This is a genomic window from Methylomonas sp. PHL2-19, assembly GCF_059331595.1.
The window spans coordinates 1-55974 of sequence record NZ_CP196842.1; the positions used below are offsets into that span (position 1 = coordinate 1).

Genomic DNA, 55974 nt, shown 5'->3' on the forward strand with positions numbered 1-55974 from the left:
GGCGTGTCTCCCTTTTTTATAGGAGATACGACCATGAACCTCAATTCTGTTTCGAAATTGCCACGCCGCGAACCCTCCATGTCCACGGCGGATAAGATCCTCGAACTGGCCGCGTTAAAACCGGCCACGGTCGCAGGCGCTTTATTGAATCATCCCGATATCTTCCGGGATCTCAACGAGTCAATTGCCACCACCTTGGTGCTATCGCTCGTCGACCGCGGCCAAGCCGACACCTTACGCCAATTGCTGGCGAGCAAGGCGATCGGCGAAGCTAAAGCCCACCTTCTGGCCGAATTACTCCTGTTGGAGGCATTCGCCGAGTAACACGGCTTGCAGCAAGCGGGATTCGGCACTCGTGTCCTTATCCCGCACGGCATCGGCCGCGACTTGCAAGGCCGCATTGTACTCCGACAACGTCTTCGGCGGCGCGGCGCGATTGGTCATCACCCGAAAGGCGTGCTGTTCCCGGTCGCTTAAACGTAGTTTATCCCCTAGTCGAATCATATCGGAGCCCTCAATGGTTTAGACCATCGTAACCGCTATGACTCATTAATCAACCCCGCAAGGGAGGTTCGCTTCCCTACCGGGGGCGCACGCCTTCTATTTCGGGAGTCACTCTTAAATCAGGAGGCAGTATGTACCAACAGTATTCCGTCGCCGATACCTTCGGCGTATCCGCACCGGCCTCGATGACCGTCGAAGGCTTTGTCCCGGCAAATAATCCATTCGTGCCGGTCCAAAAACCGTATGTGTTTCGGCGCGAGCCATTGCGCGACGTCCTGGCGTTCTTTCGGAATCCGAATGGCGATGGACTGTATATCACCGGTCCCACGGGCTCCGGTAAAACCTCGTTGGTTGAGCAAGCAGCCGCGCGCTTACACTGGGGTGTGCATGCCGTTGCCGGTCATGGCCGGCTTGAGTTCAACGATTTGTTGGGCCAATTCGTCTTAACCGGCAACGGCACGATGAAATGGACCGACGGCCCGTTGACCAGCGCCGTGCGCCACGGCCACGTGCTCTTGCTCAACGAAATCGATGCGACCGACCCGGCCGAATTGCTGGGTTTGAACGATATCGTCGAAGGCAAACCGCTGATGATTGCGGCCACCGACGAAGTCGTCATGCCGCACCCGAAGTTCCGTCTGGTTGCAACCGGCAACAGTGCCGGCGCCGGCGACCAGTCGGGCTTGTATCAAGGGGTGATGCGTCAAAGCGTGGCCTTTATGGACCGCTTTCGTTTGATGGAAGTGGGCTATCCGGAACCGGACGACGAAATGAGTATGCTGGAACGCACGGTCCCGACCATGCCCCTGAGCATTCGGGAACGCATGATTCAGCTGGCCAACGAGATCCGCAAGGTCTTTATTGGCGGCAGCGATTCGTCTGGTCTGCTCTCGATCACCATGTCAACCCGCAGCTTGTTGCGTTGGGCCCAGCTCAGTGCCAACTACAAAGGTTCCCCGAACGCCCTGGCCTATGCCTTGGATCGGGCGCTGGTTCTGCGGGGGGATGCGGCCGAACGCGAGGCCATCCATCGGTTGGCGCAAGACGTGTTCGGCAGCGATTGGCAGGTGTGACATGTCGGTGCTGTATTGGCAAGTCGAATGCCGCGCACCGCAACCGGTCGTCTTTGCCGTAAACCACGCCTTACATCAGTGGCGATCTTGTATCGACCGCTGGCAGCAAGACCTTGGTTTGAGTTATGTGGGTTGGCCGGATTGGGACTCGCTGCTGCGTTTAAGTGAAATCGGCCGCGGCTTTGACACCAGCGGCCAAATACACCCGGAACACGGCATTGCCCCCTGGTTATGGCTAACGGCGTTGAAAAAAGCCGGCTTCGTCGGCATCGACGTGGGCATTGTCACCGATGCGTCTCGCGAAACCTCGACCAACTTACACCAGGAATCCGAGGTGTTACAGCTATTCGGTACCAACCTAGTGCAGATCCGGCCTGTGGCTGAAGCACTGGGCTTGCTGTTGCCGTCCTTGGATCTGGTTGCCGCTTTAGGCGAAATGGACAGTGACTGGTTTTAACCGGTCACGGTTTTTACTTTTTTGAACCCGCCTTTCAACAGGCTTTATCAACCCGGAAGGGGCTTACACTGCCCTCCGGGGCTGTCGTAGGCCTCTTTTAAGGAGGCACTATGACGAAGTGTAATCAAATATTGGACCGTGTGGTCTTGGTCAAAATCCAAGCCAACATCTACGGCGCGCGGAAAAAATTGCGCAAAGAAGATCTGGTACTGGCCGACGGCAGTGAATTACCGCCCGAGGACTTGGCCAGCTTAGGCTCGAAACGTTTGCTCGATCCAGACCAGTTGGCTGACTTCAATCGCTTGAAAAAAGCGGCCGAACGCCACTGTTTACGGGTCGGCACCCGCTTCATGGGCGGTTTTGTGGTGCCGGTCGAACACGCGGACGCCATCGTGAGCGAGCTGGAAAAAGTCGCTCAGGAATTCGCGGTTAATAAAGCGAAGTTCCTGGCCGGCTACGACGACGCCGTGCGCGATTGGATCAAAAAGCATCCGAGCTTTGCCGGCATTATCGAAAAGGCGATCGACCCTATGGCGTACGTGGCCACGAAGTTGGGTTTCGACTTCATGGTGGTCGCCATCCGACAACCGGAAGCCTCCAGCCCGAAAGATGTGGCACGGCTGGAACAGCAAATCGATTCGATCGGCGGCCAGTTGTTTCAAGAAGTGGCCAACGACGCCGAGTTATTGCTGGAACAATCCTTGATCGGAAAAGATCAGGTCACCCGGAATGCGTTGCGGCCGATTAAGCGGATTCGCGACAAACTGGATGGCTTGAGCTTTTTGGATTATCGCGTGGCACCGATCGTCACCTGGATCGATGGCGTACTGCAAGAAATCCCCAATCGCGGCGCGATCGAGGGGGCCTTGCTGCAGGAGATCATGGCAATGACCATGCTATTGGCCGATCCCGACAAGCTTCGCCGTCACGGTGAAGGCTTGTCGTCGAACCCGTCCAAGGTAACGAACGACGAAGACGCGGATGACGTGTTGTCGTCAGGGCATCCGGCATCGCCGATATCGGCAGCCGTGATCGCCCCAGTGCAAACCAGCCTGCTCGAACCGAAGGAGCCGCCCATGGTGGACCCGGAAGATCTGTTTGCCGGCTTGTTAGACGATCTGTTTACCGACGATGAAGGCGAAGCTCAATCCTTTGCCGACATCGCTTCGCGGCCGGTTCTACCCGTTGCACCGCCCGCGTTGGCTGCGCAAGCGCTCGGATCCGACAACGACAACGAACCCGATACCCACGGCACCGACAAATCCAAACTACCGGAGGAAGCGGTGACCGAATTCTGGTTCTAAGCGTTTTTTTCATCACCCTATCGGGGCAATGCGACACGCCCCTCGGGGCTGTGGCTTGCCCCTTGTTTTTTAAGGAGCAAGCCATGCATCAAACTTTAGAACACGCGTTTCCCATTGTGGCGGCCGCGATCGGCAACCGCTTTGGCATTTCGGTCTCGGTCGGCGGTACTGACGCCTACACCGACGGCCAATCGATACAACTACCGGGCTACAACGGGTCAGATCCGCAGTACCAGAACTACGCGTGGGGCTATCTGGCCCATGAAGCGGCGCATATTCGGTTTTCGGACTTTCAGCTCGATTTTGGTGACTCGGTTCTGCGTCGGCGTATCTGCGGCGCGATCGAAGACGTGCGCATTGAGCATGAACTGGCCAAGGTCTATCCGGGCACCCGCTTGACCCTGGCAAAGGCGGTGGAACAGTTGGTGTCCGAAGGTCGCTTAACGGCCCAGACCGCATCCGATCATCCCGGCAACGTCCTGTTCGGTTACATTCTGAAACGGCTTCGAGCCAAGGTGTTGAGTCAAACGGTTCTCGAACCCTTAGTCGACGCCACCCGAGAGGCCTTGCGTGCATGTTTTCCACGCGGCGCTTTGATTCGCTTGGAAGGCTTATTGTCGGAAGTACCGGAGGGTTTAACCTGTGAACGCGACTGTCTGGATCTGACCGATCGGATTTTGGCGATGCTCGAAGAGGAATGTACCGAACCGACGAACACGTCGGCTAGCGGTGATTCGGACTCCGATTCGGAGGATGGCGACAACGCCACCCCTGAAGATGATAACGATTCATCCGACACGAACACCGAGCACGAGGATTCGTCATCGTCCGGCTCAGACGCAGACGGCGCCGAAAACCTGACCGATCCCGGAGACCCGGCCCCGTCCGATCAGGACGACGAGCCTGGAAACGAATCGGCGGGTGCGGATAACGCTTCGTCCGGAACGGATCAACCAGCCCAACAGGACGATAGTGCTACGCCGTCTTTAATGGACCAGCTGCGCATCACGTCCGAGCAAGACCTGGAACAGGATTGGTTCGAGACGGCGAAATCGCAATTGGGTTTGACGCCGGACTCTGCCGAAAAATGTACGCTACCGGTCGGTCTGTTTCCGAAAGGTAGTCGGCTAGTCGGCCAAGCCTTAGCAAACCGGGTGGAGCAGAACAGCAAAGCCCTGCGGGTCGCGTTGCAAAGCGCAGTGCAAGCCCACCAGCAAAATCGGCCGCAAGCCGCGCGAAACGGTCGACGTATCAATCCTCGCCGCTTAACCAAACTTGCGTTGGGCGATACGCGGGTGTTTTGCCGATCCGGGCAACGAGTTGCGCCCAATTGTGCGGTGCATATCTTGTTGGACAAATCCGAAAGCATGGGCGAAACCCTTGTCATTCAGGGTGAAAAAGTGAGCTTGCTGACCCTGGCCCTGGAAGCGTCGATGGCCTTGGCCCTCGCGTTGGAGAGTATTCAAGGGGTCAATCCGGCAATCACCGCCTTTCCCGGCGCCAACGATGAATCGGTGCACCAGGTGTTACGGCACGGCGAAAAAGTCCGCGACAATTTGGGGCGTTTTTCGGTCTTTTCGGCCTATACCACGCCGATGACGCAAGCCGTTTGGTTTGCCGCGGCGCAATTGCTGCAATGCCGCGAACCGCGCAAACTGCTGTTAACGGTGACCGACGGCGTACCCAACGATTTACCGGGCACGCTGTCGATCTTAAAGCGTTGCCGTGACAGCGGCATCGAAACCCTCGGCATCGGCTTAGGGGTGGAGGTTGGCCATTTGTTTCCGGTCGCCCTCACCATTCATGACCTGACTGAATTGAGGCCTCAGCTGTTCGCACTGTCCAAAGCCATGCTATTGGCGGCGTGAGCGCTTAGGTGACTTGAATCGTGTCGATGCGTGGCCAGAACTTCATCCTTGATGAAGTCCTGCCCGTATCGACACCCTTCCCTATTGCACGCCCGGCCGGATCGGGCTACAGTGGCGGTGTGCGATATCAGCCGGTTTTTTCATGCGTCGTCAGCGACGGGACATGAAAAAATCGACTTCATGCGTTCTTTCGAGAATGCTGATTCCGGCTTCTGCCGGCGTTCCGTCTTCAGGCGGCGAGCAAAATCCATTTTGCTTGTATCGGTTGCGTTAATGCCGATCCTTAATCGGGCTTGTTACAAGCCTTTATCCATCCCGCTTCGGGCGCCATCGCCCGAACCGGGTCGTGCGTTTGAAGCATGTTCTTCCATTGCGGAAGGAGGTTTCAATGCACTTCATTTTAGGCACGATCATTCTTGCCCTATTCATCCTGGCCATCCGGGTGATCTGGCATACTCTCAAGTCCGCCCGGCTCTGGTTTAGTCAGCACTGGGCGTTATGGCAAACAGCACGCTTGCGCCAAGCTTCTGTAATGCCGGCCCTACTACCACCCCGCTTTACCGCACAAAACAGCCTGCCGGCAACGGATTGGGAAACCTTATCCCAAACCGTAAGGCAGGGTATTTTGGAACGCAACAACCGTCCGACCTACCGGCTCGAAACACTCGATATCGAGCTGCAGGTTAAACAGAAAACCCAAGCGATTATGCTTGCGGACATTGAAATAGCCAAATTGCAACTCAGTTTGGCCCAAGCACAGGAACTGCTCGCGCAGCCTGCAAAAAAGCGCCGCAAAACGCAGATGGAAGGACAGGCCAAAAGGCCGAATCCAGCCTCTGAATTGCGCAAAGCGCTTGGCAGCGGCAAAGAGGGCTCGCGTTCGGCCGTGCATTAATCGGCGGTCAGTGCAGCCTGGCCCTATCCGAAGGCAGGTGGAAGACGTTGTTGCTCTTCAGTTCCCGCTCGACATCGAGCCCGAGCTGAGGCGCAATCTCAACGATCGTCTCCTGCCGGAGCGCGCGGATGCGGGCTAACAGCGGTCCTGCAACCTGGGGATCGCGCAGTTTGGTTAACACGCCGACTTCGGCATCGTTCAATTCCTCCAGGATTTTTCGATACAAATCGAAGTGGCGTTTGCCGGGCCCTACCAGAATCGCCATCGGTTTTGGTTCGGGTTGTGACCGGGGTTTAGGTGGTGGATCGATGATTCGATCCAGCCACTTCACCCAGTTCACTAATCGGGTCATTATCGGGTTCATCGTCGTACCTTGAAAAAAGGAAGCGTACGCAGACCTTACAACGACTTATTTAAAGTGCAACCGTTTGCCCGCGCGGCCGGCGGTTTTTTATTCACCCTGGCGGGACTCCATCCTGCAGGGTGGCGGTTCCCGCCGATCACGGAGGGTATTGCCATGTCATTCTTACCAGCTCCGGTTTCGGAGATTCTGTATCTGAACCAATACCGTTGTCCCTATTGCCAGATCCAATGGGACGACGAATGGAATTGCGCCTGCAACGACCGTTGCCCATCGTGCAATGCCGAAATCTCACCCTACCACAGCGAGGTGCTGACCGAGGAGAACCCATCACCGGCCTACGCCGTGACGTACACCCTCGATTACACGCACCGGGTGGTAGTCGGCATCGTCGCAGAGTCGGCAGACGGCGCGCAAGCGGTGGCAGAAGCCGCCTTCGACGACGGTACCATCTGGGACGACACCCCGGAAATGCCGCTGTTGTTCGACGACTTCGAGGAAGTCGACGGCGAAACCCTGCGTTGGCAGGTCGAAGCGGTCGACGTCTGGCCCAAGGCCGATGCCTCGGTGGTGAAGCTACGTCAAGAACGCACCGCGATGGCAGTGTGCCGCGGTCTGATCGACGCCTACCAGCGCGGTAAAGACGCCGGCGGCAGTATCGATTGGGACAATTTGGACCAATTGTTAACGTTAGCTAAACAAGCACTGGGATTGTCTGATTCAGACCCAGACGCTTAATCATCCTTCGGCTTTTCGCGATATCCGCGGCGAGCCTCATTATCAATCCCTGCGGGAATGTCTGTTCCCGACCGGGGCGTGGCATTCCCCTTTTTTTGGAGAATGTCATGAGAGATCCCTTTCAATACTATGCCTCGACGGAAGCGCTGAGTATCAAGGCTTGGGCAAAGTTCAAGAACACCCGGTTTGTGCGGATCCTGGATTCATCGGCCGGCGAAGGCCATTTGCTCAAAGGCAAGCCATTCAAACAGTACCAGCGGGTACCGATTGATTGCGTCGAAATCGATATGCGTAAGCATGCGGTGTTACGTGCGCAAGGCTACACGGTGGTCGGGTTGGATTTCCTGCAGTTTCAAAACGGCAGCAGTTACTCGCACTGCATTATGAATCCGCCTTTTGCACAGGGCGCTCAGCACGTGCTGAAGGCCTGGGACATCTTGTTCGACGCTGAAATCGTCGCCATCCTCAATGCCGAAACCGTACGGAATCCATTTTCGAAAGAACGCCAGCTGTTAGTGCGTTTGATCGAACAGCATGGCGAGGTGGAGTTCTTATCGGACATGTTCGCCGGCGAAGATGCCGAACGCAAAACCAACGTCGAAATTGCCCTGATCTGGTTGAAAAAAACCTCAACCTTCGAACAGGAGATCCTCGGCAATATTTTGGACAATTTGCGTCAGGATCGTTGTGAAGCGGACGACTTGGCCAGCGCATTTCATGTGCCCCAGGAGTTAGCCTTACCGACTGCTTATATCGATAACGCGGTATTGATGTTCGATGCCGCCTTCGAAGCGACACGGCAGGCTGTATTCAGTGAAGCCCGTGCCAGCCGCTATCGAGCCATGCTAGGTAAAACCCTGGGTGAGCTGAGTGGTGGCGGTGTGCACACTGTAGACGATTCGTCATTGGATGCGGTGAAGCAGACGCTGTACGAACGTTATCAGGACCTGAAAAATCGCGCGTGGAGTAGCATTCTGCGTTCGACTCAGGTCAAGTCACGATTGTCATCGGCGGCGCAAAAGCGGTTGGAGTCGGATTTCGAATCGATAAAGTCTTTGGAATTTACCGTGGCGAATATTTACGGTTTTCTGCAAGGCATCATCGATCAGCAAGGTGAAATTCAACTCAGCATGGTCTGCGATGTGTTCGATCTGATCACGCGCTACCACAGCGACAATGCAGTGTATTACATGGGGTGGAAATCCAATGATAAACACCGCACGCTGGGGATGCGGATCAAGACCACACGCTTCGTACTGCCAGGGCATAAAGTCGAGTCCTACCACACAGGTCTTGACTGGAATTCGGAGCAACTTCTAGCCGATTTCGACAAGGTCTTTGCCTTGCTCGACGGCAAGACCGAAGCGGAAGTAAGTTTGGTATCGGTGTTTAGGCAGCATTTCAGTGCGCTTAAGGACGGTGAACGGATAAGCAGTAGTTACTTTGACGTTCGTTACTATCCGGGCGCCGGGACCATCCACTTTTTTCCGAAAAGCAAGACCTTGATCGACCGCATGAACCGTTGGGTTGGCTGTCGGCGACGCTGGTTACCGCCGGTGGATACTCAAGCCGGTCCAGGTTTCTGGCAGCAGTTCGAACAGGCTGAATCGCTCGATCGGGCATTTCATGCCGAGGTAAATAAACAGTGTCCAAGCGGCACCAGACACTTACGCTTCGATCCCTTTTGGGCCATCAAGCACGGCGGCGAGTCGGAACGGGAAAAAGGCAACACCCTTTTAGCCCAGGCAATGAGCGCGGTACTGGCCAGCCGAGGGATCGATCCGGATGCGATGTTGGCGAATGAACCCGTCAACCGCAATTTGCTGGAATGGATTGATGCCTTGGAGTCCAATCAAGATCTGCCTTTGGCGTCGTAATTGAGCCTCTTTAGCAAAATATGTTCTGCCGACGGTCAACGTCGGTAGACATCGCTGACGAGGCTTTGAATATTTTTGACAACCCTTCCGGAGAAAGTCTACCCCGGCAGGGGACGGCTTTCTCCACATTTTAAGATTACCGGAGAAAGCCCATGTTATTCATTCAAGAAACCAATAATCGTTATCGTAAGGCTGATGAACAGGATGTCATATCAGAGGCCATTAAGATCTACAACCGCACGTTCAGTCGAGGTGAACCCTTGAACAGTCCTGACGACGCGAAGGACTGTATCAAATTGAAGTTGGCGCCATACGAGCACGAAGTATTTCTGTGTTTGTTCTTGGACAATCAACATCGCGTTATCGCTTGCGATGAATTGTTCCGGGGGACGATTGATGGCGCTAGTGTGTATCCGCGCGAAGTGGTCAAAGCTGCGCTGCACCATAATGCGGCAGCTCTGATTATGGCGCATAACCACCCGTCGGGGATTAGCGAACCTAGTCGGGCCGATCGCGCGATTACAGCAAAACTTCAAGAAGCCTTGGCCTTGATTGACGTTCGTGTACTTGATCACTTCATCGTCGGCGAAACCGTGCATTCATTCGCTGAGCATGGCTTGTTGTGAAAAAGTATTGGCGTCAAGCTTACTCCTCGATTAAGCCAAAGACCGACCCTATCTTAAGTTAACTACTGGTCTCACCAGTACCTTACCCTGCGGGAATACCTGTTCCCGACTGGGGCGTGGTGTTCCCGCTTCAACTGGAGAACATCATGCAACACCACATTATTGAACAGACCAGTCACGGGAATACAGTTCGCTATCAGCGTCTGCCGTCCGGCACCTGTTATCACGAGGACACGCCTCAAGAAGTCATTGCTCTGCTTGAGGAAGTCCAGGGTACGCAACGGAAAATCCGTTTGTACTATGGCGACCCGGCAACGGGACAGTCCTGGTTCGACGAGAACGATGTCATCGGCACTATCGGTCGCTCATGCGGCAAGATCAAGGTGCCGTTGCTGATCGAACCCGGTGAAAGCGGCGGTCCGGCTATTTTGGACCACTGTATCGTGCGGATTGACAGTCCGTTTCGGACCATTTATCAGCACCCGACCTTTCGGGTTGGCGACGTTGCCATCCAAAAAGGGGTCCACGTCGATTATCCGTGGTCGGTCACGATCGACGGCCAAGTCCATGCCGGCTTTGTAAACAAACGGCGGGCAAATGCGTTTGCTGCCTTCATTCAAGGCCAACGCTTTGCCTTGCCCGTCGACAAGCACGGGCTAATCGAGTGCGAAAACGACGATTTACCCTGGCAAGTTTGGGTGAACGACCGGCAGAAGGCCGCTTTTTTGTCTGAAGCTGAAGCGACGCGGTATTGGCACGCACTGCAGTAACCGGGCGCGATTGACATTGTATTTAACCCCGACGGGTACCCTACCCGTTTGGGTGCGGCTTGTCGGGGCATTTTCTGAGGAAAATCACCATGACAGACCAACCACAAAACAATGACGCCGCCATCAAACGCAGCGTACAGCAATCTTTGACGGACCAAGGCTGGGTCGCGCTCAACAGCGTGGCCATCGCCACGAAAGGCTATGCCACCGCGGTCGGACGCAAGCAGGCCTATGTATTCGTAAGCTACTGGGCAAACGAATGGGTAGTGACCGCCGGCTATGACAGTCAAGGCCGCAATATCCTGGAATCGCTACTCGTAACATTGCCGGAAACGGCCAATGCCGACACGATTCGGAAGGCAATCGCGGAATTTTCGGCTGCCATCGACGCGCGGGTCGCGGAAAGTTACGCCGTCCGTCTGATCCGGAATGAACCGCAAAAACAGCCCTTCCGGCTGGGTACCACGGTGGTAACACCCGGCGTACTCGCTCTGCTGGAAGACATGCTGCTCGATGCGGGCTACTTGCTCTCGCGCCACGCTGCCGATTGGGCCGTAGAGGATCCGGTGTTAGAACAATTTGTGTTGGCTGAAGGCGGTCAACTGATGTCGGTGTATCGGATTAATGACGCACACACCGTCTGGGTCATCACCAAAGCCGATCATTCGGCGACAACAGTGTTGTTGCCGGACGAATATTACCCTGAGCCTTTTTGAAACCACCCTTGCGGGGAGCACTGTCTTTCCCGTACGGGAGCCTGTGTTCCCCGTCATTTTTGGAGAAGGAACCATGACTGCACTCGTATCACTCTCAAACGGAAGGATACAAACCTCTATCGCCGCACTGGCGTTGTTAACCGCCTGCGGTGTCGAAATGACAGCGTTGTTGGACCGACATGCCAACGGCGATTGGGGCGATATCAATCTGGACGAAGAACAGGAAAACGGCCTATCCCTCGTCTGCGGCGGACCGATCGTTTCGCAATTCAAGCTGTCCGGCCTGGACAGTATTCGAATTGTGACGGATACGCTCCGAAAAACGACGCGGATTAGTCTTGCGACCGAACCGTACAGGCTTGCTGGAAACGCCAGCCATTCGTTTGGCGGGGAGGCTCTGGCAGCTTAACACCACCCGCGCGCATCACATGGGATAACCCGGTGACGCGCGTTAAAACCCAATGACTCGGGGAAACGGACATTCCCCGCCAGGGGTGCGTCTCGATTTCCTCGACGTTCCAATTTAATTGAGGAAAAACACCATGAACGCACCCCTACAACTGAAAGTAAACCCTGAAAATTTAGTCCACAGTCTGAAGTGGAGTTTCACCAATCGGACGACGTATTTGGGTGAACTGATGCAGAATGCCCGCCGGGCCGGCGCCAGCTATGTCGCGTTCGACTACTGCGCCGATACCAACACCTTGACCGTGACGGACGACGGCTGCGGAATCGATTCGCTCGAAACCCTGCTCACCGTCGCCGAGTCCGGCTGGGACATGGAACTGATTGCGAAGGAACACGCCTTTGGCGTCGGTTTTCTATCCGCGATCTTCGCCTGCCGGCACCTGGGGTTATCCAGTAAAGGCGGGTGTTTTTCGGTCGATACCGATCATATCCTGGGGTTTCAACCGGTGGAGGTTTCGCCGGTGACCGATTGGAACGGTCTGACCGAAATCCGGCTGGTCGATATCGACCCAGGTAAACTCAAAAATACCCTGGAGGAATTAGCGGCCGGTTTTCCAATTCCGGTGCATTTTAACGGAGTCTCGCTACCGCGACCCAACGCCATCGATTCTATCGGGGCGGCGGAGTTTGTGGCATCGCCGGTCGGCGAAATTCGCTTAATCAACCTGATCGATTCGTATCGGTATTACCGGGATTGCTTGGTGTATTTGCAAGGCCTACCGGTATATCGAGGCCACTATTACCGTATCGGAGACACCAGCCACCTTGGCAATATCGTGCATCTGGATAGCGCTCAATTCATGGCCCGCTTACCGGATCGCGACAAATTGGTGGATGAAGCCGATGTGATTAAGCTGATCCATGAGGCGATCGCCGCGGCGGTCGAAAGCCAGCTCATGGCACTGAAAACGGCCTTGAGCGCGGACGATTTCCTGACCTACTACCCGGTGCTACGCGAGTGCGGCTTGATACACTTACTCAACGATGTCGACCAACTGCCCAAAGCGCTAGTCTCCCGCATCCAACGGCCGCCGGTCTGCGATACCGACCTGTTTGGCGACTTTCTGGAAATGGTTGACCAACCAATTACCCAGTCCGCCGTCAAAAGCGGACAAGTGCAATTGGTGACGATTGACGACGATCTCCAGTCCGATGGGGCCTTGCGATACCTGCTGGCTTGGAAAAAGGGCTGGGTGCTTATCGATAACCGATTCGACGCCGGGCATTGGGTACAGCCCTACCTGCGGCACTTGAGCCAAGAAGAAGTGCGGAGTGAGATCCTTGAGGAGTCACATCGCGCGCAATTTCAAGGCATCTGGGTTTGGGTGACCGCGGTGTTTTGCCGGGCTTACCGGATTCGGATCGGCGCCGATAGTGTTGATATCGACGCACACGGTGCTTATACCGGCAACGAGCAAGACGATATCGTCCTGATTCCCTGCCAGGAAAAGTGGGGTGACGTGCTGGAACAGGTGTCGCGTTTCTGCGAGAACGACGATGACTATCAAGGTTCCTGTCACGATCAGGACGTCGAGCAATTCGGCTGCTTCATCGTGGCGAATACCGCCGATGATCCCGCCGACGCGTTGAAACGGCTGATGCCGGATCTAACCGGATGCAAAGTGTTGCACGGCAACCGATTCGTGGTGGAGATTGCCCCTGATGGACATCTGGCAGCCGTTTCGATAGCGGAACCCGCTTTAACCGACCTCGAACGGCCGTCATGACCTCGAAATTCGTCTTCGACGCGCAAACGCTGGATACGGAGCCTGGCCATCCCGAGTCGCCCTTTTCGCCGCCGGCGGATTGGACGGGCGACGACGACGCCTATTTGACCTGGCTGAGAAGCCAATTCAAGGCCAGTCCTTGGGTTAGACAACGGTTAGGTTTGGCGGCCAGACGTTACGCAAAACAACAGCCTTTAGACTTTCGAGGCCGGTTCGGCGCGCTATTGCCGACTGTCCTCGATAGCATTCTGAGGAAAATACACGCCGAGCAGTCTGTCGGCGATTAACCCCATCCCCCTGACGATCGCGTTAGGGGGATGTTTTAACGCTTAACGCGATTCAATCGCAATCCGCCCGGACGGGAAACAGCTTCCCGGTCTGGGGGCTTGTTTTCCCGACGGTTTTTCATAACAATTCGAGGAAACCAGCATGAACACACACTCTCCACACTCTACGGAACCAGCGATGACGTTACAATCCAGCGAGTCTTTCATGACCGAGGCGCAATACCTCGCGAGCGAGCGCGTGTCCGAAACTAAACACGAATATCTCGATGGCCGGGTTCTGGCCATGGCCGGCGCGAATCACAACCATTCGCGGATTTCAGCCAACGTGCTTGGCGAGTTTCGCAGTCATTTAAAAGGCCGGCCTTGCGAGGCGTTCATGGCCGATACCAAGGTGAAAGCCGGCCAGAACTACTTTTATCCGGATGTCGTAGTGGATTGTACGAATGCGGCCGGCGATGCGGATTTTCTAACGTCGCCCCTGCTGATTGTCGAAGTGCTATCGAATTCGACTCGTAAAATCGATACCACTAAAAAGTTGCTTTACTACATCAATATTCCAGCACTTGAGGAATATGTGCTGATCGAACAGGATATCGTCTCGATCATCGTGATGCGCCGGAAACGCGACTGGCGTTCGGAGTATTATTATCTGGGGGATCACGTCACGTTCGATTCGATTCAACTGACCTTGTCCGTGGAAGCGATTTACGAGCGCGTGGACAATGACGATCTAATACAATTTGAACAGGCGAAGTTTGATACCGATCATCAATAGTCGCCTTCGATTTTAGCTCCTGAATAAGGGGCTTTTTTTTCAATTCGAAGGGTTTTGTTTGTTGGGCTATGCAAATGACCGATACTTTAAATCTGTGCTGTATATAGTCCACAACGAACTAAAGCTGCCATTGTTAGAGAAATTGAACGCCGCCTGCATTAGTTACTAACCGCTCAACAAATTCCAGTTATTCGGCAAGGCTACTGCAGTTATTACAATAAAATTGTCGGTGTGAGGCATGTATATGGCAATGCAGTGAGGGTACCCGTCCGGCATTTCTGCCAACATAATGAACTCGGTAAGAAAAATGGCCTTGATAGGCTCGACTGTTTTGTATTGAAAATGTTTTTTCTCGATTGCTGCATCGTTATATTCGTTAAAAATGGCATCAAGGAATCGTTCTGTCGGAATCAACTCTGCTCTCCTATAAGTCGGCCGGGACAATCCAAAGCCTTGGATAACAGTGCATACTAAAAACAAAAAAATGCAACACAGAACCAAAATAGTGGTCATAGCCACATAACAATACTCAACAACGACCGTCGCTACCACGCCGGTTGATTCGCTTCGGGGCTAGGCGGAATACAAGGCGCTCATATGCACGTGAAAAAACATGAAACGTTTACCATCCCCAAAAAACCCTTTATTTGTCTTGGATTGCTACTGATTGGCAGTCAGGCAGGTGTCTATCTGGCTGAAGACTTTTTAATGAAAAATAACCATCTTATTGGGTATATCGTAATTTTCATTCTTGGATATGGTTGCCTGGTTTTCGCCATGATTTTTTACAAGCTATACCATGTTACATGTCCAAGTTGTCTTGGAAAGACGATAACAAAAAATTCAAGAAAAGAAGTTCCAGACAGTTGGAGCGCATACTGTCGCAAATGCAATGTGCTTTGGGATTTAGGTATTGCCAATGGTGACTAAATCGCCGGACGATTAATATTCAGAAAACGGAGATTCGCCGGCTTGAATACGATGAAGATGGTTGCATTTTCGAGTAGAAAATCGATAGTTATAGTATCCCTCGGCGCTCCTTATCGTTTCCTCAAACAACGCATCAATCTTGTCTCGCACTACCCTTCTACGTCGCCATTGCTCTTTGCCTGGAAATGAAAGAACCGAATTTAGGATCAATTCTTCCAACGCTGGCCAGCGCCTAAAGGCCAGAAAAATTTTTTGTCGGCTTTCGGCTTTCGGCTTTTTTTCCGAATCCTGTTGCTACAGATTTTGAGCATAGCTCTGACGACAATCCACCGAACTATCACTCCTCGTTGAGAAGTATCATAGGCACATTCCTAGCACTGTGTAAAACTCGCAGGACGTCAATATGGTTTTCCCGTTCGAGATAAAATACCAAGTGTTTTTCAAACCCTTCAACTGGCCAAAAACGTAAACCGCTCAGCATGGGTAGGTGGGCATACCGCCGCGAACCAATCCCAGGTTGTTCGCGAATGCGATCAAAAGTTTGCTGTGTGGCCTCCAGAAAGCGCAGCGCCGCGTGGGGGTTGTCGCGGGCGATATAATCCGCCAAAGCGTCGATTTCTGCGTCGGCCAACGGGCGGACACGAACGGGTTTTGTCATTGCCCCGGATGCTTCTGCTGGAGAGCCTCGCGTTTAGCCTTCCAATAGGCATCATCAACGGCAACGGCGGGGCCGGATTCCAAGCCTTCCGCCATGAGCGCGACAATCCGTAGCTCAGCCTGTTGAACCTGATCCTTACGAATCAAGGTGCGGACATACTCGCTGGAGGTGCTATAACCGTGTTCTTGCACCTGTTCATCAACAAATTCCTTCAGGGGTTCGGGGAGGGAAATATTCATCGTGGCCATTGTTCGACCTTAGTAATGGATTCTGTTGCCGATCATGGCAAACTTTGCCAAATGAGTCCAGCAAAAGTCTGTCACCCAGCCAGTCGACTGGCTGGCTCTCCGCCTGATTTAATTTGCAGTTAAAGTGGACCCACAGAAATGGATTGATGGCCTGAGCGAATAAATCCAAGCTAATTTGCATTTAATTTGAGCCGAAATCGGCGATATATTTGAGTTCGATCATTTTTCATTGCGAGCCGTTACATTTAGTGGTCGCTATACGTCGTCGTGCAAACTTGTTGCGCGTTGCAATTTACCGTCTTTTTCACCTTGGTCACTCGCTTAATTTCAGGTGTTGCAATCGGTTGCTCGACGGCCAGTGTGGCCGGTCGAATTGGGACCGGGGACATAACAGGCGCCCTGACTATTTGTTCCGGTGAAGAACCATTGGCCACCAGCGTCATCCTGTTATGGCTTTGGGTAATGGTGAAATATTTCAAGGTGTTCATGCCAACTAAGACTTCATCCAGATGCTGGTTGATCGTCGCATCGAGATTTCTGATTTCCGCATTGCCAATTTTCAGGCTATTGATTTGGGTCAGCCGATCAATCACCTGTCCACCCGCGGTATTGCTATTAATGGGCCTGCCGACCGGTAGATCAGCGGCATCGGCAAAGCGCGCTGGAATGGAGGTCATGGTCGCGCCGGTATCGATCAAAAAAGGCATCGGCACATTATTGATCAACACGGTTCCCCGGAAATGTCCTTGTCGATCGGCCGCTATTTCAAGCCCCCCAGAAATAGGCATAGCAACCGGAGTGTTCCCCGTCGGAATTGAAATAGTCGGCGATACTGGATGGTGTGCGGCTCGCAGCCTTAGAAGCTTATCGGTGCCCAACCAGAGGCTGAAAAGTATCATGGCCGGCGTTAAGAGGTATTTTAAGTTCCCAGAAGACCGGTTGGTCGGTGGTGGACGGTGTCGGCGCAAATTGTCGAAGTCAGAAACGTTTGCTTTTGATGCCGCCTGATGTCTTTCCCAGTAATAGTCTCGATCTTGTATGCCCATAATACGTCCTTAAGGCTGTAACGCCCGCCATAATGTGCCGATAACCCGACAAGAAGCTTCATCTGAAGAATGAGTCCCGCACGCAGCGAGCAAATAACTGTCCGCCTGATGCAACCAAGCATTCCGGATCAGTAGACCAAGACTAAAATGGAGGTCACACAAATCCTGCTCGGTCATTGCCGCGATAGTTCGTTTATCTTCCTCACGCAAAATCAATAGCAATCTCTCAATCGCATCGGAAAGTGTAGTGGGCTGGCTGTCCAGTTTAACTTTGAAAGCTGACCAAGTGAAAACCGATTGGAACGATCCCAGCAGTAGTGGCAAGTTAAATTTTTTAGATGCATGTTGCCGCAAATTCCTCTCGGCTGCTCCGATGCAAGTCACAATCTGAGGAATGACCACGGTACTTGCCAAGCGACACCATTAAAAATGCCCACCTTTCAGGTACTACTGCAAAATCACCAAAGAGGCAGCCAAAGCGAAAGAAGGTACCCGACTTGGCAATACTGGCAGCATTTGCAGCTTTGATTATGCCAAGCCGGGTAAATCATTAGCTGAGAAATGGCTGGCATTTTTATCCACGACGTCAGGTAACCATTAACCCAACACCCCGGCAATCTCCCGAAAACAAGCCAACCCAGCCTCCACATTGTCGATAATCTCGGCGGCGATGTCGTCCGGTTCCGGCAGATTATCCAGGTCGGCCAGCGATTTATCCTTGAGCCAGAAAATGTCCAGACTGGTCTTATCCCGCGCCAGAACTTGCTCGTAGCTGAACTTGCGCCAGCGGCCTTCGGGGTTATTTTGTTCGTGCCAGGTTTCGCTGCGCTGGTGGCGGTTGGCCGGGTTGTAGCAGGCGATAAAATCCTGCAAATCCTCAAACCGCAGCGGCTTCTTTTTCAGGGTGTGATGAATATTGGTGCGGTAATCGTAGTACCAGATTTCCTTGGTCCATGGGTTGGGGCTGGCCTCGCGGTTATCGAAGAAAAGCACGTTCGCCTTGACGCCGTTGGCGTAGAAAATGCCGGTCGGCAGCCGCAAAATGGTGTGTAGATCGGTATTCTGCATCAGCTTTTTGCGCACCAACTCGCCGGCGCCGCCTTCGAACAACACGTTCTCCGGCACCACCACCGCCGCGCGGCCACTGATTTTCAGCAGGCTGCGAATGTGCTGCACAAAATTAAGCTGCTTGTTGGATGTGGTTGCCCAAAAATCCTGGCGGTTATAAGTCAGATCGTCCTTTTCCTGCTCGCCTTCCTCGTTGGTAAAAGTCATGCTGCTTTTCTTACCAAACGGCGGATTAGCCAGCACGTAATCGACGGCTTCTGCCGGTGGCGCCACCAAGGCATCGTTGGATGAAATGGCGCTATTGCCGTCGATCTCGCCGATGTTATGCAAAAACATATTCATCAAGCACATGCGGCGGGTGTTGGCGACGATTTCGTTACCGTAAAAGGTTTCGTGTTTTAAGAATGCCAACTTCTTTTTATCCAGCGGGTAGTTGGCTTTTAAAAAGTCATAGGCCGCCAAAAAGAAACCACCGGTGCCGCAGGCCGGGTCGGCAATCGACTTACCCGGCTCGGGCCGCACACATTCCACCATCGCCTTGATCAAAGCCCGTGGCGCAAAGTATTGGCCGGCGCCGGATTTGGTATCTTCGGCATTCTTTTCCAGCAAACCCTCGTAGATGGTGCCTTTGGTATCCGCACCCATCACCACCCAATCGGTATCGTTGACCATATCGATCAAACGCGACAACTTGGCCGGGTCCTGAATCTTGTTTTGCGCCTTGGTGAAGATTTGCCCCAACATACCCGGCTGATTACCCAGCTCGCGCAGCAGCACCACATAATGGCCTTCCAGCGCCGCGCCCTTTTTGGCTTTCAGGCTTTGCCAGTTGTATTCGGCGGGAATGCCGACATTGCGGTTATGCGGTGGCCGGCTGTATTCGTCAGCCATTTTCAAAAGATCAGATAGGTCAGCTGTTCCAGATAATCGCCATACCCCACGCCGTCGTCGCGCAGGGTGGTACAAAAACTCCAGACTTTGGAAACAATGGATTCGGCGTTCATAAAAGTGACTTTACAGTCTGGCGGCTAGTTTTTTGTCCAGTGTCAACAACTGGAGGCCGTGTGTTTGCGCGGTTGCGGCGATAATGGCGTCAGGCAATTTGACGCGATGAAACTGCCGGAACTCAATGGTGCTATCCTCAATAGCCCGACTAACGGCGAGATAGGTCATCGGTTCCAATAATTGCCTGATAAACGCCGCTTCTACATCCGTCAAATCAGGAAAGCTCAGCAACTCCATGCGTGTAATCGCACTGTAAGCGCAGCTTGGTGAATCGATACCCGCCAATCTGGCAATTGCGTCTGGGTTGCCTATAAGCAAACCTATGATGATATTGGTATCCAGCAAATAGCTAAGACCATTCATCGCGCATCGCCTGTTGAATAGCGAGCGGGTCGCCTTTGAATGAGGGCGAATCCGCCAAAACACCGGCAAAATCGGTTAGTAGGCGGGGACTCGCCTTTACGTCTTGCTGCTGTTGATAGCTTTGCGCCAGCCTTTTCAGCAATTGACCCACGCTAAGGTGTTCATTACCCGCCAGTTCATTTAAAACCGCCGCCGTTTCGTCGTCTAATTCTATGGTTTTCATGCTTTAAACCTCGGCTAAAATTATTTTGTTACTGACGGATTGTATCGCTTCGCGCAATGACAGGCCTTCACCGACGTCTAATTGTAGCGGCTTGCAATCGAAAACCCACAAACCAGCAATCAGCGCAATTTTCGACCGGAATTAACTGCAACTGACGGGCGCTCAAACCGAGATTATTTGCAACTGAACCTGCAATCGTTGTCGCAAACCTGCAATCATCCGCCGTAAACCAGGATTATTTGCAACTGAAACCCTAGCGAAATCAGATCGGTAATCCAGCCAAGCGCATGCGATCCAGTAACTCGCTGGCACGAACCGGATCAAGTTGGTTAGCGAACAGCGCTTTGATTTCAGCAGGTTTGGCGTCGAAGTTCTGCACCAATTCCCGTAGACCATAGCCTTGCCGGGTGATAGTGGCCTCCATATCGTCCAAATGCTCGCCATGGGTCGACCTCATTAATGGACTCTGCGTTCGATCATGGCAAATTTTGCCAAAGCCGTCCAGTAAAATCCGGCCTCTTATCTCGACCAAATTCGAACCCATTTACTATTGATAACATATTTTATCAATAGTAATATACCAACAAAAATCCCGTGAGCTGAGCGACATTGACACTTGGTGTTACTCGGTGTAAATAAGTGGCATGAGGTGCCACCATGAAACAAACTGACACAACTTCAAAGACCATCAGCACCGGCATCAAGCTGGACGAAACTCTTCATGCTCGACTGAAGCTACTGAGCCAGGCCAAAGACCGAACGCCTCACTGGCTGATGAAGGCCGCCATCGAGGAATATGTCGAACGCGAAGAAGCGTATGAGCGTGAAAAGCGCGAAGACATGGAGCGTTGGCAGAAATACCAACAAACCGGCCATGCCATACCGAATGAAGCCGTCGATGCCTGGCTCTCAACCTGGGGAAGCGAAAGTGAGCTATCGTGTCCCAAATAGTCTGGCTTCCCGACGCCTTGATGGATGTCGAGCGCTTGCGGGCATTCCTTCAAGAAAAGAATCCAAAGGCTGCCGCGCGCGCCGGGCAAACCTTACGTGATGGCGCAAGGTATCTTGCCGGCTTTCCCGAAGTCGGGCGACCGATGAATGATGGATCAGAGCGTCGAGAACTGTTTTTACCTTTCGGTGCGGGAGCCTATGTTCTGCGCTACCGGATTGATGGCGAGATCATCGTCATTATTCGGGTTTGGCATAGCAAAGAAATGAGGGAGATTTAATGGCGGAATCTGATAAAGCGGTCGCTGTTTCTTCCACGGGCAACCGGCTCCTAACCGCCGAAGACTTTCGTCGGCTCTCCGACGTGCCGCCCGAAATCGAATGGTTCGCCAATCTGACCAATCCGCAAACCCGCCGCGCGTACCAAAATGCCGTTGAAGACTTCATGCGTTTCGCTGGCATCCAACGGCCAGAAGAATTCCGCGACGTGGCCCGAGCGCATGTCATCGCCTGGCGGGATGATTTGGGTAACCGGGTTTTGAACGGTACCACCATTCGGCACCGGTTATCGGCTTTGTCGTCCTTGTTCGATTATCTGTGCGATCGCAACGCCGTCACCCATAACCCGGTTAAAGGTGTCAAACGACCCAAAGTCGATAGCGGCGAAGGCCGGACACCGGCACTTGGCGACCACCAAGCCCGCGAACTTTTGTATGCGCCCGAAGGCGATACGCTAAAAAACAAGCGAGACCGTGCCATCCTGGCGACACTGCTCTATCACGCTTTACGCCGTGACGAGCTGTGCAAACTCAAGGTCAAAGACTTCAAACATGAGCGGCGCGGCGTGCCGCATTTAAAAGTCTCCGGCAAAGGCGGCAAAACCCGCTATGTGCCGCTCCACCCTGCGGCAAGCGCTTTGGTGCATGACTATCTTGAACTGGCGGGACATGCGGCAGATGAAAACGGCGCCCTGTTTCGCCCGGTCAGCCACAACACGAAAGACAATGGCGGCAAGTCGATTACCGCCGATGGCGTCTATAAAATAGTGCGGACCTATTCGGCACAGCTTGGCTTTGAAATCGGCGCGCATTCATTACGGGCCACAGCCGCTACCAATGCACTTGATCACCAAGCGGACATCGCCAAGGTCCAGGAATGGCTGGGCCACGCCAATATCTCAACAACCCGCATTTACGATCACCGGAAAACCAGGCCAGAGGATAGTCCAACGTTTAAGGTGAGTTATTGAATATAAATCAGGTTCGATATTCGTCATGCTCTCCGGATCAGTCCATCGAGGAATTTCCCACAACATCGCTACGCTTTCGATCACGGTCGTAGTGGTACGGTCTCCGTTACAAATCCTTTTGCCTGTTCAGAAGCCGAAGGAGCTGCAACCGCATCGAATTTGAAAAAGTGAGTTCATGATTTTCAAACTGTTTGAAGCAAAGACTAAATATCGCGATGAAATCCCCGAGCAGTGATTGCTGGTTATGGGTCTGATGCAACGCCAACAGCGCTGGGCCATGACACGCTCTGACTCTCAAGCCGCTGCCGCAGGGACAGTTATGATGTCCGCGATACCCGTGCTCTAGGAGGAAACTGATAACATTTAGTGCGGACAGTGAGTCGCGCAGGCCGAGCGTATCAATATAGTACCGCAGGATACCCTCATATCCATGGGCCGCTTCGTCGAAAGGATGCCGCCCGTGCTTCTTGAAGAAGCAGTAACCATAGAGATACGGGATAACCAGGCGGTTCACGAACCCGAGCAGCGTGGGATTCTCAAGGAAGATACTCCGCTGCTCGACGGGCACGGCTAGACAGAGTGTGCCGTTTGGGTTGCGGTGATCGTAATCGGTCCCGATACGGCCCGCGATTTCCCTCGCACACGGCATCGCTTCGGGAAAATCGTACGGAATGGTCAACTCGATCTCGAAGGACTCCGTGATGGTCTCAAGTCCGTCCGCAGACGCCTCGAATCGCAGAAGGCCGCATACAGCAATACTATCATCGCCTTCAACAACGACCCTGAGTCCCTTGTGGATTGCAATCAGCTCGTCGATTTGCGACCGCAAATCGTCCGTCACTCTTCCCTCCACGGCTTCGCGGGGCTGGAGATAATAATACGTGGCGGCGCATCGAGCGCTGCAGGTGGTGGGATCAGAAGATCAAAGTGCGCCGCGACCGCAGCCGTTCCTAATGTACGTCCAAGATGCTCTTTGAGCAGGCGAGGATTGGACTCGTCTGGAGTATTGAGTAGGTCCTTCTGGAGTGCATCCACCCAACCGAAGAAGGCCCGAGCACGGGCGTGGTTATCTTCATGCCAGCGGTCCGCGAAATTCTCCGCAGGATTGACGGGATTGCCGATATACCAGGTTCCGTCAGGTTGACGCTGGATCAGACCCATCGTGGCCAGAGAGACGTCGACGGCTCGATTCTCAACGAGCGCGGCGTGTCCCTGAAGTTTTCGGACGATGCTTGACAAAGCGGAATACACATCCAGTTCGTTGCTGTAAAGATGTGCCGCCAGCGTCGTGATGATGATGGAAATCGGACCGTAGGCGACACGGTTTTCATGATTGAATCGCAAATCCCGGTGGCGTTTCATGAGCTGAATCGCGCGTTGGAGCGGTGTGCGGACCAACTGGTCCGGTACGCTGTCGATGCTCGCGAACACCAGAGACGCACGACGCTGAATCTCCTGTTTTTGCTCCCGCAGGACGTGGTTGAATGCGACGGCATTCTTACTGTCGAACCATGATCCATAACCACGGGGGTCGCTGGCCGACCATGTATAAGAGTCTTCGTTTTTGTTGGTGATCGCAATCGGCGTGCTGAGAAGACCGCGATGCTCTGGGATTGCCGGCAAAACATCAAGGTGAAACCCCACACCTTCTTGCTCGGCATATTCGAGCGTCCAGCAACGCCGCCCTTCCGGATCAAGTAGACGCTTGTACGTTCCATGTTCCCGCAGCCTATCGCCGACCATGGTTTTGATGACTTGCGGCGTTGTCTGGTTCTTCTCAATAGGAAGCTCGCTGACAAGATCAATGTCATAACTCGCCTCAATGCCATCACGGATCGGCCGTGTTACTGTTCCAAGACGAAACGATCCCTGGACACAGATACTCAGCTCGCCTTGGCAGCCAGGGTACTCGCCGCCTTCAAGCCAGCGTCCCACAGCCTCATACCGGTCTACCGCGTCCCTGTACTTGCCCGGCGGGATGTCGATCTCGCTAGCAACCTGTTCCAGAAATTTTGAATACTTCTTGATATCTATACTCATGCGGATAACCTCTCTTTCGATATTCCATCCGGCTCCTGATCAAACCCGTAAACCGGCGTAAATAATTCCGCCGGTTGGCTAAAAAACACGGGATCGAGAACCGGGTGCCGATCGCGTGCAAAGGAATATCCCAACCCCTTGAGGTCTTGAATGACGCGTGTGTCATCCATTTTGTAGGCGCTGTATGGAACCGTATGATTGATCCGGTGGATGGCCGTACGCTCGTGCTCATGCCCGGTCAGCAACTTGGCGATACCCATTGCGCCATGGGACTGGCCATCCATAAAGAGCTTGATAACCTTTGAGCCGAGGGTCCCAATCCCAGCCCATTTGCGGATTGTGTAGGTCTCCTCCAGGCAGCCGAGACTAAGAACTTGGAGCGAGTCGCCCGGCCAACCAAGCATCGTTATGGCTTCGACGACGGCCAATGCCGTGGGATTGTTCGCCCACGTCCCTCCGTCGGTCAGGCCAACAGCGTGTTGCGTGACGTGCTGGCGGAAATAAGTCGGAGCGGCAGCTGTCGCCATTGCGGCATCGACCGCGAGGGATTTGTAGTCGTTGCGAAGACGAGGGTGATGCGCGGTCTTATAGATGTAGACTGACCTGGCTACTGGATTCCAGGCAGGGACAAGCAGTCTTGTCGCGGCATCGCCGATGCGCTTGCTACCTAACGTGTCGGTTAGTACCTGCCGTAACGGACCCGAATCATGTTTGTTCAAGACTAGCTGGCGGCCAAGGCGGAGCTTATCGAGAATGAAGTCTGTCCACGTGCCGCGCCCCTGCCCGAATATTTCCGGGCCTCGCCTCTCGTAGAGATCGAGAAGATCGGCAGCGCGTAACCCCATTGCCAGGCCGATGGCAATGATCCCGCCGGTCGATGTGCCGGCAATCAGATCAAAATACGATCCGATTGGACGCCCTTCCAGATGCTGCTCAAGCCCCGCAAGAAAGGCTGCGGGAAAAGTACCGAGGATCCCGCCTCCGTCGATACACAGGATGCGGCGCATTGGCGCTTGCTGAAGCTCTTCTTTGCTCATATCCGGCTTCTCTGGTTCATGATCCGAGGTGTTTTGGCATCCTGTTTGGATACAGGCAGGATTCTGGTTTCATCATCATCGTCGGTCGGCTCCTGTTTTTGTGTTATCTCGTTAAGTTAACGGGATGAACGAGAGTTTAAAAAAATTATCTAATTCGAAAATACACGAATTCGACTCCACCCGAGTCGGCCACGTCCTCACGGCGAAGAAGGAATCCCTGCTCCCAAAGCTGTTTGAACTTCGTACTTGCGTTGGCGATCGACATATCCGGAGTGGTCGCTGCGAACTCTGCTGCTCTTGTCCGCTCTCGTTCCAATGCGAAATTGAACGCACTAAGCGCACCCTGACTAGGGACGGTCCCAATTGTGCTGCCGTTCCCTCCTTCCCACACCATAATCGGCTGGCCTTTCCGTTGAGCAGCTGCGTCCCAGTTCTCCAGCATATCCTGATCGCAAAGGTCAATGAAGCAAAATCCCTTCTTGGCGCGATAGCGCCGAGCCAATTCCACAATCGTTTCAGATGCGAACGAAATGTCAACCCGTCGCACCTGATCCAGCGACACCTGGAAAATCAACTTGCCAGGATTGGCCTCAACGAAGTCAATTAGCTTTTGGTAGACCTTACGGCCTTGATCCCGGCCCCATCCCTCCTGGGTATCCATGAAATCACGAAGCTTTATTGTGGCTGAGTTCTCGTTCATTGAACACAGTAAACCAGATTTATCCTGTCTCGTCAAGCTTGAACGTGAAGCAGATGTGCGTTCCCCAAATTAGAGGGAGACCCGTGTAGCAGTAAGCCGTATTTGGCTTATAGCCTTCCTTGCCTGGGGTGAGGAGAACACGGACTGTTGGCAGCCTGACATCGAGCTCCCCGTTATACTTCATGGCTTTTGCTGCGCTACCTTTAAGACCACATCCACGATCTGCGCCGTGTCGGGATATACCCTGTCGGAATATCTCTACCAGCAAATCTATATCGGATAGCCTTTCTAGGCCAGGGCATTCCATCTTCAAGGCGGGTCTCAACGTGTCCATGATGCCAAGGCCACTATCAGAAACCGCGATCTTCACCGTTTGTCCCTTGGAATAGACCTGAAGAGCGGCATATCCGTCGAGTATGGTGCTACTGTGCGAGAAAATGTTGTCAATAAGTTCAGCGAATATGGTCCAAGTAGCATCAGCCAGCTCTTTCCCATCTGATCTATTGTTGCATGCGCCTTTTATTGCATCGCTAAGCCTTGATGGTAGCTCGTTGTCCCTAGCTTTCGGGCTGATACTGGCAATTTCGACTAGTCCAGGATTTGTACCCCCATATAGCGCCGCACCGGAGAAAGCAGGCCGAGCCGGTAACACCTCTATACCTTTGGACAAATGATCGAAAAAGCCCATTCTGTCAAGGTAGCCCATAGTGCCCGCTTCGCCTTCTTCGAAGTCGAGGCGCACGCGACGCATGGAGCAATCCAATTGATTGAGCAACGACAAGAGCCTAGTCGCGCTGTCGACCATGATTTTGCAGCCGGCCGGGAAGCGAAAATGCACTTCGAAGATGCCGTTTCCATGCGGGGCGCAACCGCTGCGTAGTGTAGTTTCGAGGACTGAAGCATTAATCCACTTCGACGGAAAGTCGATTTCGCATATCACGTTTCCGGAGCCTCCGCTCTCTGATCATGACTAATCTCGATCCCGTTTGGCTGGCCTCCGCAAGCTGTCTTGGAAGTCACGCAGCCGCCCCCAAATCTAGGGCCAAGGCCTCGTGCAGCAAGGCTTCCAAAAGGCGGCGGTTATCCGATTCCGTGATGGTCAGTTGAGCGTCCAATTGGTCACAGAGAGTCATCAATTCATCGACTTTGGCGACGATGCGGTGTTGCTCGGCGAGGGGGGGAATAGGGATTGGAAGTGGCTTTAAGTTTGCCGCCTTAATTCCCTTAGCTGTCATTCCAGTCGCTTTTGCATCAATGATTGCCTGCATCAGGTCGCTCATCAATGCGAACATCAAATACTTGGTGTTGATTTCTGCATATGGCTGAAAGCAAATCGCACGTTGTGCCAACGCAAATGGCTCTGAAATGTCGTTTAGACAAACATTTGCCATCGGGGCCTCTGTAGTGAAGAACAGATCACCTATTTTAGGGAAACCGCGTGTCATCCACACCTTGAAGGTATCCTCCGAAATATATTCTCTCGGCTCTCTATTAAGATACCCCATTCGAATGTTTTTCGCGGTGATAAGCGGAATACCCTCGTTCGTTTTGGGAGGGGTATTTCCGCGATAGTCTATGAACAAAAACAGGTTCTCGAACGACTGAACCGACCATCCGGCTGGTAGTTCCAATGGAAATTGATACGGGTCTGGGGCGGGCTCGAATCTGATCCGTGCGTCGCCTGTTTCGCGTTTCTTATCCGCTTTGCAGGCTTGAATCCTCTTCAATAACTCACTCGCCGGCTCATCATTCGGGTCTTGCGGCACAAGTTTCCCGCGCACCGCCAGGTTGAGGATAGTCTGGCGCAGCTGCTTGATATGAGCTGGGCGGGTGGTAAGGCGAGGAAGGTGGTTGAAGGTGAAGCGGGCGTCCTCGCGGAAGGCTTCGTCGTCATCGGCTGGCTGGTTTAGCCGTTGCAAGCTGGCCGCCACGAGGCGGTCGCGGCGTTGCTCGCGGTCTTTTTTCGCCGCTTCCAATTGGTCGCAGAGGGCCATCAACTCATCGACTTTGGCAACGATGCGGTGTTGTTCGGCGAGGGGGGGAAGGGGGGCAACAGTAGATCGCAGATTGTTTTGCGTGATTTGATTTATTGTCGTCGTGTTCACTTCAGCAATCACTTGTCGAAACAAAGCGGAGCAGATGAAGTGGTAAAGGTAGCGATTCGCCTCACTTCGATAGATTGCCATGAAGGCACCAAACGCGGCCGGCTCCTCCAGACCTTCAATAACAGCAACTTTCCCAACAAGAGCGCGACTTCCATTCCGTGCGCAAATTAGCAAGTCACCCTGCTGCACCATAACGCTCTGCTTGGGTTCCGTCTTGACTCGCACGAGATCGGACAAATCGAGTCTCCCATTCTGGATATTGCTTGAACGCAGCACTGGAGTGCCTTCTTGAGAAATATCGTGTGGCGAATACGTCAGTCCGATGTTAGTTTCGCCAATATTCCCAAGACGTTCCCATACCCATCCAGACGGCAGTTCAAATGGCACGGCATCCCCTGTTATCGGCGGGAGCGGCTTGTCTTTCCTAATCTCGCCAGTTTTAACAAGTAACGTTCTTCCAACCACGAGCCGCTTCAGCCACTCCCCCGCCGGCTCATCATTCGGGTCTTGCTCCACCAGTTTGCCGCGCACGGCCAGGTCGAGGATAAAGCGACGCAGACGCGGAATGGCGTCCGGGGCTTCGCTGATGCGGTCGAAATGTTCGAGAAGCTGGGCAGGGTTCATGCGTGGCCTCCGTCTGTCTCATCGGGGCCGTCGGCCTGTGCGTTCTGGAGGTAGAATTCATGCAGCTTGGCTTGGAGTAGCGCCTTGGCCGGCAATTGAGTCTGGTATTCGGCGATTAGGGCCGGCGACAAGCTGCGGCTGAGGGCATATTCCACGACTTCGTCGTCCTTGCTGGCACAGAGCAGGACGCCGATGGCGGGGTGCTCGTGGGGCTTCTTGACGTCGCGGTCCAAGGCTTCGAGGTAGAAATCGAGCTTGCCCAGATATTCCGGCTCGAACCTTCCGACCTTCAATTCAATGGCGACCAGGCAATTCAGGCCGCGATGGAAGAACAGCAAATCCAGCGCAAAATCCCGCCCGCCGACTTGCAACGGATATTGGCTACCGACAAAGCAGAAATCGCGGCCCAGCTCGATCAGAAAATCTTTCAGTCTGTGCAACAAGCCTTGGTGCAAGTCCGCTTCGGCATGGCCTTGTGGCAGGTCCAGAAACTCCACCAGATAGCTGTCCTTGAAGACGTTCAGTGCATCAGGGTGCGTTTGTCTCACCGGCGGTGAGACTTTGACCGGATGCAGGACGGTACGCTCGAACAGGGCCCCCTTGAACTGGCGTTCCAGTTCGCGCTTGCTCCATTGTTCGCGGATGGCCTGCCGCAGGTAAAACTCGCGCTCTTCCGGTCGCTTGCCCTGACTGAGGATGATGAGGTTATGGGTCCACGGCAATTGTCTCACCAATGGTGAGACTTTCTCATCGTCTCGATAGGCCTCGTAAAATTGGCGCATCCGGAACAGATTGGGCCGGGTAAAACCGCGTAACCCGGGCTGCGTTTTGGCGATGTGCTCGGCCAATTGGGTGACCACGCCGTCTCCCCATTCGGCCTGCTCGATTTTTCGGCTAATAATCTGGCCGACCTGCCAATAAAGGTCGATCAGCGCCGTGTTGACCGTTTGCAGCGCCCGTTGCCGTGCGGCGACGATCAGCTGGGTGATTTCCGTGAAATCCGTGGGCGTGATCAAGGTCATCGCAACAGCGCCTCGGCCAGTATCCCTTTGAGCTGGTCCCGCAATTGGGCGGTCTTCAACTCGTCCTGTTCCAGCTTGGCGAGAATTTCGCGCGGGTCGCCGTGGTCATCAATGACGGTATGCGGGTTTTTGAAGTCGAGGTTGTAATTGCGGGCCTTGACCTCGTCGATGGTGACCTTCCAGGCGGCTTCCGTTTGCTGCCGGTCCTTGCGCCCTGCCCCGCCCCACCAATCCACACAGCCTTGCAGGTGCTCGACCCGGATCGGCTTGGTCATGGAATAGGCTTTTTGACCTTCCGGCACACGGTGCTCGTAGAACCAGATGTCTTGGGTGGGCTCCCCCTTCTCAAAGAACAGGAGGTTCGTGCCGATGCTGGCATATGGTTTAAAGACGCTGTTGGGTAGCCGCACGATGGTGTGCAGATTGCACTCTTCCAGCAAATGTTCCTTGAGGCGGGTTTTCACACCCTCGCCAAACAGCGAACCGTCAGGCAAGACGATCGCGGCACGGCCGCCGGGCTTCAGCAGGCGGATGAACAGTGCCAGGAACAGGTCTGCGGTTTCCTTGGTGCGGAAATGCGCCGGAAAGTTGGATTCGATGCCGTCTTCCTCGCGGCCGCCGAAAGGCGGATTGGTGAGGATGATGTCCACCCGATCAGATTGGCCGTAGCTGATGTAAGGCCGTGCCAGGGTATTATCATGGCGAACGAAGCTCGGGTCTTCGATGCCATGCAACAGCATATTGGTGACACACAGCATGTGCGGCAGCTGCTTCTTCTCGACCGCCCGCAAGCTGGCTTGCAGGGTCTGTTCGTCCTCGACCTTCTTCACATAGCGGTCACGCATGTGGCGGATCGAACAGGTCAGAAAACCGCCGGTACCGCAGGAGGGATCAAAGATGGTTTCACCCGGCTTGGGGTCAATGCGATCCACCATGAAAGCTGTGACGGCACGCGGGGTGTAATACTCACCGGCGTTGCCGGCGCTTTGCAGGTCGTTGAGCAATTGTTCGTAAATGTCGCCGAAATGCTTACGCTCAGACAGGTCGTTGAAGTCAACCGCGTTGATCTTGTTAATCACCTGCCGCATGAGCTGGCCGGATTTCATGTAGTTGTAGGCATCTTCGAAGACGCTTCGCACCACGCGGCTACGGTTGGCCGTCGTGGAGGTGATCGGCAATTCCTTGAGCTGCGGGAAGAGTTCGGTATTGATGAAGCTCAACAGCTCTTCACCGGTGATGCCTTCCGGGTCAGCCGCCCAGCTCCGCCATTGCAGTTCCTCGGGTATGGGCGAACGGTAATGGTCCTGCATCACTTCCAGCTGCTGGTCCTGATCGTCGATGATCTTGAGGAAGAACATCCAGCAAAGCTGGGAGAGACGTTGCGCGTCACCATCCACGCCGACGTCCTGGCGCATGATGTCTTGAATGGATTTGACGGTATTTCTGGCCGACATAGATTAAGAAACTTCCTGATAGAGAGCGGTTTGCAATTCGTGAACAGCGCTTTCGAAACTGGTTTTGGAGCCGAATTCCTTGATCAGCTGGATTGGCGTACCCATGGCATTAAAAGGCGGGATTTCCAGGATGCGGACGTTATCGAGGCCAGCAACAATGCCTTCGTCTTGATATTTTGCCAGCAGTTCTTCGAGCACGGCACGGGCTTGTGGCCCGTACTTCGTGAACACGTCCTGCTTGCGGACATTGTTCGCGCGGTCACGCCGGGTCAGCGGCGGTTGATCGAACGCGATATGGCAAATCAGGTCGAAGGGATCGAGGTCCTTGCCGACTTCGTCGAGCAGTGGCTCCAGTAGCAACCCCTCCTCCGCCAATTCCTCAATGATGGCGTCCTTGCGCTCGGCTGATTTCCAGCGCCGCAAGAACTGATCAAGGCTCGCATAATGTTCCCGGATGGTCTTGCGGCTGTAGTCGCGCAAGGATTCCGTCACCAGTTTGCCGTTCTCGTCGAGATATTCGATCCGTTCGGTCAGTACCTTAACGGGTTTACCCTTGATATAAAACTTAGCGGGCTGATCCTTGCCGGCGGGCGGCAGGGTAATATCGGGCGGTTCGTCCACCACGGTTTCGTCATCGCCCGGTTCATCTGGGATCGGATCATCCCCTTCTTCAAGCGGCGGCGGAACATTCTCCGGCGGCGTGACAGGATCGCCCTCGCCCGGCTCGTAAATCTGCACGGGTTCACCGTCAAAATCGGGATCGGCAAAATGGTTGGTGGCTTTACGGAAGTCGACCAAGGTGAAGTAATATTTCTTCGTATCTTCGTGGACACGGGTGCCACGCCCCACAATCTGCTTGAATTCGGTCATGGAGCCGATTTCACGATCGAGCACGATGAGCCGGCAGGTCTGGGCATCCACCCCCGTGGACAGCAAGCGTGACGTCGTGACCACGACCGGATAGGTCGTTTCCGGATCAATGAAATTGCCGATTTGATCCGTCCCTTCCTTGTCGTTGCCGGTAATCCGCATGACATAGCGGGCATTTTGCTGAACCAGGTCTTGGTTTTCGTTGATGAAGGCCTGGCGCATGCGGGCGGCGTGCTCGGTGTCCACGCAGAAAACGATAGTCTTCTGGAAACGGTCGCCGCTTTGCTTCAAGTAGTCCGAGACCCACTTCGCAACGCGGCGCGTGCGCGCGTCGATCACCAGATTCTTATCAAAATCCTTCTGGTTATAAATGCGGTCTTCGATCTCATGGCCATATTCATCCGTTTCACCGGCTTGGGGGCGGTAGCCTTCGACATCCACATCCAGATGCACTTTGATGACCTTGTAAGGCGCCAGAAAGCCGTCGCGGATGCCTTGCTTCAATGAATAGGTATAAACCGGCGGGCCGAAATAATGGATGTTAGACACATACTCGGTTTCCTTCGGCGTCGCCGTGAGACCAATCTGCGTGGCGCTCGAAAAATGATCAAGGATTTCTCGCCAGGCGGAATCCTCGGCGGCGCTGCCGCGATGACATTCATCGATGACAATTAGATCAAAGAAACCCGGCGAGAATTCGCGGAAGAGTTTCTGCCGCTCCTCAGGCCCCGTGATGGCTTGATAGAGGCCGAGGTAAATTTCATAGGACGTGTCAATCCGGCGGACCTGATCAATCGCGGTCGTCAGGGTTTCCACGCTGCCGTCCGCGCGTTCGATGGTCTTGGCGTTCGTGCTGAGCTTGGCCATGGCGGGGCCAAAAGGGCGAAAATCGTTCACCATGGTCTGGTCGATCAGCACATTCCGGTCCGCCAAAAACAGGATGCGTTTCTTCTGCTTGGCTTTCCAAAGACGCCAGATTATTTGAAACGCCGTGTAGGTCTTACCGGTACCGGTCGCCATAACCAGCAAGATACGATTCTGCCCTTTGCTGATGGCCTCGATCGCGGCATTGATGGCATTACGTTGGTAATAGCGCGGCTCCTTGCCGCTGCCATCGTCGTAGTAGGGCTGAAGAATGATCTTTTCTTGCTCGGCGGCCAGGCCCTTCCAGGCGCAGTATTGGGCCCATAGTGTCGCCGGGCTAGGAAAGGCATTGAGCGCGAGGTCGGTTTCCTGCTGTGGACTTAGGCCCGTGCGGTCATGAAAGACAAAACCGTCACCATTAGAGGTAAAGACAAAGGGAATATCCAGTGTGACGGCATAGTCTAACGCTTGCTGCATGCCGTCACCAATGGCGCAGTTATTGTCCTTGGCTTCTATTAGAGCGATCGGAAGGTGCTGGTAGTAGAGTACATAGTCGGCCCGCTTGGCTTTACCCCGCGTGACCAGTTTCCCCCGCACGATAATCCGGCCTTTGGTGAATTCCTTCCCCTTCCGGAAGAAAACCTCCCGTCGCACCTGCGCGTCTTCGTCCCATCCAGCTTGGATGAGTGCAGGCGTGATGTACTTGGCGCAGATATCCGATTCACTCAGGGCTTTTTTGCTCATAATCCCTTCTTAGCATTACTCTGTTGTGGCAGTCGTGCGCCGCGAACTCCAGGCGGTTTAAGTTAAGCGCTCACGCTGAGCGGATCATTGCGTATTGTTACAACAACTACAATCAGTTGTCGCTCAAAACCTGCATTGTAGACTATCGAGGGCCGAATAGCTCACGGCTGATCACTGTGCAAGACCAACCGCCGTTTTAGCGCAGCCGTTTTGGGTCTCATCCTCTCGGGTGATCGTGCCAAGCTCTGCCTGAAATGGGTCAAGGCTTTGCTGGCTTATGGCCAGCAGGTTTTCCGCCTTCAATTTCCCCCCACGTTGGGCAGGGTTGGCGGAATCTAGCCGAAGCGGGCCGCCCATCAACCCCCTGCCCGCTCCCTTCGTCGCTGCGCGACTCCCGTGTTGGGGGTGTGACAGCCGGCCTCATCGCTTCGTCTGGGCTTCCTTCGCCCCCGCCGTGGGGGTCAAACTGCAAGTGGTGAAGATGATCCAGGAGCAAGGGCTGACGGTGGCTCAGGCTTGCCAGGAACTCAAACTTGGAGAGACGGCGGTACGTCGCTGGCTGAAGCAAGTGCAAGCCGAACAATCCGGTCAAGCCGGTATCGGCAAGCCGTTAACGCCTGATCAATAGCGGATACGGCAGTTGGAGCAGGAGAATCGACAACTACGTTCGGACAATGAACTGCTAAAAAAGGCTTCGGCCCTCTTTGCCAGGGAACTGCGATGAAACGTCAAGTGATTCAACAGTTAACCGCAGAGAGGGCCATGACGGTGCGGCAGGCTTGTCAATTAGGGGTGTCGTCAGCCGTTCGGGCTTCTATGCCGCCAGGCAGCGCACCCGGCAAGCGCCGGTGGTGTGCGGCACACGCGTCCGGCTACGCAGTGTATTCGAAGCGACGGGGCGTAGCTATGGCAGTCGCCGCCTGCGCCAGGAACTGGCGGCAGAAGGTATCGAGCTCGGCAGGTATCGCGTGCGCCGTCTGATGAAGGAACTCCAGCTCAAGCCGATCTGGAAACCCAAGTTCGTCCATACCACCGACAGTAACCATCACCTGCCGGTGTACGAGAATGTGCTGGATCGCCAGTTTGAGCAAGCCGAAGCTAACCGGGCCTGGGTCTCGGACATCAGTGTGCCGCAGCAAGCGGCGTAAGAGATGAGGGTAGGCCCCTCGCCATCGGCTTGCAGGAGCAGGTGGCAAACCACCGTAAGCGGCGTGCGTCAAAAGCGCAGGTCGTGAGCGTTACGGAAAAGGCGTCTTGAGGCGTGAGGTATGGATCAACGAAGGCGAACAACCGTGAACTGCCGTTCAAGTGTCGAAACTACTCAGATGACATCAAAACCGGGGAGTTATGTTGCTCCGGGATTAGGAAAGGCGGCACCTGCTTACGGCCTTTGCGGTGTCCGGCATAGAGGCAGCGCGAGCGTGATCCGAGCTCTTACGTTGAACTGCGGGAACCTGAATCGCCCCGGGAATCTCGGAGGCTGTTGGTTGTGAGTCACGCCGCCATGACGGACTCGGAAAATTGCCGATAATAATTTGCTTCGGCTTCAGCGGGGGGGATATTACCAATCGAACCTAACAGCCGTCGATGATTAAACCAATCAACCCAGGTCAAGGTCGCCAGTTCGACGGCTTCGCGGTTCTTCCAGGATTGCTTGCGAATCAGCTCGGCTTTGTACAAACCATTGATGGTTTCGGCCAAAGCATTGTCATAAGAGTCTCCCACGCTGCCCACCGAAGCCTCAACGCCAGCCTCGGCTAAGCGTTCCGTATAGCGGATCGAAACGTACTGAACGCCGCGGTCGCTGTGGTGAATCAAGCCGCCATCGCGCAGGGGTTGCCGCTCATGAAGCGCCTGCTCCAGTGCGTCCAGCACAAAGTCAGTATGCGCGGAAGACGACACTTTCCAGCCGACGATGTAGCGGGCAAACACATCGATCACGAAGGCCACGTAAACAAAGCCCTGCCAGGTCTTGACATAGGTGAAGTCCGCTACCCACAAGGCATTCGGCTGCTCGGCGCTGAATTGCCGATTAACGCGATCCAAGGGGCAAGCCGCATCAGCGTCGCTGATCGTGGTCTTGATGGTTTTGCCGCGCCGGACGCCTTTCAGCCCCAGGCGGCGCATCAGGCGTTCCACGGTACAACGGGCCACGGCTAAGCCCTCGCGCTGTAACTGAATCCAGACTTTACGCGCGCCGTAGTTTTGGAAGCTTTCCTCCCAGACGCGGCGAATTTGTTGACTCAACGCCTCGTCCTGCTTGGCTCGGGTAGAGCGTAACTCAGGATTGGCTTGGCGCGCCGCATGTAAGTAATACGTCGACGGGGCAATCGGCAATACCTTGCAGATCGGCTCGACCCCATAGACGACGCGATGATCGTCAATGAACGCGTTTATCGTTTGGACGGGCGGTCGAGCTCCGCCTGAGCAAAATACGCCGACGCCTTACGCAGAATCTCGTTGGCCTGGCGTAATTCGCGGACTTCGCGCTCCAACTCCTTGATCCGTTCCGATTCGTTCCCGGGCGGCTCTTTAGGTTTTGCGCTGACCGTTTGCGACAGCCGAAGCCAACGACGTAACGTCTCAGCTGTACAGCCAAACTACGCTGAAATCGATTGAATCGCGGCCCATTCCGACGGGTATTCGTCTTGATGCTCCCGCACCATACGAACGGCTCTTTCTCGAACTTCCGATGAATAATGCTTGGTAGTTTTCTCTTTCATTGCTCCATTCTCTCAAAGGTTGGAGCCTCCGTGAAAACCGGGGCGATTCAGTTTTGGTTTACTGCAGTTGTGTAGCGTCCGTCCCAATTTTGACTCAGCAACCCCGTCTTTCGCTCAAGCACGCGTGATTGGCTGATTCCCGCGGTTGCTCTGGCTTCCGTACGTTTGTAGACATAAATACAAAATAATTTATTCAGTGTTTCACTGAAATAATTAACTATTACGAAGAACAACTACTGATTATTATCCTTATCAGCAGTAGCCTCATTAAACCTTGATTTATTTGTGTAGTCTTATAACTAAGTGAATATCAACAAAATTTTGCAGCCCTCCCCCGTTTTAACGACCAATCTAGCTCCGGTTACTCCGAATAAATGCGACAGTCCTCTTATCTGCCCCCTACCTATTCCATGACAGTCCGTCAAATATGTCGCCGCAAGCCGCACGGAGCCAGAGAGCGGTGCTGCATTAGGTTTTGATATTGACACCTATTCGATCGGCTAATTTGAAAAGTATGGCGTAGGCTTCGGCGTCGCCCAACAAGCTACGTGAATTCCTTTCCGACTTAATAGGAATGCAGTTACCAAAATCCACGACAGCGCGTGTGGAATCGGCTTGCCTGGATATTCGGCACAGCCGTTGGATTTGTGGACAGTGATGATGGAAGACCTCGGCTCACTTGCTGTGGCCGGATATTGGTCCTTCTCGGTATCGATGAGTTGAAGCTACTGATTGTCCATAACGGTTGAATGAACCTGGCCAACAAACTTGCCATTTTCGAAGCTCTTAAAACCTGCTGTGCAAGGGACATCGTGAAACACCCTTTCTATGCAAGCACATTTCATCGCCGTCCCACCTTAAAGGTTTTCACAATTTATCTTGAATAGGACTAAAACGCACATTCCCATGTATGCTTGGATCGGATCGGCGCTTAGATGGAACCGGTGGAAAACCTCACCCTTCGTAAGCGAGATGACCGTAACATGAAGCTGATGTGGTGGACTGGATGCGAAAACTTTTCCTCATCGACAGGTAACGGAGAAGCTCATCCTTTAACTATGTGCCAGTTCCTGAACCTCGTCCATGGCAGCCTCGAACACCCGCTCCGGCGCCGACGCCAACAAATCCTGAGGTCGACTGCCCCCAAAAAGCAGTTGTCCTTGTGAATCCAGTATGCTATTCCCATGCCACTCATATGGTATATAAAAACTCCAATGATCTTGGCTATGACTTTCATTGGCCACAAGCTTCACGCACTGTCCAGCCCGTATTCCGGAAAATAATCGACGCCGCCATGGTTTATCGCAAAAATCATTCCCTGCTTTTTCCATTTATTAGGCTGAGCACTCGGGGTTCGTGTACTCAATCCTACCAGTTGCGCGATGTTGGCGGCAGTCAACTAATCACCACTTTTCATTACAGCCTTACGTGCTCGCACATGCATGGCAGCCTCCTTAAGCATTCGTGGAGATGGTGGAATCGCGGCACCAAGACCTCGGCCAAAGTCTGGAAAACATTTAGTTCGATGTGACCGAACGCGACCACGGCAACGCAGCCTGCATACGAATTCTCTGAGTGAGCTTGAAGTTATTTGGGAATACAGACTAAGGTCGATATTCGCGGGTGGTTTGCAACGATGGCCATGCCCTACCCCATTGCGAAGATAATAGGGTTCTATAGTTATCTCTTATAACCTTAATACATCCCCTCTTCCAAGTAGGTCAACGGACTTGATCTAGAGTAAAGCAATGCACTTCATCACCTACACTTATCGCCGATCTTCTGGTAAACGAATGTTTCGGAAGAAACTCAACCCATAATCATTCAGGCTTTTGGAAAAAGCCTATTAATCGCCTGTTAATGGCCGCCCGAATAATTGTAGATTGATTGGCATTAAGACTGGGATTCTGTAAAGCTACTCGATGAGCTTCCATATTGATTTTTGCAACTAATTCGTCTGGAATACTGAATACATCTTGTGAATTTGGTTTGACAACCAATTCGGAAAGCAAAGCCCCTTCCCATCCATTCTTTGCTAATAAGGATTGTATTGCTTCGACAACCCATTTACTTTTCTGGCGCATGTTATAACCATCTGCCAATATCTTGGCTGGTAACGAAAATTTAAGAGTCGCTGGTAGCTTTACAGTGACTTTCCTAATTGATGCATTTGCCTTGATACCCTGGGGACGAACATCAGCCATTTTTTTCTATCCAATAGTCTAAAAATGTTGCAAAGGCTTTCTTTACACTTTTAGGATCATCCCAGTTAAGAGCCTTGAACTTTTCCAAATGATCGTCGTCGACGTTAGCTAGAACCAATGATTTCAGAGCATTTAGATTTGTCGTATGCCCCAGGGAAACCTTCGCCGTATTGCCACGCCCTCCTCTTTCACCAAACCATTGGCGAAATTGATGAGCTCTTTGGTGAGAGTCCGCTTTAGCTAATTCTAGTAACCTCGCAAACGATGCGTTTCCCTCAATAACGAATTGGATGACCTGCCTAACGTATTCATCATTTCGCGTTTGGACTACATTCATCCATTCATAAGCTTGGGATCTCGAAAGCCCTAAGGTATCAACCAAATCCCGCCACCGGACTGCCCTACCCTTTTCTTCTTGATGCGCTGAGAACTTTATCAGCCACCGTAATTTGTCACCAATAGATAAATCATCACGTTGAACATTATCGATGATACCCAAGCGTTCTACCGTTTGTGCTTGTGGTTTCCGTAAAAATACTTTTACGGTTATTCGTTCAACATGCAAGAGGGTTAAATCCGGCTCCGGATTGATTGTTAACTCATGAACCCTGTTTTCATGCTCATCTATGATGGTTTCCAGATGAAATAAACCAAAAATAGCAGCCATCGTTCGACGTTGCCCACCCATTAACTGAACGTGTTTTCCAGGCAATGCAAATGCAATTGGTGGATTAAGCAAACCAAATTCCTTTAAGCTCATCGCCAAAGTGATAATGCCTTCCAACTCCTCGGTTTTGTTCATTCGATACGGATCATCCTCTTGGATATATCCACGATAGATGTCACTAAGCGTTAAATGAAATGTCCTTGGCTGATCTTCCCATAGCTGAATATCTGCCAACGGTACTTGCCGTAGTTCGTACTCTTGCTGTTTTGCATTTTCAGCTGCCGCAATTTGCGCGGCTACTTTTGAGATCGTACCAGGTTGTACGCCTACTGCATTTCTTTTTAAAAGCCCCGGCTTTCTGGGTAGTCCTTCTTCGTTCATTTGAAGATCCTCTCAAAAATTACTTTGCAAAATTGTTCTGCCTCATTTCGAGCTGGTGTATTTTCGTGCATTTCAAAGAGTGATCGCGGGTTCGCAAAAGTCGAAGAACTATTTGCATAGGTTTGTAAATAACGCATTGGTGGGTAAATTAACTTGTCTCCTAATACTTCATTCTGAATTAGCTGTTCCATTGTTTTTCTTTGGGCAGCTGACTGTGGATCGTATTTTGTTGGCAGGATTCCAACCAATTGTAATTTATTGGTATCGCGCACCTGATTCTCGGCTTGCCATAGTTGTGCCATATCAGCCATGCCAGCAACGGAGTCTTCTTGCATTTCTGTCGGTATTAATAAGTGGGTGGCTGCACGCGCTGCAGATGCAGTTAATGCGGAGGTTTGGGGTGGGGTATCGACAATGACGAGATCGAATTCATCTTGGTAATACTCCATCGACAACATAGCCCTCATATGCTCCACAACGGCTTCTTGAATACTATTCCTCTCAACTTGTTCTAGAAATGATGTCAATTCTCTTTTGTGTGATGGGATAAAACTTAGAGTAGGGTGGTCCGTGGGGTAAGGCTCTGCGTATCCTAATCGGAAAAATTCTGCTATTGACCAATATCCTGGGGGTGCATACGGTAATTCATCCCAAGTCGGATCCTTAGGATCAAAATTTGGATGAAAAGGCGGTGTACCGCCGTCTTCCGTCATTTGTACAAATCTTGCGGAGAAATTGCATTGTGGATCAATATCAATGCCCAGAACTCGTTTCCCTTCACGGACGCTGTACTCTGTCAGTAGTTTCGACAAAGTTGTCTTTGCTACTCCGCCTTTATGATTACCGATTGTAAGTACTTTCAGTTTGGCGTAATCCGGTATAGTTGTGCTCTGTTCTGCTGCCATGTTGCTTTCACCCAATATTAGAGTCGTTTCCTAAGTGTCCGGTACCGGACAGTTTGATTACTAACTGTACTATACGCTTGATAGTACCACACAGCTTGGTGTATTGTACATTGACCATTTAGTATTTTACGATCATACTTGTTACTAGATATACCGTTTGAGACATATATTGGAGTTATGAATGGCAGCTTCGCAATCTAAAATGGACAGCTTCCTTGCTAAGCGAAATGCGGAGTCGAAACAACGGCAAAAGGATTTATTCGATGCTGAAAAAGAACAGGCAATTGATTTAGCGACGATGAACACAATAGTCGAAGAAGCTACACATACGCCGCCTGTTGAAAATCGAAAAAAAATAAAGGGTATCGGTAGAAAGTTAGTGAAGGCTGCTGATGCACGTTTGCTAGAAGCAGAGCAATTGGGTTTATTCACTTCATTGTCTGTTTCAGACACGAATGCCATCCCAACTCTTTTAGCACGTTTGCCAATTTTTGTTCCCATTCCAGCACGTTGTCAGCGCAACATGCTAGATAAAGATTTGGCATTCGCGTTTGAAACGCCATTTGGTCGGGGTAGACGTTTTGGACCACCAGTGACTATCGAGGACGAAGATGTTTTATTCGCAATGCTTCAGTTATCGGGTAGGCGCTTAATTGGGCAAGGATCAAAATTACCAGTTCCTCTTAACGATTCATCATGGCTAAACGATGAGCGGGGAAACCTAACTGTCCAGGTTATGATCGCAACAGTAGGACAGATCAACAAAGAACTTGGTATCAATGATTCGGGTCTGAATTACAAAGCAACTATTGAATCAATAAGAAGGCTTGCCCACGTCAGCATCGAACTGGAAACACGAAAAAAGGATTTATACCTTGGAGAAAGTTGGGATGGCCAAACGATCAGACTAGTCGATATTCAATGGCGTGCTTATGAAGAAGACGGGTTGATATTTGCTCAATTCTCACCTCTTATGGTTAAGTGGCTTAGGGAACAGGCAACCTTTCATAACTGGAAAATGCGCCGGAAGATATCCTCAGCAAACGGTAGGGCACTTTATCGTTTTCTTTGCACCCAAGGTAACTATTATAAAAAAGAACTTGAATACATAGCGGATGTGATCCATTGGCATGGCGATCGTTCCCGTTTACGGCCGCGTATGGAAGCAGTATTAAAGCAACTTCGTGACCAGTTTGATTGGTGCGATTTTGTCATACACGGCACAGGAAGAAGTGAACCTTTTGTTCTTGAATTTTCAAGGCGGCGGAAGAATTAAATGAACGAATATTTAGTTTTTCCGACCTGAAGAGGACCTCTTTGTAAGAACTGCTCTAATCATGAAATTTCTGAATCTGCCAAAACGTTAAATCCCTCGTTAACTTCAAACAGAGCAGAGCAGAGCAGGGCAGGGCATACGTTATATGTTTCAAAGCTACCGCGACCATCCGTTCGGTACTCTCGGACAATTCTGAATGCAGGTAACAGATACTTTATTTATTCGTAATACTGAGTAAGAACGTTATCAACTCTAGAAGTGTCCGGCACCGGACAAAAATTTTGACTTAAGAATTTCTTAAATTTCTACCCAATTTGACCTCGTCACCTGCCTGAAGGAAAGAGCATCCCTTGGCACTCCGGCTGCGACAGCCTGAGCACTACTGTGGGTTCTTGGCTTAAGACCTTAATCGCACGAGGAATCTCCGCACAAGCTAATCCGCCATGTCTTACCCGTAGTGCATTGATTGCACCGACCAGATACGCGATTTCTCTCAAACTCATTTCACATACATTAATTGCGCTTGAGTTAGCCCATTCTCTTTTGCGACACAGGAATAATTCCTACTGCTTTTTGGGTGGTGAAACACTGAACTGTCCGCTATACCAAGCCAGTTTGCTCAATTGTTGCTGGAACTCATACCAGCATTGATCTCGGATGCCCGTGTCTGGCCCTAACGCGCTTTCCCAGGGTTCCTTGGACAGTTTATGGATCTGCAGCCCTTCTATACACACTGTCGCGGCATATTAGCTGTCGCTTAAAGCAGTACCTATAAAGACAGCGGAAGCACTCCAATTGGCCTCAATTTTCACTTCTGCTTTAATCCACCTGCGGGGTCAAAGCAAAATTGACGCTGATGGCTAGTGGTGCCGAGGGCAATCAATATAGACTCCTGATTTTCGATCCTTGTATGGGTGAAAATCTTATCAACTAGAAGAAGTCACTTGGCAAGTCTGCTCAGTTGCTTTCTTCGTGTACTGAAACTACGGTGAACTAAAGGCTTGTTAAGTTTGGGTTAGCAGGCTGTTGAATTTATATCTTTGGTACTTTAGGGAGTCTATCCCTATTGGCACTCTTTGCAACAGTCAGCAATATTTTGTCAATTTTGCACTGCGCAAACGTCTATCCACCAGTTCTTCAACGGCGTGCTAATTAAGCATATCCTTCATGTAGCCCTACTACGGAGAAAGAAATTGAAATTTTATACTTCCTCGAGCTCTATTGAGTACGTAACTAGCTGATTTTAATTCACATACCAGCAAATTGAGCTCAATTGAATGGGTTAGAAAGTACCTTAATGTAGCAACACTACGGAGAGAAAGTAGAACTTGGGGCCATCGAAAATTCGATATCTCAAATTCCAGCACTAGTTAAATCAATGGGTTAAAGGTTAACTCCTCACGAATACAGCATTCATCAGAGGTTACCTGAGCTTGAATTTAGAAGATTCAATAATTCTTATGTGTAGCAATACTACGGAGATTTGATGTGATCCTTAGTTAAAATGTCCGGTGCCGGACAGAAGGTATCCTTATCAATAAAATCATACCAACAAAAAATTGCGCGGTTAAGAGGATCAAACAGAACTAATTCGCAACGAATTCGTTCTCGCCCCAACACTACTTTTATGTCGTACTACTACGGAGTAAGCAGCTGATATCGCCTAATTTTGCGGCAAATTGTCTCTTGGAGGTTGAAGTTCCTAAAATTTAGCAGGGTACCGCTGGGTTGAAATTGGACATTTCTTTATGTAGTGCTACTACGGTAGTAAGAAAAGTAGAGGTTGCTGTGCGCTATTTATGAGTTCGACATAAAGCTTATGGAGGCATACCAGGGTACACAGTCGTTATTATGGATTGGTGTCCGGTACCGGACATGACACCAAAAGAAATATCAGATAAGTAGGGTATTGATTTTCATGTAGCATGACTACGGTAAATAATTGGCTAAACCCCTGTAAAAACGCAAGGATACAAACGAACCTTAATGTCGTTATACTACGGAGAAAGAAGTGGGTTTTGTAGATAATTGTTGCGTTAGGCAGGGCAGGGCAGGGCAGGGCAGGCATCCTAATGTTGTAAGACAATTGCAGTCAACGCTTTTAGTCTTAGGGACTTTCTAACAACCTTTGCTTTTAGCAGAAACAGCAATATAACCTATTGATTTTATTCTGGTGTAATTAAGGGAAATAGATTTTTCGAGGTTTCCCTTGTATGAAGATGGATCGTAATTAAGGTAGGTTTGATGTCGCGACACTACGGATGATTCTGGGATGGGATCACCTTAAATGTCGAGTGAGGCGTTTAGCTTCATGTCGTTAGATTACGGAGTAAGAAATTAGCTGTAGAGCGATTAATTCATACTGCTCCGCAATATATTTCATGTCATCTTTGTGTTCTCCGAAATGGGTATTAAAGTCAACTCAAATTAGATTTAACGAAATTATTTTGGTTTTATCCGCCGATGACAGCGGCGGTACTTAGAAAGACTTAATTAATACTATAAAAAGACTATAATCTTAGTCCAACTGGTTTTCTTTATTTATTTCAGTGAGTTACCGTTTGAATTCGTTTATTTCATGTTACTTTAAAACGGAATAAACGGAGCGCTACTACGGTCTTGATGGTTAAAAAAAACGGGAATAGTGTTCGCAAACAACGAAATTAACGCAGTTTGAACACGGAATGTTGTGGATAACTATGATTGGCTGTTGATAACTGTTGCGCATTTCTCCGCTCCATGAGGAATTTGGATTGGAACTGAATCAATATCACAATAATTCGTTTGATAGATTGCTGATCTGACAATAAGGGCTTGTGGTGCTCAGAGTTCAAGAACAAATGCTTTGCCTACTTCATTGTTATTTTCATTTTCTTATCGAGCCGTTCTGTGGATTTTTCAAACCAACGGTTCCCTATGTACGATGATGATCGGCAGTTTTCCCAAAGGCATCTTGTTAGATTACGATTACATTAATTAGTCGACTGCAGTTCGGGACTTCGCCAGGCTTCTAAGACAAATTCCACCAATTCGGTAACGCATAAGCGAATTAGCTGCTCTTTAGCTAAATTTTCGCTTTTGATCTCCAAGGATGGATCTAGGCAAAAGTTTTTTGGTTTGTCTTCAGGCCAAAGCTTTTCATCACCCGCTGCAAAGGCCCCACTTCAGAATATCCACAGCGCCAATATTATTCTTTCCACGGCTATTACCTGCTTTTGACTTCTTTGATGAAAGTGTAGCGCCAACTGTGATTGACGCCAACATTGCGCGTTAGTCTAAATCGGGGCTATGCAACGCTCATCATCATGCCGAGGATTATTAACCCAATCGCCAACCGGTGTCGCAACCATGTGGGTGTAGGATGGTTTATCGAGTAACCCATAGACATCGTCCGCATTTGCAGCTTTGTTTAGCCAGTCGTGATAATGCTCCGGCGAAATGATCACCGGCATCCGCTCATGAATCGATTGCATCAATGCGTTGGCAGCGGTGGTGATGATGGTGCATGAATACAAGGTTTCGGCTTCGTGTTGCCACTGTTCCCATAATCCGGCAAAGGCGAAGGGCTGACGATCATTGCGGTGGATATGAAACGCTTGTTTGCCGTTACGGCGTTCCCATTCGTAAAAGCCGTCTGCGGGTATCAAGCAGCGTCGATGTTTGAACGCACTGCGAAACGAGGGCTTTTCCCGTAGGGTTTCCATGCGGGCGTTGATCAGGTGCGAACTGTTTTTACTGTCTTTGGCCCAGGAGGGCACCAATCCCCAGAACAGATTCACCGCCTTGCGCGAGCCATCATCGAGTTCGACGATGTTCAAAATCGTCTGGCTCGGGGCAATGTTGTAGCTGGGCTGAAATCGAATCGGCCTCAACACCTGAAAATGCTCGGCCAGTGTTGCCGCGTCAGTGGTCAGGCTGTAGCGACCGCACATGGCTGGCACTCGAAAAAAGAACAAATATAGAACAAATGCATTTTCGACGGTAGACTATGCAGCCCTAGAAGTTGCCATGGAGTGATAATGTCGAATCTGCCGTTACAGTTCAAGTTGAAGCATCGTGCGTTTGCTGGATTGCATCTGGATTACCCTGCCATCTTGACACCAATGTGGCCGCTGTCTGCATGCCGCTTGCCCTTATTCGCCAGCAAAGTCTCGGCGGGCTTTCCGTCGCCGGCGGCGGATTATGTCGACAAAACCCTTGATCTGAACGAACTGCTGGTGCAAAAACCGGCAGCCACTTTTTTTGTCCGTGCTCAAGGCGATTCGATGCTGGGGGCCGGCATCCATCCCAACGACATTCTGGTGGTGGATCGCTCGATAGAGCCGGTTTCAGGCAAAATCGTGATCTGCGCGTTGAATGGCGAGCTGACGGTCAAACGCTTGGTATTGGAAGACGAGCAATGGAAACTCCGTGCTGAAAATCCGGCTTATCCCGATTTTCCACTCCACGACGACCTGGAACTGGTGGTTTGGGGTGTTGTCACGAATGTGATTCATGCCGTGTGAGTGCCATTGTTACTCCACCAGCCAAGCTAATTGGCCTGGTCGATTGCAACAATTTTTACGTTAGCTGCGAACGGGTGTTTCGACCCGACCTGATCGGTAAGCCGGTGGCCGTACTCAGCAACAACGACGGCTGCATCGTCGCCCGCAGCAATGAAGTCAAAGCGCTGGGCATCAAAATGGGCGTGCCGTTGTTTCAGGTGCGGCAGTTGGTGGATCAGCATCAGATCCAGCTATTCTCGTCCAACTACTCGCTGTATGCCGATATGTCGGCACGGGTGATGTCGATTCTGGAAACCTTCGCGCCGACAGTGGAAGTCTATTCCATCGACGAAGCCTTTCTCGATTTCACCGATCTGTATCCTTGTCGCCGAGACCCGATCGCTTATGCCAATCAGATTAAACAAGCCGTGCAGCGACAGGTCGGGATTCCGGTCTGCGTCGGCCTGGGTCCGACTAAGACCTTGGCCAAACTCGCCAACTTTGCCGCCAAAAAATGGCCGCAAACCCGCGGGATACTGAATCTGTCCGATCCGCTCAGACGGGAAAAGTTGATGAAGATCGTGCCGATCGATGAAGTCTGGGGTATTGGTCGCCAGCTATCCAAGCAGCTAGATCAACTGGGCATAAGCACGGTTTGGGATTTAGCCCGGCAATCACCGCGGGAAATGCAACAACGATTCAGCGTGGTCATGGCCCGAACCATTATGGAACTCAACGGCATAAGCTGTCTGGATTTGGAAGAAATCGCCCCTGACAAACAGCAAATCGTCTGCTCGCGCAGCTTCAGCCGCAAACTGACCACGCTGCAAGAACTCAGCCCGGCGATGGCCGAATTTGCTTGCCGTGCCACCGAAAAACTCCGGCAGCAACACTCGGTAACCGGCTATGTCACTGCCTTTATTCGCACCAATCCGTTTACCGAACGCGAACCGCAAACCCAACGCGCCGCCAGTCAAAAACTCCAATTCCCCAGCCAGGACAGTCGATTGATTACGGGTATCGTCCAACAACTGCTCAAGGAAATTTATCGCCCCGGCTATAGCTATCAAAAATGCGGGGTACAGCTCAGCCAGATTCAACCGCAATCGGCACCGGAACAAGTTGATTTATTCGACAGCCATCAAAGCCGAGAAAGCCCGAAACTGATGCATGCTGTGGATCAGATCAATCGCCGGTTTCCCAAAGGCATTGCCATTGCCAGTACCAAAATCGACCAGACCTGGAAGCCTAAAGCGGAGAGGATTTCACAGCGCTATACGACGAATTGGGGGGATTTAGCTACGGTGAATTGCCGCTAGCAAATCAATTTAACCTGAATGGGTGATACTGTATTGCCAACTCCCCGCTATAAGGTGTTTGATCGAACTGTATACCCGCGCGACGTTCAAAGCGGCTAAGAGGTCGCGGCTCGGACTGATTCACCACTGATGTTGCGGACGCTCTAGGCCGAACAAATCATGCACTTCGTTGATGGCGCTGGAGGAAATCATGCCCATAACGACGCGATTCATTTTTTTTGATAATTTCCGGCAAACGGGGGCTGTGAATACCTTCATCTTCCAGGTGGCACAGGTAGAAAAAAGCCAGCTCGTTTAACGAGCCCAGCACTCCTCTGCTGTTGGTGTTGGCAAACCTGACTTCGGCAAAGTCGGTCATCAGATTTTGAATAAAGGTCTGCTCGAAACCTTCCTCGGCCAATACGCAATGCAGATAGGATTTAAACATTGGGATCAGCTGGGTAGCGTCAAGCTGGGGTACATCGGCAATTAAGAAATTGAAAAGCGTTTGGTCGTTGGCTACCAACAGACAGGGGCGACCGTCGATCTCGATTGGATTGAGGTGCCACGAGCAGAAATTAGAGGTTTCGACACTCGCATCGACCAGGTCGGTTTTTTTCAGCTTGAGTGCAGTTTGCAGCTTTTTGGTACAGCGTAAAACCAGCATTATTTGCCGCCCCAACGGTTAAACAAGATACGCATGATCGCTGCGTTGGCCAATCGCCGGTCAAATCTTTCAGGGTCAAAATCGCCGTCTGCCCATTCGAGCAAATGGGCGGCTTCTTCAGAATTCGGTTCCTCCTGCAGGACTTCCAGAAAATCGGCATAACCCTCCGGGCCGCCGACATCTTCCGGAGGACCAGAGCGTGCGCCATCCAATACCCAGGCGCCGCCTTTGGGATCGTTGTCTAAGTCGTTGCGAATCTCCTCGACGGTCACCAGGTGTTCCCAGTTATCACCCAAATCGTAGCGATAGAGCATAGTGTCACCGGTTGCCAGCAAGCGATTCAAATAGGCTTTGCGCTCGTCCAGCATATCGAGCTCATCGCCTGGGTCCGGCAGGGCATAAATCTTGTCTCGAATTTTAAACTGATGCAGGTGATAGTCGCTCCAGCCAAAGGCGGCCTGAATAAAGTGGTGTAACTTCGCCAAACTGATACGGCCATCGACTTCCAACCTTCGCCAGATCGGTGGGCGAATTTCATTAGGCCTAAGCTCGATATGCAGCGTGTACAAGCATGGTTGACTGGTACTGTTGGTGTGTTTCTTACGAACGGGCTTTTGCTCGACCATGTCGAATCTCGATATATTAATGCGCTGTAGTTTAACCCTACGGCAACCGAATTCGAATCGACAATATTGATCGCGCGTTTTGATAAAGCGGCTTACACTACCCACACGACTGATTCACCCGTGCAGGAGTTATCAGATGTCTTTATCCATGTTTGCCATTTCGGTTCCGCCCCTCGTCCGCAGTCTGACGCAATTGAGATCCATTCTGGAAAAAGCGACTGATTTCGCAGAGACCAAAAGGTTTGATCCGTCGGTATTGGTCAACGCACGCCTATATCCCGACATGTACCCGTTGAAGCGTCAGGTGCAAATTGCTAGTGACGTTTCCAAGGGTGCTGTTTCCCGTTTAGCCGGACAGGAGCCTCCGAAGTTCGACGATGTTGAAAACTCGTTTGCCGAGTTGATCAAGCGAGTTGATAAAACATTGGCGCATATCAACTCGTTTACCGCTGAACAAATCGATGGATCGGAAGCCACGACGATTTTGCTGCCCTTGCATGACCGTACATTGACCTTTACCGGCTTAACCTACGTGACACACTTCGTGCTACCCAATGTATATTTTCACGTGACTACTACTTACGCCATTCTGCGGCACAATGGGTTGGAAATCGGCAAGAAGGATTACCTGGGTGAGTACGGTTGATTGTGAATTAATTAGAAAGCTGACATCCATTTTGTTTGGCTGACGGTGACATTTCGACCCCATTTCTGCCGGTTGATATTCTACATTTCGGCCAGTCTGGGAAATCCAGATTTTGGAAACTGGCGGACTGCAAAGCAGCCGCTGGCGACCTCAACCAACCGGCCAAAACCGGTCGGTCGGGGTAACTTTCCAATTTAGTGAATTAAGGCAACCCGTGACCCAACCGAATGTCAGGTATTCGGCAAGCAAATCGACTTTATGACTGCGTCACTACGGCCAAACCCGCCGCTCGGAGTAGCTATCCGATTTTAATAATTAAGGCACCATGTAACCCAATCGGCTGTCCGGTATTCGGCTACGTTTTGGGTCGTCGTTTGATGGCTCTAGGCTCAATACGTCCAGGTCGGTTGTCAACCAACTGTTCAGCCACAAAAAGGAGCTGGCAGACCCGAGAGGAATCCGGGTGACCGTTTGCTTTCGGGTTTACCTTTGCACCCATTACGATTCATATGGAGCCAATTTCACTTTGCCCGTGGGCTAACTTGAGTCGCTGACACAAAAAACTCGACAATATCCTGACTTCGCTCGGGCCAATGTGAATGGATTTGATCACCTTCACAGTACAACGTTTTTACGCCCCCGGCACACCCTGAATAAGAGGAGCAACCATTTGCGATTTTATCCGGAATAGGATCACATTTATTACAAGCTGCCCACCAACCAACCGCTTGCTGACCATAACCAGGAAACAGGCGATCCTTGCTGCTGTGCATGATCATAACCGGCAAGGGCTCGGGGCATTTGCGGTCGCGTAAATCATCATACGCAACCCCTGCTGCGCTCGGCGCAATTGCACGTGGGATGTGTCGTGTGCCAGTCATAAACGCTAATGCCATTGCCGAAGTCCCTCCATCGGAATGTCCCGTAACATAGACCTGTTTTTCATCAATACACCACTTTTTGGCCATTAAACTGGGAATGGTGCCTAATTCTACGGTAGTGCTGGGCGATAATTCCGGGTGATCCGCATAGGCCACGATGAAACCGGCTTGGGTAGCAGGAAAAGTGAACCCAGTTGTTTTTTCGGTTTTAGCCCGATTCGATCCGGCCGGAGAAAATACCAGTAATAGTGGGTGGGCAACGGATGCATCATAATTGGCTGGTGTGCGGACATTGTATTTGATGCCATTTTCGGTTTCTTCACCATAAGTCTCTCCAGCGTCTCCACTGAGTTGATCAGCTTTGCAAAGACGTTTCAGCATCTCAGGTCGATACACGGCCTGCCCCAATTCTACCGAGTCGCCGCTATGATCCATCAAAAGCATGACAACCATTACTAATATCGGTAACCCGAATAGCACTTTCTGCCAAGAATTGGTTCTTAAAAGATAAACCTTTAATTGAGTCATATTCATAGTCATATTCCCCCTAAGTACGTTTGACTCGCCTGTACCATTCGATCATGCCTCAGGTGAGTGATTGGGCGCTTCCTTATTCGCTAACTTCATTACAATATAAGCCAGCAACAACAAGCTTCCGATTATCACAATCTGCAGCATATAGCTTTTTCCCGGAACCGATTCCAGGCCAACAGAGAACGGAATATGAGTGTCAAGACGCTTATCCTTGTCGACAATAGCGATGTGAGCCAAATAATTACCAGCACCATATTGACTAAAATCGACCATACTATCGAAAGTACCGTTTTTAACTTTTTTCGGCTGCTGATAAAAAACCCTTTGCCCTTCAGGTTCTTTGGTGATTTCGAATTCCACGCTGACATTGCGCAGACTTTTACCTTCGTAGTCGAACACCAAATTAGTTGGGCCGATTTCGGGAATGATGCTGCAATATTCCCGATCCCCTGACAGAGTCGGGGTATAGGCCGTGAAATGGACTCGTTCAAAACCAACCCTCGTAACGCAAGCATCGGCCTCGTCAGGCGCACCTCGATGCGCTTGGGCAATAGTTGGCATTAATCCGACCCAAAAGACAACAGGCAGCAGACCCATCCACCTAATGCGCTTGTAAGCCGCCTTTTTTAGTTTGTTGATAGAGTTAGGCATTGATTTGCCTCCACAGTGATTATGTTAAATCCGATGGTCGGATTAGAAATCAAAGGTTTCCACCTCGGAGATCAGAAACAACGGCTCACCACCGCTAGAAATCTCAACGGCATGCTGAGCTGTTTCTTGACCGCCTGGTGAATTCAGACAAGCCTTTAATTCGGCGAGGGATGGAAAATAAACCTCGGCAATTCGATGAAACTGCGCTGCAGATTTGTCTACATTGGAAAGAATCAATGAGGCGACAAATCGTGTTTTGCCGGCCAGCTTTTCGACCGCCATCGGCACATGCTCATCAGCATAACGACGTTCAAAAGTTTCTAAATCTGTTGGCGTAGGGTACATTACGATTAATTTTGCTGTTTTCATAGGAATATTGAATATTTAGGTGACTTGGTGTTTATATTAAATAATGAGTTAGGTAAACTGTAAAATACCATTTTTCTATCTAATGATAGGTTTAACCTATTAAAAAGGGGCAAGCTGTGGAAATGCAACAAATACGCTATTTTCTGGCCGTCTGCGATAAGGGCTCGTTCACTCGCGCTGCACAAGCAACCTATGTGGCCCAACCCTCCCTGACGCAAGCAATTAAGAAATTGGAAGATGAACTTGGCGGTGAGCTATTTAGCCGAGACCGCGGCGGATGTCGGTTGACGGCCTTAGGACGTTTGGTTGAACCTTCTATACGTGAAATAGTGCGCAAGACGCAAGCTGTCAAAGCTGAGGCTGTGCGTTTCAGCCGCTTAAATACTGTGCCACTTCGCATCGGCGTGATGACGACAATTGCCGCACACCATTTAAGTCCATTCTTCACTGACTTTCAGCAAGAACGACCCCATGTAGAACTGGAATTAGTCGTCGACAGTGAATGCAATCTATTGAATCAACTTGATGAAGATAGCCTGGATTTAGTTATCAGTGCACCAACATCCTTACTGGCAGAGCATTACCAGTCTTTAGAGCTTTACGAAGAACGCTATGTCGTTGTCTTCAACGACAAACACCGTTTCAATCAACTGCAACAAATTGATTTAGCGACGATACAAGCTGAACCTTACTTGGATCGCCTGAACTGTGAATTGCGTGAAACACTGAGGAGTGTGTGCCAGGGGCGGCAGGTCAATCTTTATGCTGCCTATAGAAGTAATAGCGAAGAGTGGATACTGAGTATGGTACGCGCCGGAATCGGTGTTGCGCTAATGCCGGAATTCACCATCACCAAAAATGCAGATCAGATTCGAGTTCGTTATCTGTCAGATCCGGAAATTCGTCGCACCATCTGCGCTATATTCCCGCCCACATCGGCCGCAAAACCCGAAGTGGCAGAAGTATTGAAAAGTCTGCGGATAGGTTTTTAAAAAATCACAGGTTAGGCAAAACTAAATCAAAAGTCCGATTATGGCGTTTAAAGGGGTTAGGAAACCTCTGATTATTGCAGTTTTTCAAGAAAAATTGACGCGCAAGCCATTGCTTTAATTGGTGCTGAACCAATCTGCCAGAAAGCCGCCATACATGTTTCTCAATAGCTGACCTTCAAATAGGCTTGAGCAGACCTTCACCAACTCAATTTATTGTTGAAGGTTACAATGAAAAGCCCAGTTTTATTTGGTCATTTGCTTGGCAAATCAAAAATCCTTTTAATATTCAGACATCACGTTCTCAATACGTCGATCTGGCACTAACCATAGCAATGCGACCAGCACATAAAGCCCTTGAGCTAACCATGGCGACCAAAACGTGCTTAGTGTCGCTATTAAGTAAATCAATGGTGAGGATTTACCCTTCCAGTCGCTACCGACAGATCTTTTTAATAGCGAATTTGTCCCTTGTGAAACGATGATGAGGTATTGTAATAATATATAAGCGATTGCTGCCATCAATAGAACCACTCCGTAAGCCATCGTTGGTATAGCCGCAAAGTGATTTTCCCCCATCCAGGCAGTTGTGAACGGAAATAACGATAACCAGAACAATAAATGCAGGTTTGCCCACAGTATCGAACCAGTGACTTTTAGCTGACTGACTGGTTTGGAGAAGTGCGACCGTCAAGTTTGGGTCGCCTTGTGACTGCCAGCTATTCAGATTGATCGGTCGAAAGCCGTCATTGAATTCCATTACCCGGAGGTTCCCTTTAGTGAAATTCCTAGCCTAGAATGCAAAAAGCCATTTTTTCCAAAGATATCGGAATTAACACTCCGAATCATTTTGGTGTGATTGAGATCGATATTTTCTCGAATTGGACCGGTAGCTTTTTACCCACTTCCTTACCAAGTTCAATAACAAGAAGTGGAATGTTGGGAAATCGATTCCGAAATCGGTTGATTGAGTATTCCGTGAAAGTCGAACAACAATTGATCTCCGTTACTAAGGTGACAGAAGCGAGGTCGTCAGGGCGCTTTACGTGTTGCGAATGCCAAATAGCTCGTTCGCGCTGACTTTCGAGAACCGATTTATAGAAAGTGTTTATAGGGAGATTACCGCTAAATGCATTCTGGCGGATGCCGGGAGTTGCAAAGAGATAATTGAGCAGCTTCGGTTCGGTATGGAACTGCGCCATTCCATCGCAGCCAAAAAACTCTGTTTTCGGCATGAAAGCATACAAATTCGGTATCAAGTTCAATCCGAGCCTGATCGATTCTGGAATTGCGCTGTCATTAGAATATGCTGTAAGCACATCTATGGTGTTGTCTTTGAAACTTATTAGCGCTAGGCAGATGTTATGTCCCTCGGCGTCATAATTGACTTTATAGCTCAACGCGCGATTTAACTCGGCGCGTTTCAAAGCAATTGCCATCTCGGCATCTTTTCGACCCCATTCTGCCATTGCCAATTTTCCCCGTCCAAATTTCCGCTACTCTAGCATTATTGTCTCTGGTGCCGCTGACTTTGGCAAAATAAAGATGGTATGACCTTCCAGGTGGGGGGAGTGCTTAAAATCATGGGCGACCTCTTTAAACAAAAAACCTGTTTATCACAAGCCTGATCCCCAAACCCGCTGGCAAAGTGCATTTTAAAAGCATTTAGCCAGCGGGTTTTAATTTGCGTTTTGTGCACAATAGCCACCAACACAGGAGGCTAGCATGGAACCTACCAAGATCCCCCGCTTTATCGATGATCCACCTATTCTGTTGATTTGGACCGCCCACGACTTGGTCATTGTAGTGGCCATGATGTTGCTTGGCATCTTCATCGATCATCTGTTGTATTGCTTGATCGCATCGTACTTCGTGATCAAGGCCATCCGCCGATTCACCGATAACCGGCCGAACGGCTTTTTGGTACACGCAGCTTACTGGGTCGGTTTACTACCAGCCAACGCGATATCGGTCCCTAACCCCTATATCAGGAAGTACTACCAATGAGGCTGAGTGTATTTTTACAGTCGTGGGGCTTTGTCCAAGCGGAAAACCGCCTGCACAGAATTTTGTTGATCGGTTTGCTCGCAACCAACGTCATCACGGCGTTCGCCGCGTTGCGAACGGAACGGACAGTGATCATGATCCCACCCAATCTGACTGAGAAGGTCGAGATTTCCCGGCAGGAGGCGTCTGCCCAAACCAAGGAAGCGTGGGGTCTATTTCTAGCGCAATTACTTGGCAACGTAACCCCCAACACACTGGATTTCGTAGGCAGCGCAATATCCCCATTGCTGTCATCGGACATCCATCGCGAAATCATCAATGCAATGAACGATCAGATCAGTGCTTTGAAGATTGACAAAATATCGACGTCTTTTACGCCGAATCAAGTTTATTTCGAAAAGGAAACCAACAAAGTGTTCGTCACCGGCCAGCTCATAACCAAAGGTCCAAACGATAAACCCGAATCATCCTTTCGCACTTACGAGTTTCAAATCGCGATTGTTAACTACAACCCGGTGGTGAACGACCTCGACGTCTATCAAGGGGAGCCTAAAACCAAAGAGTTTTTAGAAATGCAAAAGCAAATGGAGGCGTCCACACATGCAAATCCGTAAATGCGCGTTAATGATTGGCCTGTTTGGGGCAGCTTGTTGTGTCGTCGCCGAACCTCAGTCGGTAGACTTGTTAGCGGTTCCAGCCGACGTATTGAAAACCGGTCAATCCCAGGAAACAGCGCCTACCGGTACCGGCGGCATCGCCCCGCAAACCATCAAAGTATCGGCTGGGATCAATGAGATTATCACGGTGGCGCAAAACCACCTGAATCGAATTGTGACGCCGTTTCCCAGTCCTAGGGTAAGAACGGTCAGTCGCGCCGAAACGCAAGTGGAGGGCAATGTGGTCTATGTCGCCAGCAATAGCGAAGATCCGGTCACTCTATACATAACGCCGGGCGAGAACGAATCGCTTGCCATATCGCTGACGCTGGCGCCGAAACTGATTCCGCCCCGTGAGATTCGGCT

Annotated in this window: 56 protein-coding genes, 5 pseudogenes and 1 other annotated feature (1 of these 62 only partly in view); of the genes and pseudogenes, 29 read left to right on the forward strand and 32 right to left on the reverse strand. The window is 51.4% G+C overall.

All coding sequences use genetic code 11. The features are described 5' to 3' along the window. Window positions 1–33: 33 nt before the first annotated feature. Window positions 34–324 carry a hypothetical protein gene (locus ACR02O_RS23290; protein WP_157198359.1) on the forward strand — a complete coding sequence of 97 codons (291 nt, stop codon included), beginning with the start codon at window positions 34–36 and terminating at the stop codon, window positions 322–324. On the opposite strand, the gene ACR02O_RS23295 is transcribed toward ACR02O_RS23290, so the two are convergent. Further along, window positions 295–504: a hypothetical protein gene (locus ACR02O_RS23295; protein WP_157204502.1), complete on the reverse strand. Its 210-nt coding sequence runs from the start codon at window positions 502–504 to the stop codon at window positions 295–297. The genes ACR02O_RS23290 and ACR02O_RS23295 overlap by 30 nt on opposite strands. A 131-nt stretch (window positions 505–635) precedes the next feature. Between ACR02O_RS23295 and ACR02O_RS23300 the strand changes: the two genes are divergently transcribed. From ACR02O_RS23300 to ACR02O_RS23320, 5 genes are all read left to right on the forward strand, one after another. Then, entirely contained in the window at window positions 636–1577 is a 942-nt protein-coding gene (locus ACR02O_RS23300) for an AAA family ATPase (RefSeq protein WP_064028483.1), read from the forward strand. A gap of 1 nt (window position 1578) precedes the next feature. Further along, entirely contained in the window at window positions 1579–2034 is a 456-nt protein-coding gene (locus ACR02O_RS23305; protein ID WP_054758406.1) for a hypothetical protein, read from the forward strand. A gap of 110 nt (window positions 2035–2144) precedes the next feature. Then, entirely contained in the window at window positions 2145–3338 is a 1194-nt protein-coding gene (locus tag ACR02O_RS23310; RefSeq protein WP_444512354.1) for a DUF3150 domain-containing protein, read from the forward strand. Between the two features lie 83 nt (window positions 3339–3421). Next, window positions 3422–5206: a vWA domain-containing protein gene (locus ACR02O_RS23315; RefSeq protein WP_444512355.1), complete on the forward strand. Its 1785-nt coding sequence runs from the start codon at window positions 3422–3424 to the stop codon at window positions 5204–5206. A 346-nt stretch (window positions 5207–5552) separates the two neighbouring features. Then, window positions 5553–6101 carry a hypothetical protein gene (locus ACR02O_RS23320; RefSeq protein WP_494523510.1) on the forward strand — a complete coding sequence of 183 codons (549 nt, stop codon included), beginning with the start codon at window positions 5553–5555 and terminating at the stop codon, window positions 6099–6101. A 7-nt stretch (window positions 6102–6108) separates the two neighbouring features. Here the strand turns inward: ACR02O_RS23320 and ACR02O_RS23325 are convergent, their stop codons facing one another. Further along, window positions 6109–6465: a hypothetical protein gene (locus ACR02O_RS23325; protein ID WP_494523511.1), complete on the reverse strand. Its 357-nt coding sequence runs from the start codon at window positions 6463–6465 to the stop codon at window positions 6109–6111. Window positions 6466–6618: 153 nt separating this feature from the next. On the opposite strand from ACR02O_RS23325, the gene ACR02O_RS23330 reads away from it, so the two are divergent. The 9 genes and pseudogenes from ACR02O_RS23330 (at window position 6619) to ACR02O_RS23370 (ending at window position 14446) form a co-directional block, all read left to right on the forward strand. Further along, window positions 6619–7200 (forward strand): hypothetical protein, encoded by a 582-nt coding sequence (locus tag ACR02O_RS23330; RefSeq protein WP_494523512.1) that lies wholly within the window; start codon window positions 6619–6621, stop codon window positions 7198–7200. 107 nt (window positions 7201–7307) lie between these two features. After that, the gene (locus ACR02O_RS23335; RefSeq protein ID WP_444512359.1) at window positions 7308–9077 is read left to right on the forward strand and encodes a DUF4942 domain-containing protein; all 1770 of its coding nucleotides are present in this window, start codon (window positions 7308–7310) and stop codon (window positions 9075–9077) included. Window positions 9078–9268: 191 nt separating this feature from the next. Next, window positions 9269–9703: pseudogene (gene radC, locus ACR02O_RS23340) on the forward strand (RadC family protein); the annotation flags it as partial. A 146-nt stretch (window positions 9704–9849) separates the two neighbouring features. Then, window positions 9850–10473 carry a hypothetical protein gene (locus ACR02O_RS23345; RefSeq protein WP_494523513.1) on the forward strand — a complete coding sequence of 208 codons (624 nt, stop codon included), beginning with the start codon at window positions 9850–9852 and terminating at the stop codon, window positions 10471–10473. 89 nt (window positions 10474–10562) lie between these two features. Beyond that, window positions 10563–11189 (forward strand): hypothetical protein, encoded by a 627-nt coding sequence (locus ACR02O_RS23350; protein ID WP_221054655.1) that lies wholly within the window; start codon window positions 10563–10565, stop codon window positions 11187–11189. A gap of 73 nt (window positions 11190–11262) precedes the next feature. Then, window positions 11263–11598, forward strand: coding sequence for a hypothetical protein (locus tag ACR02O_RS23355; RefSeq protein ID WP_157198355.1), 336 nt, complete (start codon window positions 11263–11265; stop codon window positions 11596–11598). A gap of 133 nt (window positions 11599–11731) precedes the next feature. Next, window positions 11732–13384: a hypothetical protein gene (locus ACR02O_RS23360; protein ID WP_444512361.1), complete on the forward strand. Its 1653-nt coding sequence runs from the start codon at window positions 11732–11734 to the stop codon at window positions 13382–13384. Next, window positions 13381–13671 (forward strand): hypothetical protein, encoded by a 291-nt coding sequence (locus ACR02O_RS23365; RefSeq protein ID WP_140911877.1) that lies wholly within the window; start codon window positions 13381–13383, stop codon window positions 13669–13671. The genes ACR02O_RS23360 and ACR02O_RS23365 overlap by 4 nt, the downstream gene beginning before the upstream one ends. 142 nt (window positions 13672–13813) lie before the next feature. Next, the gene (locus tag ACR02O_RS23370; RefSeq protein WP_494523514.1) at window positions 13814–14446 is read left to right on the forward strand and encodes a Uma2 family endonuclease; all 633 of its coding nucleotides are present in this window, start codon (window positions 13814–13816) and stop codon (window positions 14444–14446) included. Between the two features lie 165 nt (window positions 14447–14611). Here the strand turns inward: ACR02O_RS23370 and ACR02O_RS23375 are convergent, their stop codons facing one another. Next, window positions 14612–14860: a hypothetical protein gene (locus ACR02O_RS23375; protein WP_140911878.1), complete on the reverse strand. Its 249-nt coding sequence runs from the start codon at window positions 14858–14860 to the stop codon at window positions 14612–14614. Between the two features lie 189 nt (window positions 14861–15049). Between ACR02O_RS23375 and ACR02O_RS23380 the strand changes: the two genes are divergently transcribed. After that, window positions 15050–15376, forward strand: coding sequence for a hypothetical protein (locus ACR02O_RS23380; RefSeq protein WP_140911879.1), 327 nt, complete (start codon window positions 15050–15052; stop codon window positions 15374–15376). A gap of 337 nt (window positions 15377–15713) precedes the next feature. Here ACR02O_RS23380 and ACR02O_RS23385 read toward each other — a convergent pair whose 3' ends face one another. The 8 genes and pseudogenes from ACR02O_RS23385 to ACR02O_RS23420 form a co-directional block, all read right to left on the reverse strand. After that, a complete protein-coding gene (locus ACR02O_RS23385; RefSeq protein WP_444512365.1) occupies window positions 15714–16034 on the reverse strand; it encodes a type II toxin-antitoxin system RelE/ParE family toxin in 321 nt (106 codons plus the stop codon). Continuing rightward, window positions 16031–16282 carry a type II toxin-antitoxin system ParD family antitoxin gene (locus ACR02O_RS23390; RefSeq protein ID WP_064023802.1) on the reverse strand — a complete coding sequence of 84 codons (252 nt, stop codon included), beginning with the start codon at window positions 16280–16282 and terminating at the stop codon, window positions 16031–16033. The genes ACR02O_RS23385 and ACR02O_RS23390 overlap by 4 nt, the downstream gene beginning before the upstream one ends. 245 nt (window positions 16283–16527) lie before the next feature. After that, entirely contained in the window at window positions 16528–17328 is an 801-nt protein-coding gene (locus ACR02O_RS23395; RefSeq protein WP_064023801.1) for a retropepsin-like aspartic protease family protein, read from the reverse strand. Window positions 17329–17337: 9 nt separating this feature from the next. After that, window positions 17338–17742 (reverse strand): DUF6794 domain-containing protein, encoded by a 405-nt coding sequence (locus tag ACR02O_RS23400; RefSeq protein WP_494523515.1) that lies wholly within the window; start codon window positions 17740–17742, stop codon window positions 17338–17340. A gap of 183 nt (window positions 17743–17925) precedes the next feature. Then, window positions 17926–19400: pseudogene (locus ACR02O_RS23405) on the reverse strand (class I SAM-dependent DNA methyltransferase). 10 nt (window positions 19401–19410) lie between these two features. After that, window positions 19411–19764, reverse strand: a complete 354-nt coding sequence (locus ACR02O_RS23410) for a type II toxin-antitoxin system VapC family toxin (RefSeq protein WP_064023800.1) — start codon at window positions 19762–19764, stop codon at window positions 19411–19413. Further along, the gene (locus ACR02O_RS23415; protein WP_064023799.1) at window positions 19751–19987 is read right to left on the reverse strand and encodes a ribbon-helix-helix domain-containing protein; all 237 of its coding nucleotides are present in this window, start codon (window positions 19985–19987) and stop codon (window positions 19751–19753) included. The genes ACR02O_RS23410 and ACR02O_RS23415 overlap by 14 nt, the downstream gene beginning before the upstream one ends. Window positions 19988–20249: 262 nt before the next feature. Then, a pseudogene (locus ACR02O_RS23420) lies at window positions 20250–20423 on the reverse strand (ExeA family protein); the annotation flags it as partial. A 221-nt stretch (window positions 20424–20644) separates the two neighbouring features. Between ACR02O_RS23420 and ACR02O_RS23425 the strand changes: the two are divergent. Genes ACR02O_RS23425 through ACR02O_RS23435 form a run of 3 tightly spaced genes read left to right on the forward strand, consistent with a single transcriptional unit; the run spans window position 20645 to window position 22184 of the window. Beyond that, entirely contained in the window at window positions 20645–20938 is a 294-nt protein-coding gene (locus tag ACR02O_RS23425; RefSeq protein ID WP_444512367.1) for a CopG family ribbon-helix-helix protein, read from the forward strand. Continuing rightward, complete coding sequence (locus ACR02O_RS23430) at window positions 20926–21216, forward strand: type II toxin-antitoxin system RelE/ParE family toxin (RefSeq protein ID WP_444512368.1); 291 nt, start codon at window positions 20926–20928, stop codon at window positions 21214–21216. The genes ACR02O_RS23425 and ACR02O_RS23430 overlap by 13 nt, the downstream gene beginning before the upstream one ends. After that, a complete protein-coding gene (locus ACR02O_RS23435; RefSeq protein ID WP_444512369.1) occupies window positions 21216–22184 on the forward strand; it encodes a tyrosine-type recombinase/integrase in 969 nt (322 codons plus the stop codon). Before ACR02O_RS23430 ends, ACR02O_RS23435 begins: the two co-directional genes overlap by 1 nt. 106 nt (window positions 22185–22290) lie before the next feature. On the opposite strand, the gene ACR02O_RS23440 is transcribed toward ACR02O_RS23435, so the two are convergent. The 9 genes from ACR02O_RS23440 to hsdR all read right to left on the reverse strand — a co-directional run bounded on the left by ACR02O_RS23440 (window position 22291) and on the right by hsdR (window position 33644). Then, window positions 22291–23025, reverse strand: coding sequence for a hypothetical protein (locus tag ACR02O_RS23440; protein ID WP_444512370.1), 735 nt, complete (start codon window positions 23023–23025; stop codon window positions 22291–22293). Then, window positions 23022–24224: a nucleotidyltransferase domain-containing protein gene (locus ACR02O_RS23445; protein WP_444512371.1), complete on the reverse strand. Its 1203-nt coding sequence runs from the start codon at window positions 24222–24224 to the stop codon at window positions 23022–23024. Before ACR02O_RS23445 ends, ACR02O_RS23440 begins: the two co-directional genes overlap by 4 nt. Then, window positions 24221–25261, reverse strand: a complete 1041-nt coding sequence (locus ACR02O_RS23450; protein ID WP_444512372.1) for a CBASS cGAMP-activated phospholipase — start codon at window positions 25259–25261, stop codon at window positions 24221–24223. The genes ACR02O_RS23445 and ACR02O_RS23450 overlap by 4 nt, the downstream gene beginning before the upstream one ends. Before the next feature lie 145 nt (window positions 25262–25406). Then, window positions 25407–25961: a hypothetical protein gene (locus ACR02O_RS23455; protein ID WP_444512373.1), complete on the reverse strand. Its 555-nt coding sequence runs from the start codon at window positions 25959–25961 to the stop codon at window positions 25407–25409. Window positions 25962–25980: 19 nt separating this feature from the next. Beyond that, window positions 25981–26712, reverse strand: coding sequence for a hypothetical protein (locus ACR02O_RS23460; RefSeq protein WP_494523516.1), 732 nt, complete (start codon window positions 26710–26712; stop codon window positions 25981–25983). 265 nt (window positions 26713–26977) lie between these two features. Next, a complete protein-coding gene (locus ACR02O_RS23465) occupies window positions 26978–28690 on the reverse strand; it encodes a restriction endonuclease subunit S (RefSeq protein ID WP_444512376.1) in 1713 nt (570 codons plus the stop codon). Then, window positions 28687–29712, reverse strand: coding sequence for a PDDEXK nuclease domain-containing protein (locus tag ACR02O_RS23470; RefSeq protein ID WP_444512377.1), 1026 nt, complete (start codon window positions 29710–29712; stop codon window positions 28687–28689). The genes ACR02O_RS23465 and ACR02O_RS23470 overlap by 4 nt, the downstream gene beginning before the upstream one ends. Then, window positions 29709–31166: a class I SAM-dependent DNA methyltransferase gene (locus tag ACR02O_RS23475; RefSeq protein ID WP_444512378.1), complete on the reverse strand. Its 1458-nt coding sequence runs from the start codon at window positions 31164–31166 to the stop codon at window positions 29709–29711. The genes ACR02O_RS23470 and ACR02O_RS23475 overlap by 4 nt, the downstream gene beginning before the upstream one ends. 3 nt (window positions 31167–31169) lie before the next feature. Continuing rightward, window positions 31170–33644: an EcoAI/FtnUII family type I restriction enzme subunit R gene (gene hsdR / locus ACR02O_RS23480; protein WP_444512379.1), complete on the reverse strand. Its 2475-nt coding sequence runs from the start codon at window positions 33642–33644 to the stop codon at window positions 31170–31172. Between the two features lie 454 nt (window positions 33645–34098). Between hsdR and ACR02O_RS23485 the strand changes: the two genes are divergently transcribed. Beyond that, window positions 34099–34272, forward strand: a complete 174-nt coding sequence (locus ACR02O_RS23485) for a transposase (protein ID WP_444512381.1) — start codon at window positions 34099–34101, stop codon at window positions 34270–34272. 151 nt (window positions 34273–34423) lie between these two features. Beyond that, window positions 34424–34792, forward strand: a complete 369-nt coding sequence (locus ACR02O_RS23490) for an IS3 family transposase (protein ID WP_444512382.1) — start codon at window positions 34424–34426, stop codon at window positions 34790–34792. A gap of 346 nt (window positions 34793–35138) precedes the next feature. On the opposite strand, the pseudogene ACR02O_RS23495 reads toward ACR02O_RS23490, so the two are convergent. The 4 genes and pseudogenes from ACR02O_RS23495 to ACR02O_RS23510 all read right to left on the reverse strand — a co-directional run bounded on the left by ACR02O_RS23495 (window position 35139) and on the right by ACR02O_RS23510 (window position 40524). Further along, window positions 35139–36367: pseudogene (locus ACR02O_RS23495) on the reverse strand (IS3 family transposase). After that, window positions 35967–36083: a sequence feature (AL1L pseudoknot), on the reverse strand. (Overlaps the previous pseudogene by 117 nt.) Window positions 36368–38187: 1820 nt before the next feature. Continuing rightward, the gene (locus ACR02O_RS23500; RefSeq protein ID WP_444512383.1) at window positions 38188–38571 is read right to left on the reverse strand and encodes a hypothetical protein; all 384 of its coding nucleotides are present in this window, start codon (window positions 38569–38571) and stop codon (window positions 38188–38190) included. Next, entirely contained in the window at window positions 38564–39619 is a 1056-nt protein-coding gene (locus tag ACR02O_RS23505) for a hypothetical protein (protein ID WP_444512384.1), read from the reverse strand. Before ACR02O_RS23505 ends, ACR02O_RS23500 begins: the two co-directional genes overlap by 8 nt. After that, window positions 39616–40524: a ParA family protein gene (locus ACR02O_RS23510; protein ID WP_444512385.1), complete on the reverse strand. Its 909-nt coding sequence runs from the start codon at window positions 40522–40524 to the stop codon at window positions 39616–39618. Before ACR02O_RS23510 ends, ACR02O_RS23505 begins: the two co-directional genes overlap by 4 nt. A gap of 181 nt (window positions 40525–40705) precedes the next feature. Between ACR02O_RS23510 and ACR02O_RS23515 the strand changes: the two genes are divergently transcribed. Beyond that, a complete protein-coding gene (locus tag ACR02O_RS23515) occupies window positions 40706–41800 on the forward strand; it encodes a hypothetical protein (RefSeq protein ID WP_444512386.1) in 1095 nt (364 codons plus the stop codon). A 3275-nt stretch (window positions 41801–45075) separates the two neighbouring features. On the opposite strand, the gene ACR02O_RS23520 is transcribed toward ACR02O_RS23515, so the two are convergent. Beyond that, complete coding sequence (locus ACR02O_RS23520; protein WP_444512387.1) at window positions 45076–45732, reverse strand: SOS response-associated peptidase; 657 nt, start codon at window positions 45730–45732, stop codon at window positions 45076–45078. Window positions 45733–45819: 87 nt separating this feature from the next. Here ACR02O_RS23520 and ACR02O_RS23525 point away from each other — a divergent pair, with 87 nt between their 5' ends. Further along, a complete protein-coding gene (locus tag ACR02O_RS23525) occupies window positions 45820–46305 on the forward strand; it encodes a LexA family protein (RefSeq protein ID WP_444512388.1) in 486 nt (161 codons plus the stop codon). Continuing rightward, window positions 46302–47603: a Y-family DNA polymerase gene (locus ACR02O_RS23530; protein WP_444512389.1), complete on the forward strand. Its 1302-nt coding sequence runs from the start codon at window positions 46302–46304 to the stop codon at window positions 47601–47603. The genes ACR02O_RS23525 and ACR02O_RS23530 overlap by 4 nt, the downstream gene beginning before the upstream one ends. A gap of 157 nt (window positions 47604–47760) precedes the next feature. Here the strand turns inward: ACR02O_RS23530 and ACR02O_RS23535 are convergent, their stop codons facing one another. Both ACR02O_RS23535 and ACR02O_RS23540 read right to left on the reverse strand, forming a co-directional pair. Beyond that, window positions 47761–48249, reverse strand: a complete 489-nt coding sequence (locus tag ACR02O_RS23535; protein ID WP_444512390.1) for a DUF6933 domain-containing protein — start codon at window positions 48247–48249, stop codon at window positions 47761–47763. Continuing rightward, window positions 48249–48875: a plasmid pRiA4b ORF-3 family protein gene (locus ACR02O_RS23540; RefSeq protein ID WP_064023766.1), complete on the reverse strand. Its 627-nt coding sequence runs from the start codon at window positions 48873–48875 to the stop codon at window positions 48249–48251. Before ACR02O_RS23540 ends, ACR02O_RS23535 begins: the two co-directional genes overlap by 1 nt. Window positions 48876–49011: 136 nt before the next feature. Here ACR02O_RS23540 and ACR02O_RS23545 point away from each other — a divergent pair, with 136 nt between their 5' ends. Beyond that, the gene (locus ACR02O_RS23545; protein ID WP_444512391.1) at window positions 49012–49521 is read left to right on the forward strand and encodes a DUF1993 domain-containing protein; all 510 of its coding nucleotides are present in this window, start codon (window positions 49012–49014) and stop codon (window positions 49519–49521) included. A gap of 521 nt (window positions 49522–50042) precedes the next feature. Here the strand turns inward: ACR02O_RS23545 and ACR02O_RS23550 are convergent. From ACR02O_RS23550 to ACR02O_RS23560, 3 genes are read right to left on the reverse strand one after another with little or no spacing between them, the layout of a single operon-like run. Continuing rightward, window positions 50043–50936, reverse strand: coding sequence for a CE1 family esterase (locus tag ACR02O_RS23550; protein WP_278210005.1), 894 nt, complete (start codon window positions 50934–50936; stop codon window positions 50043–50045). Between the two features lie 45 nt (window positions 50937–50981). After that, window positions 50982–51587 carry a hypothetical protein gene (locus ACR02O_RS23555; RefSeq protein WP_256612426.1) on the reverse strand — a complete coding sequence of 202 codons (606 nt, stop codon included), beginning with the start codon at window positions 51585–51587 and terminating at the stop codon, window positions 50982–50984. A gap of 42 nt (window positions 51588–51629) precedes the next feature. Beyond that, a complete protein-coding gene (locus ACR02O_RS23560) occupies window positions 51630–51956 on the reverse strand; it encodes an EthD family reductase (protein WP_278210006.1) in 327 nt (108 codons plus the stop codon). A 116-nt stretch (window positions 51957–52072) separates the two neighbouring features. On the opposite strand from ACR02O_RS23560, the gene ACR02O_RS23565 reads away from it, so the two are divergent. Beyond that, window positions 52073–52948, forward strand: a complete 876-nt coding sequence (locus ACR02O_RS23565) for a LysR family transcriptional regulator (RefSeq protein WP_256612424.1) — start codon at window positions 52073–52075, stop codon at window positions 52946–52948. 279 nt (window positions 52949–53227) lie between these two features. Here the strand turns inward: ACR02O_RS23565 and ACR02O_RS23570 are convergent. Continuing rightward, window positions 53228–53602 (reverse strand): annotated as a pseudogene (locus tag ACR02O_RS23570) (TMEM175 family protein); the annotation flags it as partial. Window positions 53603–53790: 188 nt separating this feature from the next. Further along, window positions 53791–54414, reverse strand: a complete 624-nt coding sequence (locus ACR02O_RS23575; protein ID WP_444512392.1) for a hypothetical protein — start codon at window positions 54412–54414, stop codon at window positions 53791–53793. 256 nt (window positions 54415–54670) lie between these two features. Here ACR02O_RS23575 and traL point away from each other — a divergent pair, with 256 nt between their 5' ends. The 3 genes in view from traL to ACR02O_RS23590 are tightly spaced (each overlapping or abutting the next) and all read left to right on the forward strand, a layout consistent with a single transcriptional unit that may run on beyond the window. Continuing rightward, window positions 54671–54952 (forward strand): type IV conjugative transfer system protein TraL, encoded by a 282-nt coding sequence (gene traL, locus ACR02O_RS23580; RefSeq protein WP_444512393.1) that lies wholly within the window; start codon window positions 54671–54673, stop codon window positions 54950–54952. Then, window positions 54949–55566: a TraE/TraK family type IV conjugative transfer system protein gene (locus ACR02O_RS23585; protein ID WP_444512394.1), complete on the forward strand. Its 618-nt coding sequence runs from the start codon at window positions 54949–54951 to the stop codon at window positions 55564–55566. The genes traL and ACR02O_RS23585 overlap by 4 nt, the downstream gene beginning before the upstream one ends. Then, a protein-coding gene (locus ACR02O_RS23590) for a TraK domain-containing protein (protein ID WP_319960994.1) crosses the window boundary here: on the forward strand, window positions 55553–55974 show its beginning. Its footprint extends 463 nt past the window's final position; 422 of the gene's 885 nt are visible here — the first part of the coding sequence; it begins with the start codon at window positions 55553–55555; its stop codon lies beyond the right edge, outside the window. Before ACR02O_RS23585 ends, ACR02O_RS23590 begins: the two co-directional genes overlap by 14 nt.

What these genes read in the sequence shown, in the direction of transcription:
- ACR02O_RS23560 (WP_278210006.1), bottom strand. Translation starts at nt 51,956, where the DNA reads ATGAAAACAGCAAAATTAATCGTAATGTACCCTACGCCAACAGATTTA.
- ACR02O_RS23545 (WP_444512391.1), top strand. Translation starts at nt 49,012, where the DNA reads ATGTCTTTATCCATGTTTGCCATTTCGGTTCCGCCCCTCGTCCGCAGT.
- ACR02O_RS23510 (WP_444512385.1), bottom strand. Translation starts at nt 40,524, where the DNA reads ATGGCAGCAGAACAGAGCACAACTATACCGGATTACGCCAAACTGAAA.
- ACR02O_RS23335 (WP_444512359.1), top strand. Translation starts at nt 7,308, where the DNA reads ATGAGAGATCCCTTTCAATACTATGCCTCGACGGAAGCGCTGAGTATC.
- ACR02O_RS23520 (WP_444512387.1), bottom strand. Translation starts at nt 45,732, where the DNA reads ATGTGCGGTCGCTACAGCCTGACCACTGACGCGGCAACACTGGCCGAG.
- ACR02O_RS23390 (WP_064023802.1), bottom strand. Translation starts at nt 16,282, where the DNA reads ATGGCCACGATGAATATTTCCCTCCCCGAACCCCTGAAGGAATTTGTT.
- ACR02O_RS23475 (WP_444512378.1), bottom strand. Translation starts at nt 31,166, where the DNA reads ATGTCGGCCAGAAATACCGTCAAATCCATTCAAGACATCATGCGCCAG.
- ACR02O_RS23310 (WP_444512354.1), top strand. Translation starts at nt 2,145, where the DNA reads ATGACGAAGTGTAATCAAATATTGGACCGTGTGGTCTTGGTCAAAATC.
- ACR02O_RS23410 (WP_064023800.1), bottom strand. Translation starts at nt 19,764, where the DNA reads ATGAATGGTCTTAGCTATTTGCTGGATACCAATATCATCATAGGTTTG.
- ACR02O_RS23395 (WP_064023801.1), bottom strand. Translation starts at nt 17,328, where the DNA reads ATGGGCATACAAGATCGAGACTATTACTGGGAAAGACATCAGGCGGCA.
- traL (WP_444512393.1), top strand. Translation starts at nt 54,671, where the DNA reads ATGGAACCTACCAAGATCCCCCGCTTTATCGATGATCCACCTATTCTG.
- ACR02O_RS23555 (WP_256612426.1), bottom strand. Translation starts at nt 51,587, where the DNA reads ATGCCTAACTCTATCAACAAACTAAAAAAGGCGGCTTACAAGCGCATT.
- ACR02O_RS23460 (WP_494523516.1), bottom strand. Translation starts at nt 26,712, where the DNA reads ATGCGTCGCGTGCGCCTCGACTTCGAAGAAGGCGAAGCGGGCACTATG.
- ACR02O_RS23295 (WP_157204502.1), bottom strand. Translation starts at nt 504, where the DNA reads ATGATTCGACTAGGGGATAAACTACGTTTAAGCGACCGGGAACAGCAC.
- ACR02O_RS23470 (WP_444512377.1), bottom strand. Translation starts at nt 29,712, where the DNA reads ATGACCTTGATCACGCCCACGGATTTCACGGAAATCACCCAGCTGATC.
- ACR02O_RS23535 (WP_444512390.1), bottom strand. Translation starts at nt 48,249, where the DNA reads ATGCTGGTTTTACGCTGTACCAAAAAGCTGCAAACTGCACTCAAGCTG.
- ACR02O_RS23455 (WP_444512373.1), bottom strand. Translation starts at nt 25,961, where the DNA reads ATGAACGAGAACTCAGCCACAATAAAGCTTCGTGATTTCATGGATACC.
- ACR02O_RS23330 (WP_494523512.1), top strand. Translation starts at nt 6,619, where the DNA reads ATGTCATTCTTACCAGCTCCGGTTTCGGAGATTCTGTATCTGAACCAA.
- ACR02O_RS23435 (WP_444512369.1), top strand. Translation starts at nt 21,216, where the DNA reads ATGGCGGAATCTGATAAAGCGGTCGCTGTTTCTTCCACGGGCAACCGG.
- ACR02O_RS23415 (WP_064023799.1), bottom strand. Translation starts at nt 19,987, where the DNA reads ATGAAAACCATAGAATTAGACGACGAAACGGCGGCGGTTTTAAATGAA.
- ACR02O_RS23365 (WP_140911877.1), top strand. Translation starts at nt 13,381, where the DNA reads ATGACCTCGAAATTCGTCTTCGACGCGCAAACGCTGGATACGGAGCCT.
- ACR02O_RS23315 (WP_444512355.1), top strand. Translation starts at nt 3,422, where the DNA reads ATGCATCAAACTTTAGAACACGCGTTTCCCATTGTGGCGGCCGCGATC.
- ACR02O_RS23445 (WP_444512371.1), bottom strand. Translation starts at nt 24,224, where the DNA reads ATGAGTATAGATATCAAGAAGTATTCAAAATTTCTGGAACAGGTTGCT.
- ACR02O_RS23525 (WP_444512388.1), top strand. Translation starts at nt 45,820, where the DNA reads ATGTCGAATCTGCCGTTACAGTTCAAGTTGAAGCATCGTGCGTTTGCT.
- ACR02O_RS23450 (WP_444512372.1), bottom strand. Translation starts at nt 25,261, where the DNA reads ATGAGCAAAGAAGAGCTTCAGCAAGCGCCAATGCGCCGCATCCTGTGT.
- ACR02O_RS23300 (WP_064028483.1), top strand. Translation starts at nt 636, where the DNA reads ATGTACCAACAGTATTCCGTCGCCGATACCTTCGGCGTATCCGCACCG.
- ACR02O_RS23505 (WP_444512384.1), bottom strand. Translation starts at nt 39,619, where the DNA reads ATGAACGAAGAAGGACTACCCAGAAAGCCGGGGCTTTTAAAAAGAAAT.
- ACR02O_RS23355 (WP_157198355.1), top strand. Translation starts at nt 11,263, where the DNA reads ATGACTGCACTCGTATCACTCTCAAACGGAAGGATACAAACCTCTATC.
- ACR02O_RS23370 (WP_494523514.1), top strand. Translation starts at nt 13,814, where the DNA reads ATGAACACACACTCTCCACACTCTACGGAACCAGCGATGACGTTACAA.
- hsdR (WP_444512379.1), bottom strand. Translation starts at nt 33,644, where the DNA reads ATGAGCAAAAAAGCCCTGAGTGAATCGGATATCTGCGCCAAGTACATC.
- ACR02O_RS23385 (WP_444512365.1), bottom strand. Translation starts at nt 16,034, where the DNA reads ATGACAAAACCCGTTCGTGTCCGCCCGTTGGCCGACGCAGAAATCGAC.
- ACR02O_RS23305 (WP_054758406.1), top strand. Translation starts at nt 1,579, where the DNA reads ATGTCGGTGCTGTATTGGCAAGTCGAATGCCGCGCACCGCAACCGGTC.
- ACR02O_RS23585 (WP_444512394.1), top strand. Translation starts at nt 54,949, where the DNA reads ATGAGGCTGAGTGTATTTTTACAGTCGTGGGGCTTTGTCCAAGCGGAA.
- ACR02O_RS23550 (WP_278210005.1), bottom strand. Translation starts at nt 50,936, where the DNA reads ATGAATATGACTCAATTAAAGGTTTATCTTTTAAGAACCAATTCTTGG.
- ACR02O_RS23540 (WP_064023766.1), bottom strand. Translation starts at nt 48,875, where the DNA reads ATGGTCGAGCAAAAGCCCGTTCGTAAGAAACACACCAACAGTACCAGT.
- ACR02O_RS23500 (WP_444512383.1), bottom strand. Translation starts at nt 38,571, where the DNA reads ATGGCTGATGTTCGTCCCCAGGGTATCAAGGCAAATGCATCAATTAGG.
- ACR02O_RS23345 (WP_494523513.1), top strand. Translation starts at nt 9,850, where the DNA reads ATGCAACACCACATTATTGAACAGACCAGTCACGGGAATACAGTTCGC.
- ACR02O_RS23325 (WP_494523511.1), bottom strand. Translation starts at nt 6,465, where the DNA reads ATGAACCCGATAATGACCCGATTAGTGAACTGGGTGAAGTGGCTGGAT.
- ACR02O_RS23515 (WP_444512386.1), top strand. Translation starts at nt 40,706, where the DNA reads ATGGCAGCTTCGCAATCTAAAATGGACAGCTTCCTTGCTAAGCGAAAT.
- ACR02O_RS23350 (WP_221054655.1), top strand. Translation starts at nt 10,563, where the DNA reads ATGACAGACCAACCACAAAACAATGACGCCGCCATCAAACGCAGCGTA.
- ACR02O_RS23425 (WP_444512367.1), top strand. Translation starts at nt 20,645, where the DNA reads ATGAAACAAACTGACACAACTTCAAAGACCATCAGCACCGGCATCAAG.
- ACR02O_RS23290 (WP_157198359.1), top strand. Translation starts at nt 34, where the DNA reads ATGAACCTCAATTCTGTTTCGAAATTGCCACGCCGCGAACCCTCCATG.
- ACR02O_RS23360 (WP_444512361.1), top strand. Translation starts at nt 11,732, where the DNA reads ATGAACGCACCCCTACAACTGAAAGTAAACCCTGAAAATTTAGTCCAC.
- ACR02O_RS23465 (WP_444512376.1), bottom strand. Translation starts at nt 28,690, where the DNA reads ATGAACCCTGCCCAGCTTCTCGAACATTTCGACCGCATCAGCGAAGCC.
- ACR02O_RS23575 (WP_444512392.1), bottom strand. Translation starts at nt 54,414, where the DNA reads ATGGCAGAATGGGGTCGAAAAGATGCCGAGATGGCAATTGCTTTGAAA.